Raw genomic sequence first — 57,671 nt, forward strand, 5'->3', positions numbered from 1 at the left:
AGCGGCCCCCGCGAGGGTGGCTTCCGTGGTGGCGACCGTGAGGGTGGTTTCCGCGGCGGCGACCGTCGCGAAGGCGGCTTCCGGGGTGGCGACCGGGATGGTTCCCGGCCGAGCGGACCGCGTGACGGCGGCGCCCCTCGTGAGGGCGGCTTCCGTGGTGGCGACCGCGAGGGCGGCTTCCGCGGCGGCGACCGTCGCGAAGGCGGCTTCCGGGGTGGCGACCGCGATGGTTCGCGTTCCAGCGCCCCGCGTGAAGGCGGCTTCCGGAGCGGTGACCGGGGCGGTTCCCGGCCGAGCGCCCCGCGTGACGGCGGCGCGCCTCGTGAGGGCGGCTTCCGTGGTGGCGACCGTGAGGGCGGTTACCGGGGCGGTGATCGTGAGGGCGGCTTCCGGGGTGGCGACCGTCGTGAAGGCGGCGCGTCCCGCGACGGCGGCTACCGCGGTGCTCCCCGTGAGGGTGGTTTCCGTGGTGGCGACCGCGACAGCTCCCGTCCAAGTGGACCGCGCGAGGGCGGTTACCGGGGTGGCGACCGTGAGGGCGGCTTCCGTGGTGGCGACCGTCGTGAAGGCGGCGCGTCCCGCGACGGCGGTTACCGCGGTGCTCCCCGTGAGGGTGGTTTCCGTGGTGGCGACCGCGACAGCTCCCGTCCGAGTGGACCGCGCGAGGGCGGCTACCGGGGCGGTGACCGCGAGGGCGGCTACCGCGGCGGCGACCGGGCGGGTGCTTCCCGGGCCGACGACCGGCCGCGTCGCGAGGGCGAGTTCCGCCGCGACGACCGTGCTGGCGGCTCCGACTCGTTCGACGGTGGGCGTAGCTCTGCTCCGGCCCTGCCGGATGACATCCTCGCGACCGACCTCGACAAGGACGTCCGCGCTGAGCTGCTCTCGCTGAACAAGCCGGTCGCCGAGACGGTGGCCCGGCACCTGGTCGCGACCGGTCAGCTGATCGACGAGAACCCGGCCGAGGCGCTGGCGCACGCGCTGGCCGCCCGGCGGCTCGCGTCGCGCATCTCCGCGGTCCGCGAGGCCGTGGGCCTGGCCGCGTACCACGCGGGGGAGTGGCAGTCGGCGATCGCCGAGCTGCGCACGTACCACCGGATGAGCGGTCTGCAGAGCCACCTGGCCGTGCTGGCCGACTGCGAACGGGCTCTCGGCCGGCCGGAGCGTGCCATCGACCTGTTCCGCGGCGCCGACCGGGAGAAGTTGGACCAGGCCGTCGCCATCGAGCTGCTGATCGTCGCCGCGGGTGCCCGGGGTGACCTCGGGCAGAAGGACGCCGCGGTCGCGATGCTCCAGGTACCGGACCTCACCAGCGAGGCCACGGTGCCGTGGACGGCTCGCCTGCGGTACGCGTACGCCGACGCGCTGCTCGCCGTGGGCCGACGTGAGGAGGCCCGCGAGTGGTTCTCCCGTGCCGCTGACGTGGACACCGAGGGCGAGACCGATGCCGCCGAGCGGCTGCTCGAACTCGACGGCGTGGTCATCGAGGGCGACGACGAGGACGAGGCCGCCGAGGAGATCGCCGCGGGCCCGGGTACTCCCGGAGCGGTTCCGGCCGAACCGGACGCCGATCTGACCGGCGGGAACGACGACGACCGCGACGACGAAGACGACGACGACCGCGACGACGACGAGGATGAGGACTTCGACGACGACGAGGACGACGACGTCGAGGACCACGAGGACGACGACGTCGAGGACGACGACGAGGACGAGGACTTCGACGACGACGAGCAGGACGGTGCTGTCGGCCGTCCTGGCGACGACGAGGACTCCGTCGACGAGGACTCCGTCGACGAGGACGAGGACCGTCACCCGGACGAGGCCGGCAACGACGACGCGGACACCGCTGTCGACGGCGGTACGACGTCCGGCGACACGGTGAACGCCGACGAGACCGCCCCCGCCCGGGGCGACGAGTCGGAGCCGACGCAGCGGTGAACGGGGGCACTGGGGAGCGGCTGGTCGACGGGTACACCCTTGTCGTTTTCGACCTGGACGGCGTGATCTACCTGATCGACCGGCCGATCCCCGGTGCCGTCGAGGCGGTGGCCCGGCTGCACGACGAGGGACGGGCGGTGGCGTACGCCACGAACAACGCGTCCCGCCGATCCAGCGAGGTCGCCGACCTGCTGACGGGGATGGGCGTGCCGGCTCGGCCGGAGGAGGTGCTCACCTCCGCCGCGGCCTCGGCCGAGCTGTTGCGGGATCGGCTGCCCGCCGGTGCGCCGGTGCTGGTGGTGGGTGCCGAGGCCCTGCGTGCGGAGTTGCGCGCGGTGGGCCTGACGCCGGTCACCAAAGCCGACGAGAACCCGGCCGCGGTGGTGCAGGGGTACGGCCCGCAGGTCGGCTGGGCCGAACTGGCCGAGGCGTCGATCGCGGTGCGCTCCGGCGCGCTCTGGATCGCCACCAACACCGACCGCACGCTGCCCAGTGGGCGAGGTCCGTTGCCCGGCAACGGGTCACTGGTGGCGGTGCTGCGGACGGCGCTGGAGCGCGACCCGGACGTGGTGGTCGGCAAGCCGGAGTCGGCACTGTTCGAGACCGCCGCCCGGCGCGCGGGAGGTGGCCGGAGCCTGGTGGTGGGTGACCGGTTGGACACCGACATCGAGGGTGCCCGCCGTGCCGGGCTGGACAGTCTGCTCGTGCTCACCGGCGTCCACGGCGTACCGGATCTGCTGGCCGCGGCTCCGCAGCGGCGTCCCACGTACGTGGCGAGGGACCTGGCGGGGCTCTTCGACCCGGCGGTCGCCGTGCGGGTCCCGGGTTCGGCGGACACCGGCGGTTGGTCCGTCACCGACCGCGACGGCACCCTGGAACTGGCCGGCTCGGGCCGGCCGCTTGACGCGCTGGCGGCGCTCTGCGCGATGGCGTGGTCGGCACCGGAGCCGGCGCTGCCGAAGATCCGCCCGATCGGTCCGGACGCGACGCACGCGGTGGAGAGCTTCGGCCTGGTCGCCGCTGCCTGACCGGGCGCGTCAGAGCAGTTTGCGCAGCTTCAGCAGATCGAACGGGTTGGCCTTGATCGACACCCGGCGGGAGGTCACCGCGCTCGTGACGTCCAGGTCGCCGCGGACCAGGGCGAGCAGGTCGTCGCTGGACGTGCTCAGCGCGATCTTGGCCTTGGGGTCGTCGCCGTCGGTCAACTCGACAAGCCGACCGCCGGTGATCCGGCCGTGGAAGGCGGTGTCCAGATCGGTGATCCGGCAGGCAAGTGTCCGGTCCAGGTCGATCCGTTCGCGCACCGTCTCGGCGTTGCGATCCAGCCGGGCGGCCAGCTCCTGCAAAGCCTGCCGGCACTCGTCCACGCTGGCCACATCTCCCCCTCGTTGATCGCCACGCCGTCCTCGGCACCGTACCGCACGGCACAGTCCGGGGTGCCCGGTAGCGTGACACCTGCACACCCCGCCCCGTGGAAGGACTCAGGCATGCAGGACGCGTGGCGCGCCTACCTCGAGCTGGCCATGGGCCTCGCGGAGGCGCCCCGGAAGAAGGCCCAGGACGTGGTACGTCGCCTCGTCGGCTCCGGTGGCGCGACCGCCGCCCAGCTCCAGGCCCTCGGCGAGGAGCTGGTCACCACCGGCGCCGCCAACCGAGAGGCGCTGACCAAACTGGTCCGATTCGAGGTCGACCGGACCCTCGGCGCGGTCGGCCTGGCCACCGCCGACGAGGTGGCCGAGTTGACCCGACGGGTGCACGACCTGGAACGGCAGCTCCGCGAGGCGCGCGCCGTGGAGCCGACAACCGCGTCGACGGCCGCCGCGCCGACCGTCACCGCGCCGACTGCTGCCGCCGCGCCGGCCAACGCGCCGACCGCCGCCGCGCCGACCGCCGCCGCGCCGACCGTCGCTGAGCCGACCGCCGCCGCGCCGACCGCCGCCGCGCCGACCGCCGCCGCGCCGACCGCCGCCGCGCCGACCGTCGCCGAGCCGACCGCCGCCGCGCCGGCCACCGCCGGCGGCACGGCGCAGGCCGACCCCACGCTTGCCGCGCGCCCCGGCACCGGTCTGGTGCCCTCCGACGCCTCGGCCGGTGCCCCGGTCGCCAAGAAGGCCGTCGCCAAGAAGGCGGTGGCGAAGAAGGCCGTCGCGAAGAAGGCCGTCGCCAAGAAGCCGCCGGCGACGACCGGCACCGCCGACGACGAGGCCCCCACCCCGGCGGACATGCCGGCCAAGAAGGCGGTCCGCAAGCAGCCTCCGGGCGACGCCGAATGAGCCAGCCCGGTCCACCGGCCGGCGGGTCGTTCCCGGCCCGGCCCGGCCCGGCACCCAACGGGGCGTTCCCAGCCCGACCCGGCCCGCCGGCCGGCGGAGCAGCCCGACCCGGCCCGCCGGCCGGCGGAGCAGCCCGACCCGGCTTGCCGGCCGGCGGAGCAGCCCGGCCCGCACCGCCGGTGGGCGTCCGTCCCGGGCCGCTGCCCGACGTCGGGGACGACGAGGCGCGGCACCCGGCGGTGGACGCCGCGGTGCGGGCCATGGCCAACGCGGCGACGCTGGCGCCGGCCGATCAGATCGCCCAGTACGAGGCGGCCTACGAGACGTTGCGCGAAACCCTCGCCACCATCGACCAGACCTGAGTGGGACGACCAGGCCTGAGCAGACCGGAGAACCACCCATGGCACGTCGCAACCGGCTGGACGCCGAACTCGTCCGCCGTGGTCTGGCCCGCTCCCGGGAGCAGGCTGCCGCGTTCGTCGAGGCCGGCCGCGTCCAACTGCGGGGGGTCGTCGCGCGCAAGGCCGCCGCGATGGTCGACCCCGCCGATCCGCTGCTGGTGACCGGCGAGGACCCGAGCGAGGAGTACGTCTCCCGGGGCGGGCACAAGCTCGCGGGCGCGCTGGCCGCGTTCGGGGTCGGTGGGCTGCGCGTCGCCGGCCGGCGGTGCCTGGACGCGGGCGCGTCGACAGGTGGCTTCACCGACGTGCTGCTGCGCGCCGACGCGGCCGAGGTGGTGGCCGTGGACGTCGGCTACGGGCAGCTCGCCTGGTCACTGCGTACGGATGAGCGGGTCCGCGTCCTGGAGCGCACAAATGTCCGTACCCTCGATCCGGATGCCATCGGCGGGCCGGTCGACCTCACGGTGGCCGACCTGTCGTTCATCTCGTTGCGGCTGGTGCTGCCGGCGTTGGCCGGCTGCACCCGGGACGACGGTGACCTGGCGTTGATGGTGAAGCCGCAGTTCGAGGTCGGCAAGGACCGGGTCGGCGCCGGCGGTGTGGTCCGCGATCCGGAGCTGCGCGCCGAAGCGGTGCTGGACGTGGCGGCGGCGGCGGCGCGGCTCGGCCTCGGGCTGGCCGACGTGGCGGCCAGCCCGCTACCCGGGCCGAGCGGCAACGTGGAGTTCTTCGTATGGTTGCGCCGAGGCGCACCACCGGCCGACCCGCAGCGGGTGCGGGCCGTGGTGGCGGCCGGGCCGGAGGGCCCGACGTCCGGCGACGTGCCGGACGTGGCGGCGGAGGAGGTCGCAGGGTGAACGCGCGCAGCGAGAAGACCGCGTCGGCCCGCGGGGGATCACGCGGCCGGGCTGGGGCGACGGTGGCGCGACGCCGCCCGGGCCGGGTCGGGCGGGTGGCCCGATGAGCCGGACCGCGCTGCTGGTGACCCACACCGGCCGACGGCGCAGCACCGAGCACGCCCGGTCGGTCGCCGCCGACCTGATCGACGCGGGTTTCGAGGTACGTGTGGTCGCGGACGAGGCCGAGGACCTCGACCTGCCCGGTGTGGTGCCGGTCGCCGGCCCGCAGGCCGCCGAGGGCGCCGAGATCGTCTTCGCGCTCGGTGGGGACGGCACCTTCCTGCGTGCCGCCGAGCTGGCCCGGCCGGCGAAGGCGCCGCTGCTCGGTATCAACCTGGGTAAGGTGGGTTTCCTGGCCGAGGCGGAGATCGACGACCTGGACAGCGCGGTGCGCGACGTCGTGGGTCGCAACTACACGGTCCACGAGCGGCTCACCCTGGACGTGACGGCCGAGTTCGACGGTGGGCCGACCATCGAGTCCTGGGGGCTCAACGAGATCAGCATCGAGAAGGGCGAGCGGGCGCAGATGCTCGAACTGCTCGTCGACGTGGACGGGCGGCCCCTGTCCCGCTACGGCTGCGACGGTGTCGTCTGCGCCACGCCGACCGGCTCCACCGCGTACGCGTTCTCCGGTGGCGGCCCGGTGGTCTGGCCGGAGGTGGAGGCGCTGCTGTTGGTGCCGATCAGCGCGCACGCGCTGTTCAGCCGGCCGTTGGTCACCGCCCCGACGTCCACCTTCGTGATCACCGTCGACCCGTTCACCACCCTCGCCGTGCTGTCCTGCGACGGGCGGCGCGTCTACGACCTGCCACCCGGCGCCCGGGTGACGGTGCGTCGGGGCGCCCTGCCGGTGCGCATCGTGCGGTTGCGGGCCCGCCCGTTCACCGACCGGCTGGTCGCCAAGTTCGGCCTTCCCGTGCACGGGTGGCGCGGCAGCCGCCGGTGAGCGCGACGTACACGGTCGGTGGACGGCGGTTGTCCACCTGACGACATGTCGCCGCTGCGGCGGCTGGCGACTAGTGACCTGGTGACAGGCTCCGTCGCAGACTCCGATCGGCCCTCATCTACGGATGGCGGGCCTTCAGGAGTAGAGGAGCACATCGCATGCACTGGTCCCCCCGCTGGCTCGCCGTCGGCGCGGTCGGCGCGTTGGTGGTCGGCCTCGCCGCACCGGCGTCCGCCGACCCGCCCGTCCGGCCCACCGGCCCGAACTCGGGCACGCCCACCCCGCTCGCGGCACCCGTCCGCGTCACCCTGATCACCGGCGACCAGGTCGAGCTCGCGCCGGCGGCGCCGGGCCGGGTCGCCGCCACCGTTCGCCCGGGACCCGGGCGTGAGCGGGTCATCTTCCAGACTCTGGAGGTCGACGGCCGGCTGCGGGTCCTGCCCAGCGACGTCCTGCCCTACGTTTCCAGTGGGGTCCTCGACGCCAACCTCTTCGAGGTGCAGGATTTGGCGGCCGACGGTTACGGCGACGCCGAGCAGGGTGCGTTGCCGCTGATCGTGCGGTACCAGGAGCAGGCCGGGGGGCGGGTCAAGCCGCTCGCCGGTGCCACCGACGCCCGGCCGTTGGAGAGCATCAACGGCGCGGCGCTGCGGGTCGGCAAGGGGGACCTCGGCGGCCTGTGGACCACGCTGGCCGGCGCGCCCGGGCAGCGTGTCGCCGCCGGGACGCCGGCCAGGCTCGGCGCCGGTATCGCGCGGATCTGGCTGGACGGGAAGGTCCGCCCGACGCTGGAGCACAGCGTGCCGCAGATCGGGGCCCCGATCGCCTGGGCGGCGGGCCGGGACGGTGCCGGCGTGACGGTGGCGGTGCTCGACACCGGCGTCGACGCGACCCACCCCGACCTGGCCGGTCGGATCGCCGAGGCGCGCGACTTCTCCGCGAGTGGCAGCGCCCGCGACGGGCACGGCCACGGCACCCACGTGGCGTCCACCATCGCCGGCAGCGGCGCGGCCTCCGCCGGGTTGCGCAAGGGCGTGGCCCCCGGCGCGACGTTGCTGATCGGCAAGGTGCTCGACGACGGTGGTTCCGGCTACGACTCGTCCATCATCGCGGGCATGGAGTGGGCCGCCCACTCCGGCGCGAAGGTCGTCAGCATGAGCCTGGGCGGCGACCCGACCGACGGCACCGACCCGATGAGCCAGGCCGTCAACGACCTGACCGCCGAGACCGGCGCGCTCTTCGTGGTCGCCGCCGGCAACTCGGGCGCGGCGCGTACCGTCGGCTCGCCGGGCGCGGCCGCCGCGGCGCTCACCGTCGGCGCGGTGGACCGCGACGACAACCTGGCGGAGTTCTCCAGCCGCGGCCCGCGGCTCGGCGACAACGGCCTCAAGCCCGAGATCACCGCGCCGGGCGTCGGCATCGTCGCCGCGCGGGCCGCCGGCACGACAATGGGTACGCCGGTGGGCGACGCGTACACGACCGCGAACGGCACGTCGATGGCCACCCCGCACGTGTCCGGAGCGGCCGCGATCCTCGCCCAGGAACACCCGGACTGGAACGCCGCCAAGCTCAAGGACGCGCTGGTGAGCACCACGAAGGCCAACCCGGCGCTGACCGTCTTCGAGCAGGGTGGCGGTCGCGTCGATGTGGCCCGGGCGCTCACGCAGCAGGTGTACGCGTCGGCCACCGCGGACTTCGGCCGGATCTCCACCGGCGGTGCGGCGGTCGAGCGGACCGTGACGTACACCAATGGCACGAAGGCGGCGCGGACCCTGCGGCTGGGCTTGGAGCTGCGCAACCTGGACAGCGGCGCGGCCGAGACCGACGGGGTCGCCGTCACCTCCGGCGAGGTGACCGTGCCGGCGGGCGGCAGCGTGGCCGTGCCGCTGCGCGCCGACCCGGCGAAGCTGGCCCGGGGTCCGCACGGCGGCTGGCTGGTGGCAACCGGTACGGACGGCGTCGCCGTGCGGACCCCGGTCGGGCTCACCGTCAGTGCTCCGATGCACCAGGTGACCGTGAAGGTGTTGGACCGCGAGGGTCGGCTGACCCTCTCGCCGGGGTTGACTCTCTTCGGTGAGCAGCCCGAGTCGGACTTCTGGGGCTGGTGGCCGGGCGAGGGCACCCTGCAGGTCGAGGAGGGCTCGTACCTGCTGACCGCGATGGTCGAGCACGGCGCCCCGTTGGACGAGCAACTGACCGAGGTCGTCGAGCCGGAGCTGACCGTCGACCGGGACCTGACCGTCGTGCTCGACGCCCGCAAGGGCACGCCGGTACGGATCGAGACGCCGAAGCCCAGTGAGCAGCAGGCGACGCTCAGCTACTACGTGCACCGGGTGTTGGGCAACGGCCGGCAGGTCGACCACGGGGTGATGTCCTACAGCACTGTCCAGCAGGTGAACGTGACGCCGACCCGCCAGGTGCGCCGGGGCGAGTTCGAGTTCGCCTCGCGCTGGCAGCTCGTCGCCCCGATGGTGGATGCGAAGATCAGCGGGGTGTCCGGTCCGCTGGACATCAACCTGATGGGTACGTCACCGGCGCCGACCGGCCGGCGGAAGATGGCGCTGGTCTGGGCCGGCACCGGAACTCCCGCTGAGCTGACCCGGGTGCGGGGCGCCGCCGCGCTGCTCGCCACCGACCCGAACCGCTCCGAGGACGAGCAGATCGCCGCCGCGGCGGCCGCCGGCGCCGCCACGGTGCTGATCGTTCGGCCGGCGGACTTCTCCGCGTGGACGGTGTGGCGCCCGATGGGGGACCGTCTGCCGATCCCGTCGATGGCGGTTGCCTACGACGACGGGCAGCGGCTCATCGCGGCGGCCAGGAAGGGTCGGGCGGTGCTGGACCTGACGCTGACCGTGGACAGCCCCTACCTGTACGACGTGTGGCAGGTGTCGAAGGGGCGGGTGCCGGAGCGGATCGTGCACACCGTGACCGCGAAGAACACCGCCGAGGTGACCGCGAGCTACGGCGACACGGGCGCGGGTTGGGCCAGTGAGCAGCGCTTTGGCTGGCGTCCGTGGCAGGAGTACTCCTGGAACGACGACCAGCGCATGGTCCGCAACGGCACCACCCGGCAGGAGTTCGTCAGCGCCGGGGACAACTGGTGGCAGCACCGGGTGCAGCACAAGCTCATGTACCTGCAGTGGGGGCAGTTGGCCGGTGGCCTGAACCAGGCGCCCCGGCGGTACGCCGCCGACGACCGGGAGACCGAGACCTGGCACGCCCCGGTGGTCCGGCCGGCCGTACCCGCAAGCGGCGCGCCGGTTCCCACCCGGACCGGTGACAACCTGAACCTGCGGGTGCCCGAGTTCGTCGACGCCGACGGGCACTACAGCGTGGCCGGCGGGAGTGAGGAGTCGGACACCGTGGAGGCCCGGGTCAGCCGGGACGGGCAGCAGATCGCCGACCTGTCCGGCGGGTGGGCGCCGGTGCCCACCACGGCGGGTCGGGCCCGCTACCGGCTCGACCTGACCACGAAGCGGTCCTCGGACGAGTGGCGCTACGCCACCCGGACCGACACGGCCTGGGAGTTCACCTCGGCCCGACCGGCGGGCGCCGCCGCCACGCCGTTGTCGCTGTTGCAGGTGGACTACCGGGTGCCGGCCGACCTGCTCGGCACGGTACGCGGCGACCGGCCGCACCAGCTCGGGCTGACCCTGCGTCAACCCGCCGGGGTGCCCGCGCCGACCGGTGCCAGCGTCCGGGTGCAGGTCTCCTTCGACGGGGGCGTCACCTGGCGCGCCGCGGCGACAAAGGGGTCGGGTACCCGCTACACCGCGACCGTGCCGGCCGGGCGCGGAACGGTGTCGCTGCGGGTCCGTGCCGCCGACCGGGCCGGGAACACCGTCGAGCAGACGGTGTTCGCGGCGTACGGGCTGCGCTGACCCGCGCGGGGCGGGGCGGCTGCGGCCGTCCCGCCCGGGTGGGGTCCGCCGTCCGGCGACGGCGGGCCCTGCCGGGTCAGAGCCAGCCGCGTCGGGCGACCTGGAACGCCAGCCCGGGCCGGGTGTCCACCCCGGCGGCGGCCATCAGGTCGGCGACGCGCCGCTGCACGGTCCGCCGGCTCACCCCGAGCTGCGAGGCGATGGACTTGTCCGGTACGCCGGCCACGAACAGCGACAGCAGCCGCGCCTCGTCGGCGTCGGGCTGATAGCCGTCGCTGGGTTGGTCGCTCGGATCCGGGCGGCGGTTGTCGGTCGTCGCCTCGGCGAGGGGATCGTCGAGCCGTAACCGGGTGGCCACCCGCCAGTGGCTCTCGAAGAGGGCGAGCAGCGCGTCGAGCAGTTGGCTGCGGCCGATCACGGCGGCGCTCGGTTCGCCGCCGTCGCGGTCCGGCACCAACGGGCAGATGGCGATGCGGGCGTCCACGATGGCCAGTCGGACCGGCAGCCGGTCCAGGACCCGGGCCTGCTCTCCGGCGGCGACGCCCTTGGCCAGGTCGGCCAACGCGCCCGGTTCCAGCAGCAGGTCACGTTCGTAGATGGCCCGGTAGCTCACCCCGCGGGCCAGCGCGTCGAACTCCTCGACGTTCTCCGGGCCAGCCATGGCCAGGGGGTTGGCGCGGCAAAACCAGAGCACCTCGGTGCGTGCCGCATTCTGCAGATCGCGCAGACGGTCCCGGAGCACCCGGGCGCCGGCGATCACCTCGACGAGGTGGTCGACGTGGTGCCGTCGCAGCCCGGAGCGGTATTCCTCGGCCAGTTGGGTGACCCGTCGGCGGGCCGTTTCCAGGTCCTCCTGGCGGCGCAGGAGCGTCGCGCCGAGGGCGACGTCCGGGGCGGTCGGGCGCAGCGGCGCGTCCGGGTCGTTGTCGGTGGGCTGCACCAGGCCCTTGGCGCGCAGCGCCTCGACCTGGGCGACGACCTGGTCGCGGGGTCGGTTGAGCCGGCGGACCAACTCGTCGATGCGGGCCGTGGTGAGCTGGAGCAGGCAGCGGTAGAGCTCCTCCTCAGCCGAGGTCAGGCCGATCACATCCAGCACGGGGCAGAACTGTACGGCGGCCGGGTGTCGGCCGCACCCGGGCCCGTCGGCTGGTCAACTGTCGTGCCTCGCGTCTACTGTCGGTGGCTGTGCTGGAAGAGCTGCGCATCACCGGACTGGGCGTCATCGAGGACACCACGCTGCCGTTGACCGGCGGCATGAACGTCATCACCGGCGAGACCGGTGCGGGCAAGACGATGGTGGTGACCGGTCTCGGCCTGCTCTTCGGGGGTCGGGCCGACGCCGGGCGGGTCCGCGCCCAGCCCGGCCGGGCGGTGGTCGAGGGGCGGTTGCGCCTGCGTGGGCGTGTCGCCGACGCCGTGCACGCCCGGATCACCGAGGCCGGTGGCGAGCCCGACGAGGACGGCTCGGTGCTGCTGAGCCGCACGGTCACGGTGGAGGGGCGCTCCCGCGCCCACGTCGGCGGCCGGAGCATGCCGGTGTCGATGCTCGGCGAGGTCGGCGAGCAGGCCGTTGCCGTGCACGGCCAGTCCGACCAACTGCGGCTGCTGCGCCCGGCCGAGCAGCGCGCCGCGCTGGACCGCTTCGCCGGCCCCGCGCACGAGAAGCTGCTCGACGCGCTGCGTGAGGCGTACACCGGGTGGCGGCGGGTGGTCGACGACCTGGCCGACCGGCGGCGCAACGCCCGCGAGCGCAACCAGGAGGCCGACCTGTTGCGGCTGGGCCTCGACGAGATCACCCGGGTCGATCCGCAGGCGGGTGAGGATGACGAGCTGAAGACCGAGGCGCAGCGGCTGGAGCACGCCGAGGGGTTGCGGACGGCCGCGCAGATCGCCCAGCAGTGCGTGGCGGGTGGTGCGGAGGCCGCCGACGAGGCACCCGACGCGACGGTGCTGCTCGGCACCGCCCGGCGCACGTTGGAGGCGCAGTCGGGCACCGACCCGGCGCTGGGTGAGCTGGCGGCCCGCCTGGAGGAGGCGGCGACGCTCGTCACCGACGTGTCGGCGGAGCTGTCGGCGTACCTGGCGACGCTCGACGCGGATCCGGCCCGGTTGCAGCACGTCTACGAGCGGCGGGCGGCGCTGCGGGCGTTGACCCGTAAGTACGCCGACGACGTCGACGGGGTGATCGCCTGGGCCGATCGGGCGCGCACCCGACTGTCCGACCTGGACACCTCCGACGATCTGCTCGACGAGTTGGAGCGCGACGGTCAGCGCCTCGCCGCGGAGGTCGCCGACCTGGCCGGGCGGGTGTCGGCGTCCCGGCAGGAGGCGGCGATCCGGTTCGCCGACCAGGTCACCGTCGAGCTGGCCGGGTTGGCCATGCCGCACGCGCGGATCGAGGTGGCGGTGCTGCCCCGCCCGGCCGGTCGCGCCGAGCCGACGCTGTCGGTCAACGGCGTCGAGGTGGGTGTCGCGTCGGACGGTGGTGACGAGGTGGAGCTGCGGTTGCTCGCTCACCCGGGAGCGCCGTCGTTGCCGTTGCAGCGGGGCGCCTCCGGCGGTGAGTTGTCCCGGGTGATGCTCGCCATCGAGGTCGTGTTCGCCGGCTCGGGTGGCCCGCCCACCCTGGTCTTCGACGAGGTCGACGCGGGTGTCGGCGGTCAGGCGGCGGTGGAGATCGGCCGCCGGCTGGCCCGACTGGCCCGCAGCCACCAGGTGCTCGTCGTCACACACCTGCCGCAGGTGGCCGCGTTCGCCGACCGGCACCTGGTGGTGGCGAAGGACACCGGCGGCGCGGTGACGACAAGCGGGGTACGGGTCGTGGAGGACACCGAGCGGGCTCGGGAGTTGGCCCGGATGCTCGCGGGTTTGCCCGATTCTGATCTGGGTATCGCTCACGCCGAGGAGCTGCTGGCCGTGGCCGCCAAGGAAAGGCGGCTGTGACGCCGCGTATTGTGAGCGCAAGCACACCGGCTTGTGCCGACGTGTGCTTCCCTGGGTAGGCGGCCCTGCTCAGGCATGTCGCGACAGAAAAGCCTGCCTCACATGCCAGGATGGTCACGATGCGTCTACCCACGTTGCGCCGGAATCGGAACTCCGAACCGGGCAGAGTCCTCGGCACCGCGCGCCTTGATCGCCGGACGAAACGCCTGGTCGGTCGGCTGCGCCCTGGTGACATCGCGATCATCGACCACGTCGACCTGGATCGGGTGGCGGCCGACTCGTTGGTCGCGGTCGGGGTCGGCGCGGTGCTCAACGCCAAGCCCTCGGTCTCCGGCCGCTACCCGAACCTCGGTCCGGAGGTGCTCGTCGCCGCCGGCATCCCGCTCCTCGACGACCTCGGGGAGGGCGTCTTCGAGCAGATCCGCGAGGGCGACCAGGTCCGCCTCGAGGGCAACACGGTCTTCGCCGGCGACGAGCCGGTGGCCCACGGCAGCCTGCAGGACGCCGAGTCGGTCGCCAAGGCGATGGCCGATGCCCGGGAGGGCCTGTCGGTGCAGTTGGAGGCGTTCGCCGCCAACACGATGGACTACCTCCGTCAGGAGCGCGATCTGCTGCTCGACGGTGTGGGTGTGCCGGACATCGAGACGCAGATGCAGGGGCGGCACTGCCTGATCGTGGTGCGCGGCTACGACTACAAGGCCGACCTGGACGTGCTGCGCCCCTACATCCGGGAGTTCAAGCCGGTGCTCATCGGCGTCGACGGCGGGGCCGACGCGCTGGTCGAGGCCGGCTACACCCCCGACATGATCATCGGGGACATGGATTCGGTCACCGACGACGTGCTGCGCTGCGGCGCCGAGGTGATTGTGCACGCGTACCCGGACGGGCGGGCGCCCGGCCTGCCCCGGGTCAACGGTCTCGGCGTCCCGGCGATCACCTTCCCGGCGGCGGCGACAAGCGAGGACCTGGCCATGCTGCTCGCCGACGAGAAGGGCGCCTCGCTGCTGGTCGCGGTCGGCACCCATGCCACCCTCGTCGAGTTCCTCGACAAGGGCCGCGGCGGGATGGCCTCGACGTTCCTGACCCGGCTGAAGGTCGGCGGCAAGCTGGTCGACGCCAAGGGTGTGAGCAGGCTCTACCGGCAGAGCATCTCCGGATCCTCGTTGCTGCTGCTGGTGCTGTCGGCGATCGCGGCGATGGCGTCCGCGGTGGCTGTCTCGACCGTCGGGAAGGCGTACCTGGGCGTGGTCGCCGAGTGGTGGGACAATTTCGTGTTCCAGCTGTACCGGCTCTTCTAGTTCCCGACCGATCAAGAGGCTGCAAGCGTGATCAACTTCCGCTACCACGTGGTGTCTCTCACCGCGGTGTTCCTGGCTCTGGCGATCGGCCTGGTGGTCGGCACGGCCGCTCTCAACGGCCCGGTCGCCGATTCGCTCGAGGGGCAGGTCACCGGGCTGCGCAAGGACAACCAGTACTGGCGCCAGCAGGTCAACAACATGGAGACGCAGCTCGGGCGGGAGGAGGAGTTCGCCGACAAGATGTCCGAGTTCGTGCTCCCGAGCACCCTGTCCGGGCGTCGCGTGCTGATGCTCACCCTGCCCAACGGGCGCGACCACGCCGAGGGCGTGCTCAAGAAGCTCCAGCTCGCCGGGGCCACCATCACCGGCCGGGTCGATCTGCAGGACAAGTTCATCAACCCGGACAACAACTCCAACCTGCTGGAGTTGGCCGTCACCGCGGCCCGCCCGACCGCGCAGACCACCGGCCTGCCCGGCAACGGGCACGGTGTGGAGACCTCCAGCGCGCTGCTGGCCAGCGTCCTGCTGGACCGGGCCCAGGGCACCGCGCCGGTCAGCGACGCCGACCGGCGGGCGGTGCTCGCCGCGTACAACAACGCCAGCTACCTGACCACCGACAGCAACAAGGTCACCGGCCCGGCGGAGGCGGTCGTCGTGGTCAGCGGCCAGCCGAACGTCGACAAGGACTCCGACAAGCGGGACGAGTCGGTCGTCAAGATCGCCGAGCAGTTCGACCGGACCGGTTCGATCGTGGTGGCCGGCAAGGGCTCCGTCGGTGGCAACCTGGTCTCCGTGGTGCGCGGTGACCCGGTGCTCTCCCAGACCATCTCGACCGTCGACAACGCCAACACCGTGCAGGGCCAACTGGTCACCAGCCTCGCCCTGGTGCAGCAGCTCACCGAGAAGAAGGCCGGCCAGTACGGCGTCGGCGACAACGCCGCCTCCGGCCTGTTGCCTACACTGCCCCAGTGAGCGAACGACGTACCTCCGTGTCCGTAACCGACGCTTCTGCGAGCCTGCGGCCCTGCGGGGCGGGAGCGTGAGCACGCTGGGCCGGCTGCTGATCGCCGGTGCCGGCGCCGCCGCGGCCCGCTACGCGCTGCGCGAGGTACGCGTCTCCCCAGCCGGGCCGACGCTGGAGCGCACCAACTTCCGGGGCCGCACGGTGACCCTGGCCGCCGGCCCGGCGCTCGCCGCCGGGGCGACCGCCGTCGGCGCGTTCGGCGCCACCAGCGGCGCCTCCGGCGCGGCCGCCCTGGTCGCCGGCCTCGGCGCCGGTGGCGTCGGCCTCTACGACGACGTGGTCGGCGCGCGGCCGGAGCAGAAGGCGGCCAAGGGCTTCACCGGTCACCTCGCCGCGCTGCGCGCGGGACGGATCACCGCGGGCCTGGTCAAGGTCGTCGGAGTGGGTGCCGCCGGGCTGGGTGCCGCCGCGCTGCTCGCCGCCGACCCCCGCGTCGCCGCGCACCCCCGCCGGCTGCGCCACGGCGCGTTCGGCCGCGGCGTCGACGTGCTGCTCGGCGCCGGCGTGATCGCCGGCACGGCCAACCTGCTCAACCTGCTCGACCTGCGGCCGGGCCGCGCCCTCAAGTCCGGGCTGCTGCTCGCCGCGCCGCTGACCGGCGGCCCGCACGGCGGGATCGCCGCCGGTGCGGCCGGCGCCGCCGCCGGCCTGCTCCGCGACGACCTGGCCGAGGACGTGATGCTCGGCGACAGCGGCGCGAACGCGCTCGGGGCGCTGCTCGGCGTCGCGCTCGCCGCCCGCAGCGGCCCGCTCGGGCGCGCCGGCCTGCTCGCGCTGCTCGCCGGTCTCACCGCCACCAGCGAGAAGGTCAGCTTCACCGCGGTGATCCAGCGGACCCCGGTGCTGCGGGAGCTCGACGCTCTGGGCCGGCGCGCCGACTGACGTGACCAGACCTGCACCCCTCGCCGGCGCCGGCCGGTTGGCCGGGGCAGCCGCGCTCATCGCCGTCCTCACCGTGGCCAGCCGGCTCGCCGGCTTCGGCCGCACCGCCGTGTTCACCCTGGGCTTGGGGCACACCGACCTCGGTGGCACCTACGTGGTGGCCAACGCGGTGCCGAACTTCATCTTCGAGATCGTCGCCGGGGGAGCGCTGGCCAGTCTCGTCGTGCCGCTGCTCGCCGGCGCGGTCGCGGCGGGCGACCGGACAGCCGTGGCCCGGACCACCGGTGCGCTGCTGACCTGGACGCTGGCCCTGCTGGTCCCGCTCGCGTTGCTAGTGGTGGTCGGCGCCGGGCCGGTGATCGGGCTGCTGGGCGACGGGCTGACCGCCGCCCAGCAGCAGAGCGGCATCCGGATGCTGCGGGTCTTCGCGCCGCAACTACCGCTGTACGGAATCGGCATCGTGCTCGCCGGGGTGCTCCAGGCCCACCGCCGCTTCGCCTGGCCGGTGCTCGCCCCGTTGCTGTCCAGCCTCACCGTCATCGTCGTCTACCTCGTCTTCGGCGCGACGCAGGGCCGTTACGCCACCGTCGCGGGGGTCAGCCCCGGTGGGGAATTGCTGCTCTCCGCCGGCACCACCCTCGGCGTGCTGGTGCTGTCGCTGTCCCTGGTGATCCCGGTCCGCCAGCTCCACCTGGGGCTGCGGCCCGGCTTCGGGTTCACGGCCGACGCGCGGGCCCGGGTCGGCGGGTTGGCGGTGGCCGGCGCGGTCACCGTCGCCACCCAGCAGATAGCCCTGATCGTCAGCCTGAACCGGGTCACCTACGGCGCGGCGACAAATCCCAGCGTCTACAACCTGGCGCAGACCGTCTACCTGCTGCCGTGGGCGGTGCTGGCGGTGCCACTGGCCATCGCGGCGTACCCGACCCTGGCGGCGGCGCGGGCCGCCGGTGACGAGGACACCTACCGGGCGACCCTGGCGCCGGCCGTGCGCGGTGTGCTCCTGTTCAGCTGTCTCGGCACGGCCGCGTTGATCGGGACCGCCGTGCCGGTGGGGCACTTCTTCTTCCCGTCGGACACCGCGTCGACCGCCGCCGCCGCGATCATCGGGTACGCCCCCGGCCTGGTCGGCTACGGCCTCTTCGCGGTGCTCACCCGGGCGCTCTATGCCCGGGGGGAGACGCGGGCGGCGACGGTTGCCACCGCCGTCGGCTTCCTGGTGGTGCCGGCCGTGGCCCTGCCGCTCGGTGCGGTGCTGCCGCTTCGGGACCGGGTGCTCGCGGTGACCTCCGCGAACTCGGTGGGGATGCTCGTCCTCGGGGCGTTGCTGCTCCTGGCGGTGGCGCGTAGCGCCGGCCGTCTGGCGTTGGCCGGCGCGGCCCGGGCCGGGGCGGCTGGTGGCCTCGCCGGTGTGCTCGCCGCGCTCGCCGGGTGGGGCCTCACCCGCTGGCTCGACACGCCGGGCGGCGGCACCCCGACGATCGCGGCGGCACTCGGTCAGGGCATGCTGTCCGGGGTTCTGGTCGGGGCGGTGTTCCTCGCTGTGGTCTGGTTCGTCGACCGGCGGGATGTGCAACCGCTGCTCGCCGGGATGCTGCGGCGTCTGGGGCGGCGGGGGCCACGGGGCGGGGGCGACGGATCGACGTCGGCCTCCGCGCGGCGGGGCGACGGGAAGGAGACGGCAGCGCGATGACTGAAGCAGCTCTGCCGATCGGCTGGTCGGGCAGCGTCGCGTTGGTGCTCGCGTCCAGCACCGGCGGGGTCGGCCAGCACGTCCGCTCGGCGGCGCGGGGCCTCGTCGCGGGCGGCGCGACGGTCCTGGTCTGCGGGCCGGCCGCCACCCAGGAGCAGTTCGACTTCACGAGTGTGGGCGCGCGTTTCGAGCCGGTCGAGATCCCGGCCAGCCCGACGCCGGCCGACGCCCGTGCGGTGCTGACCCTGCGGCGGGTGCTCTCCGCCGCCGGTGTCGACGCGGTGCACGCGCACGGCCTGCGTGCCGGGTTGGTCGCCGTGCTGGCCCGTCCCGCCGCCCCGCTGATCGTCACCTGGCACAACGCGGTGCTCGCCGGCGGACTGCGGGGCGCGATGTCCCGTCTCGCGGAACGAGCGGTGGCCCGCGGCGCCCGGGTGGCCCTGGGCGCCTCCGCGGATCTGGTGGCCCGGGCCACGGCGCTGGGCGCCACCGATGCCCGACTCGCCCCGGTCGCCGCGCCCACCCTGCCCGCGCCGCGCCGACGCCCGGCGGCGGTACGCGCCGAGTTCGGCGTACGCCCGGACCAGCCGTTGATCGTCTCGGTCGGTCGGCTGCACCCGCAGAAGCGTTACGACGTGCTGATCGACGCGGCGGCCCGTTGGCGTACGCGTACCCCGCCGCCGGTGGTGGTGATCGCGGGCAGTGGCCCGGCCTACCTGCCGCTGGCCGCCCGGACCTCCGCGGCCCGTGCGCCGGTGACCCTGCTGGGGCACCGCACCGACGTGGCCGACCTGCTCGCCGGCGCCGACCTCGCGGTGGTGACGAGCGACTGGGAGGCCCGGCAGCTGTTCGCCCAGGAGGCGTTGCGCGCGGGCGTACCCCTTGTCGCCACCGCTGTCGGTGGGCTGCCGGAGCTGGTCGGCGACGCCGCCGCGCTGGTCCCCGCCGGTGACGTGGACGCGGTCGACGCGGCGGTACGCGCGCTGCTGGACGACCCGGCCGCGCGGGCCGAGTTGGGTCGGCGGGGCGCCGAACGGGCGGCGACGTGGCCGACCGAGGCGGACACCGTGGCCGCGCTGGCCGACCTCTACGCCGAGTTGGCCGGGCAACCCACTCCTCCGGCGGCCACCCCCGACTCCGACGCCCCGAGAACGGGACACCGGTGATGCTGCGCCGAATTGCCCCCGCCCTGTTGACCGTGCTCGTGGTGGCGCTCGGCGTCACCGCGCTGGCCGCCCGCCCACCGCAGAGCGTCCCGCAACGCTCCGCCGACTTCGTGGTGCTCGCCGGGATCGCCGGGCTGCGCTGGGAGGACGTCGATCCGCAGAGCACCCCGACGCTGTGGCGGATGGCCCAGGACGGGTCAATCGGCTCGCTGTCGGTGCGTTCCGCGCACCGACCCACCTGCCCGGTGGACGGCTGGCTGACCCTGGGCGCGGGCAGCTTCGCCGCGTGGAACGGCAGCCGGCCGCCCGAGGGCTGTCCGCCGGCCGGAGTGGCCGTGGAACAACCCGACGGCATCGGCGCGAACCTGCCCGACCAGGAGAGCGTGGTGCAGCACAACCAGCAGCGCCTGTCCTGGGGTGCCATGCCCGGTTCGCTGTCGGAGTCGGTCCGCTGCTCGGTGGCCGTGGGCCCGGGTGCGGCGGTGGCGGCCGCCCGACCGTTCGGCCGCGTCGACAGGTACGCCTCGGCGCTGCCGGCCGACCCGCGGATGCTGCTCGGCTCGTGTGTGCTGAGCATCGTCGACCTCGGCACGGTCGAGGGGACCGACCCCGCGTCACGCGCCGGGCAGGCCCGCGCGGCGGACGCCCAGTTGGCCCGGGTGCTGGCCGCGCGGCCACCGCGGTCGTTGGTGCTTGTCGCGGGGATCTCCGACACCGCCCCGCCGTCGCGACTGCACGTGGCGGTCGCCGACGGTCCGGGCTGGGAGCGGGGGTGGCTCACCTCGGCCAGCACCGGCCGCGACGGGTACCTGCAACTTGTCGACCTCGCGCCGACCGCCCTCGCCGCGCTGGGCCGGCCGATGCCGGAACGTCTCTTCCTCGGCCGGCCGGCCGTCAGCACCGGTGGTCGTCCGGCCGACCTCGCCGACGCCATAAGCGCCCCGGCCGACGCCGATCGGGAGGCGGCCGCCCAGCGGAACGTCTCCGGCCGGTTCTTCACGCTGCTCGCCGGTGTGCAGGTGCTGCTGGCGCTGGCGGTCCTGCCGCTGCTGCGCCGGGCCCGCCCGCACGCCGGGCCGACCGGCCCGACCGCCGTCTCCGGGCGGATCGTGGCGGTGGCGGAGTTGCTGCTGGTCGCCGTGGCGTTGACCGTGCCGGCGGCGCTGCTGGCCGACGCGGTGCCCTGGTGGCGGGGCGAGCACCCCGGCTGGCTCTTCGCCGGGATCACCGGGCTGCTGGTGGCCGCCGGCACCGCGGCGGTCCGGTTCGTCCCCGGGTACGCGCGCACCCTCGGCCCGCTGGGCGCGGTGGCCGGCCTCACCACGCTCGTGGTCGGGCTGGACGTGCTCACCGGGGCCAGCCTCCAGCTCAACGGCGTGGTGGGCTACTCCGCATTGCAGGGTGGCCGCTACGCCGGGCTGAGCACCGTGGGGCTGGGAGTCCTCCTCGCCGGGGCGCTGCTGACCGGGGGGTGGTTCGCCCAGCGGCTGCACCGTGGCTGGCGGCCCGCGGTGATGGTGGCGGTGGGTGGCCTCGCCGTGGTGGTGGTGGGCAGCCCGTACCTGGGCGCCGACCCGGTCGGCGCGATCGCGCTCACCGCCGGGGTGAGCGTCGCCGCCGTGATCAGCGCCGGCGGCTGGTTGACGGTCAGCCGGCTGGCCTGGGCCGCCATGGCCGCCCTGGCGGTCGGCATCGGGTTCGCCGTGGTGGACCTGCGGCGGTCGGCGGCCGAACGGGGCAGCCTGGGCAGGTTCCTCTCCGCGCTCGGCGACGGCACCGGCGGGTTCACCGTGCACCGATCCAGCACGGAGAATTTCGAGACGTTGGTCAACAGCCCGCTGACCGTGCTGGCGTTGGTGGGTGGGCTGCTGGTGTGGTTCGCCCTGTTGCAGCCGTGGGGTGGGCTGATGCGGTTGTTCGGCATCTACCCGGCGATCCGGGCCGCGATGGCCGGCACCGTGGTCGCCGCCGTGCTCGGTGGTGTGCTCGACGGCGCGGCACTCGACGTGCTGGGCGCTGCCGCCGCCCTGGTGGTGCCGATGGCCGCCCTGGCGTCGCTGCGGGTCCTCGGCCACGCGGCCGACCGGACCCGCCCGCTGCCGGGTCGCTCCCGCGCGGACGGCGTCGACGACTCGGGGTCCGGCGGGGTCGGTCCGGTCGGTGGGGACGACGGCCCGACCCGGGGTGGAGGGCCGCTGGGCGCGGTCCACCCCCGCCCGATCAGCGGACCGCCCTCGGGCGCGTCGACGGCTGTCGCGCCCCCGGAGACACCTGCCAACCGCTCGACCGACGGCCCTCCAGCCGACGCCGACGCCCCTCCAGCCGACGCCGACGCCCCTCCAGCCGACGCCGACGCCGCCGACGCTGACCGCCCTCCTGCCGACGCTGACGGCCCTCCAGCCGACGACGACGACGACGCTGACGGCCGCTCGGTCGACGCCGACGAGGCGGCCGGGCCGACCGCGCGCGGGGCGACGCCGGACGCCGCCCCGACGGCGCCCGCGCCGCCCCGACAGGTCGACAGGTCATCGACCGGGGTCGCCGCTTCCTGAGTGGCGGCCCCGCGCCCGGACGACCCGGTGGTGTCGCAGCCGGGGTGCGGCCTGCGGGTACCCGCCCGGGAGGTGTTACCGTCGAATCCCGTGGATCGCGTGATCACTTTTGTTGATCAAGCACGGCGGTCTGCCATGACCGCGACAGACGACACGGGAGCAGGCCTTGGCCCCATCAGCACGGACGACCAGGCACATTTTCGTCACCGGGGGCGTCGCCTCCTCGCTGGGTAAGGGCCTCACCGCCTCCAGCCTCGGCAACCTGCTGACCGCGCGCGGGTTGCGGGTGGTGATGCAGAAGCTCGACCCCTACCTGAACGTCGACCCCGGGACGATGAACCCGTTCCAGCACGGTGAGGTCTTCGTCACCGAGGACGGCGCCGAGACCGACCTCGACGTCGGGCACTACGAGCGCTTCCTGGACCGGGCCCTGTCCGGCAAGGCGAACGTCACCACCGGCCAGATCTACTCCGACGTGATCGCCAAGGAGCGGCGGGGCGAATACCTGGGCGACACCGTCCAGGTCATCCCGCACATCACCAACGAGATCAAGTCGCGGATCCTGGCGATGGCCGACCCGGACGAGGACGGCCAGCTCCCCGACGTGGTGATCACCGAGGTCGGCGGCACCGTCGGCGACATCGAGTCGCTGCCGTTTTTGGAGGCGATCCGTCAGGTCCGCCACGACCTGGGCCGGGACAACTGCTTCTACCTGCACGTCTCGCTGGTGCCGTACCTGGCGCCGTCGGGTGAGCTGAAGACCAAGCCGACCCAGCACTCGGTGGCGCAGCTGCGCAACATCGGTATCCAGCCGGACGCGATCGTGCTGCGCTGCGACCGGGAGATCCCGGTGAAGCTCAAGGAGAAGCTGTCGCTCTACTGCGACGTGGACGCCGAGGCGGTCGTCGCCGCCCCGGACGCCCCGAGCATCTACGACATCCCGAAGGTGCTGCACCGGGAGGGGCTCGACGCGTACGTGGTGCGCCGGCTCGGTCTGTCGTTCCGGGACGTGGACTGGGCCAGCTGGGACGACCTGCTGGAGCGGGTGCACCGGCCCCGGCACACGGTCACCGTCGCCGTGGTCGGCAAGTACGTCGACCTGCCCGACGCGTACCTGTCGGTGAGCGAGGCGATCCGCGCGGCCGGGTTCGGGCACCGGGCCCGGGTGCAGCTGCGCTGGGTGCCCAGCGACGAGTGCGTCACCCCGGCCGGCGCCGCCGCGGCGTTGGCCGGCGTGGACGGCATCCTCATCCCCGGCGGCTTCGGTGTCCGGGGCATCGAGGGCAAGATCGGCACCGCCCGGTACGCCCGCGAGGCCGGCATCCCGCTGCTCGGGCTCTGCCTCGGCCTGCAGTGCATGACCATCGAGGTGGCCCGGCACCTGGCCGACCTGGACGGCGCCAACTCGTTGGAGTTCGACGAGCAGGCGGCCCACCCGGTCATCGCCACGATGGCCGACCAGGAGGACATCGTCGCCGGCCGGGGCGACCTGGGTGGCACCATGCGGCTGGGCGCGTACCCGGCGACGTTGACCGAGGGCTCGATCGTCGCCGAGGCGTACGGCAGCACCGAGATCAGCGAGCGGCACCGGCACCGGTACGAGGTGAACAACGCCTACCGGGACGCGCTGACCAAGGCGGGCCTGCACATCTCCGGCACCTCGCCGGACGGCCGGCTCGTCGAGTTCATCGAACTGGACCGGAGCCTGCACCCGTTCTTCGTGGCCACCCAGGCGCACCCCGAGTTGAAGAGCCGCCCGACGCGCCCGCACCCGCTGTTCGCCTCGTTCGTCAAGGCCGCGGTGACGTACTCGCAGGCCGACCAGTTGCCTGTCGACCTGGACGCGGCGGCGGAGGCCCCGACGACGCGCAAGGCCGCCCGCAACGGCGCCGCGACGAAGGCCGCGTCCACCTCGTGAGCGAGCGCAGCGAGCGAACCAGCAGGCTCAGCGGGGTGCCGCACGCCGTCGTCGAGCGCAGCGAGGCGGCGGCGTGAGCGGGTTGGAGCACCGCTACGAGGTGCGCTCCCGCGAGGAGCGGTACCGGGGGCGGATCTTCGACGTGGTCACCGAGGAGGTGACCATGCCCGGCGGTGGGACCGGGCTGCGTGACCTGGTCCGGCACGTCGGGGCGGTGGCCGTGGTGGCGCTCGACGACGCCGGCCAGGTGGTGCTGATCCGGCAGTACCGGCACGCGGTCGGGCGGCACCTGTGGGAGCTGCCCGCCGGTCTGATGGACGTCTCCGGCGAGGAGTTGCCGGCGGCCGCGCTGAGGGAGCTGGCCGAGGAGGCCGACCTCACCGCCGGGCGGGTCGACGTGCTCGTCGACCTGCACAGCTCGCCGGGGTTCACCAACGAGGTCGTGCGGGTGTTCCTGGCCCGCGACCTCGCCGAGGTGCCGGCCGACGAGCGGCACGAGCGCCACGACGAGGAGGCCGACCTCCAGGTCGTCCGGATCGGCCTGGACGAGGCGGTGGCCATGGTCCTGGCCGGCGAGATCACCAACGCGTCCGCGGTGGCCGGGCTGCTGGCCGCGGCCCGCGCCCGCGACGCCGGCTGGTCGGCGCTGCGCCGGGCGGACGCGCCGCTGCCCCGCTGAGCGCCACCGCCGGTCCAGCCGGCGAGGGAGTACGCGCCAAAGGGGCCCCGCGGTCAGCCGCGGGGCCCCTTTCGCTGTCTGGTCTAGGAGTCGCGCAGCGGACGGCCCTGCGCGTCCGTGCCGCCGTTGACCAGGATGAGGATGCCGTCGATGAGGCCCCAGAAAGCGCCGAGGCCGCAGGTCACCAGGCTCACGACGAGCTGGAGAACGGCGATCTTGGTGTGTCCGGTGTAGAACCGACCGGCACCGAAGGTGCCGAGCAGGATGCCGAGGATGCCCGCGACGATCTTGCTCTTGTCGGAGACGCCCTGGGGGTACCCCGGCTGGGGGTAGCCGGGCTGGTACGGAGGAGTGGTCATGAGCGGACACAGTAGTGATCCACTCGTCGACTGTCCGCACCGCCGCCCGACAGACGGGACGATAATGGTGAAACGTTGTCCTGTCGGCTGAGGTGACGCTCGACCGCTTGAATCCCGGCTGTGCCGTGACACATCGTCAGGACACCCGGGCACCGGATGCCACTGTGCTGGCTCGCGGCGGCACCGGGCGCGCCTAGACTGCCGCCGGCGGGACCGGTGGACCGTGGTGGCAAAGGGGCCGCCGCGGCACCGAGCAGTCGGGGGAGAGCAGCCCCGAAGAGAGGTGTCTGCATCGTGAAGGTCGGAATCCCACGCGAGGTCAAGAACCACGAGTACCGCGTGGCGATCACGCCAGCGGGCGTCAACGAGTTCACCCGCAGTGGTCACCAGGTCTTCGTCGAGGCCGGTGCGGGGGTCGGCTCCAGCATCACCGACGAGGAGTTCACCGCCGCCGGCGCGACGATCCTCGCCACCGCCGACGAGGTGTGGGAGACCGCCGAGCTGGTGCTCAAGGTCAAGGAGCCGATCGCCGAGGAGTACCACCGGATGCGCGAGGGGCAGGTGCTCTTCACCTACCTGCACCTGGCCGCCTCCAAGGAGTGCACCGACGCGCTGATCGACCGCAAGGTGACAGGCATCGCGTACGAGACGGTCGAGCTGCCCGACCGGTCGCTGCCGCTGCTCGCCCCGATGTCCGAGGTCGCCGGCCGGCTCGCCCCGCAGGTGGGCGCCTTCTACATGATGCGGACCGGCGGTGGGCGCGGTGTGCTGCCCGGCGGTGTCTCCGGCGTGTACGCGGCCAAGACCGTCGTCATCGGCGCCGGCGTGTCCGGCATGAACGCCGCCGCGATCGCGCTGGGCCTGCAGTCCGAGGTGCTGCTGCTGGACAAGAACGTCGCCCGGCTGCGCTCGGCCGACGCCATCTACCGCGGCCACCTGCAGACCATCGCGTCCAACGCCTACGAGGTCGAGCGGGCCGTGCTCGACGCCGACCTGGTCATCGGCGCGGTGCTGGTGCCCGGCGCGAAGGCGCCGACGCTGATCTCCAACGAGCTGGTCTCCCGGATGAAGCCGGGCAGCGTGCTCGTCGACATCGCGATCGACCAGGGCGGCTGCTTCGAGGACTCGCGTCCCACGACCCACGCCGACCCGGTCTACAAGGTGCACGAGTCGATCTTCTACTGCGTCGCGAACATGCCCGGCGCGGTGCCGAACACCAGCACGTACGCCCTGACCAACGTCACCCTGCCGTACGCCCTGGAGCTGGCCAACCACGGCTGGCGCGAGGCGCTGCGCCGCGACCCGGCGCTGGGGCTGGGCCTGAACACGCACGCCGGCCAGGTCACCTACGGCCCGGTCGCCGAGGCGCACGGCATGGACGTGCTCCCGCTGACCGAGGCGCTGGCCTGAGGGTGGCGGGCTGACCGGCGGCACGGACACCGGCGCCGGCGTGGGCGACGAGCCCACGCCGGCGCTGCGCCGTGCCGTACGGGGCTACCTCGACCACCTCACCGTCGAGCGTGGACTGTCGGCGAACACGCTGGCCTCGTACCGCCGGGATCTGGACCGTTATCTCGCGACCCTGGTCCAAGCCGGCGTCGCCGACCTCGCGTCGGTCGGCGCCGGCCTGGTCGAGTCGCACCTGGCCCGGCTGCGCGCGGGCGACGACGCGCACCCGCCGCTGGCGGTATCCTCCGCCGCCCGCGCGGCGAGCGCGGTCCGCGGCCTGCACCGCTTCGCCCTGCGCGAGGGACTGGCCGGCGCCGACCCGAGCCGCGACGTGCGCCCGCCCACCCCGCCCCGGCGGCTGCCCCGGGCGCTGCCCGTCGACGACGTGGTCCGGCTCCTGGAGACCGCCGGCCCGATCACCGCGACCGGCGACGACGCGCCCCTCGCGCTGCGCGACCGGGCGCTGCTGGAGTTCCTGTACGGCACCGGCGCGCGCATCTCCGAAGCGGTCGGCGCCGCGGTGGACGACCTGGACACCGACGAGGGCACCGTGCTGTTGCGCGGCAAGGGCGGCCGGGTGCGGCTGGTGCCGATCGGCGGGTACGCCGTCGACGCGGTGCGCGCCTATCTGGTCCGGGCCCGCCCCGGCCTGGCCGCCACCGGTCGGGGCACCCCGATGGTCTTCCTCAACGCCCGCGGCGGCGCGCTGACCCGCCAGGGCGCCTGGGGCATCCTGCGCGCCGCCGCCGGCCGGGCCGGGCTGCCCGTGGACGGGCCCGCGGCGGTCTCGCCGCACACCCTGCGCCACTCGTACGCCACCCACCTGCTCGACGGCGGCGCCGACGTCCGGGTGGTCCAGGAGTTGCTCGGACACGCGTCGGTGACCACCACACAGGTCTACACACTCGTCACCGTGGAGCGGCTGCGCGAGGTGTACGCCACCGCCCATCCGCGCGCCCGGGACTGAACCCGGTCGCGGTCGGCGCCGACACGCCGGGCCGGTGCCCGACCCCCTGCTGGTCGGTGGCGTACAGTCGGCATCGGCGCGGACCTCCTGGAGCGACACGACCGGGGTGCGCAGCGGCGCCGCGAAGGACGTCGGACGGCTCCGACGCCGGGTGGGGTCGTCGGGAGGGGGCAACGAACACATGGCTGGCAACGGTGACCGTGCCGAGACCTGGACGTCGGAGCTCCGCGAGCAGCAGGCCACGCTCGGCGCGGATCTGGGTCCGGCGGACCCGGCTGCCTACACGATGCGCAAGCCCATCCCCGAGCCCATGCCCACCGACCGGCACGGGCCGGCGCGCATCATCGCGATGGCCAACCAGAAGGGTGGCGTCGGGAAGACCACCACCACCATCAACCTGGGCGCGGCGCTCGCGGAGTACGGCCGCAAGGTGCTGCTCGTCGACTTCGACCCGCAGGGCGCCCTCTCGGTGGGCCTGGGAGTCAACCCGCACAACCTCGACCTGTCCATCTACAACCTGCTCATGCAGGACGACATCATCGCCGAAGACGTCGTCATCAAGACCGACGTGGCGGGCCTGCACCTGCTGCCGGCCAACATCGACCTCTCCGCCGCCGAGATCCAGCTCGTCAACGAGGTCGCCCGGGAGATGGCCCTGGCCCGGGTCCTGCGCACGGTCCGCAAGGAATACGACTACATCCTGATCGACTGCCAGCCGTCGCTGGGCCTGCTGGCGATCAACGCGTTGACCGTCGCGCACGGCGTGCTCATCCCGCTGGAGTGCGAGTTCTTCAGCCTGCGCGGTGTGGCGCTGCTGCTGGACACCATCGACAAGGTGCGCGAGCGGCTCAACTTCGATCTGGAGCTTGAGGGCATCCTCGCCACCATGTACGACAGCCGCACCACGCACTGCCGCCAGGTCCTGCAGCGGGTGGTCGAGGCGTTCGGCGACAAGGTCTACCAGACGGTCATCACCAAGACGGTGAAGTTCCCGGAGTCCACCGTGGCCGGTGCCCCCATCACGACGATGGACCCGGCCTCCTCCGGAGCCCGCAACTACCGTCAGCTGGCCCGCGAGGTGATCGCCGCCCAGTCGGAGCGGTAGCCGGAACGCCCGGTGCCCGCCTCGTGGACTACGGTCGTGCGGTGACCGCGCCACCCCTCGACCCACCCGACACCGCTGCTCCGGGCGAGGTCGATGGTGTGCCGCTCGCCGATCCGGCTGCCGACCTGCCCGCCGCCCCGGCCGCCAGCGGCTTCACGGTGCGGCTCGCCAACTTCACCGGCCCGTTCGACCTGCTGCTGCAACTGATCGGCAAGCACAAACTCGACGTCACCGAGGTGGCCCTGCACACGGTCACCGACGAGTTCATCGCCTACATCCGGGCCATGGGCGACGACTGGGACCTGGACGAGGCCAGCGAGTTCCTGCTCATCGCCGCGACCCTGCTCGATCTGAAGGCGGCCCGGCTGCTGCCCTCCGCCGAGGTGGAGGACGAGGCCGACCTCGCCCTGCTGGAGGCCCGGGACCTGCTCTTCGCCCGGCTGCTGCAGTACAAGGCGTACAAGGAGGCGGCGGCGTACATCGCCGAGCTGGAAGCCGTCGGCGGCCGGCGGTACCCGCGGGCGGTCAGCCTGGAGGCCCGCTACGCCGAGGCGCTGCCCGACCTGGTCCTCGGCATCGGCCCGCAGCGGCTGCTGAAGCTGGCCGTGAAGGCCATGACCCCGAAACCGGTGCCGGAGGTCTCCATCGCCCACGTGCACATGGTCCGGGTCAGTGTCCGGGAACACGCGGCGATCCTCGCCGCCCGGCTGCGGCGGGCCGGCACGGCCACGTTCTCGCTGCTCTGCTCCGACTGCGAGGCCACCCTGGAGGTGGTGGCGCGGTTCCTCGCGCTGCTGGAGCTGTACCGGGAGGGGCTTGTCGCCTTCGTCCAGGAACAGGCCCTGGAGGAGCTGACCGTGCGCTGGACCGGCCCGGCCGACGGCGACACGGAGCTGCACGTCGACGAGTACGCCGGCACCCCGGCCGACCCCGGTCCGCCAGGCGCTGGCCCTGAGTCGGCGGGGGCTGAGCCTGAGCCGGCCGGAGCTGAGCCGCACGGTCCCAGGCCTGAGTCGGTGGGGGCTGAGCCTGAGCTGGCCGGGGCTCAGCCGGACGGTCCCAGGCCTGCGTCGCTGGGGGTTGGGCCTGGGCTGGCCGGGGCTGAGCCGCACGGGATCGGGCCTGCGTCGGTGGGGCCTGAGCCGACCGGGCCTGTGTCGCTGGGGGTTGGGCCTGAGCCGGCCGGAGCTGAGCCGCACGGGACCGGGCCTGCGTCGGCGAGGGCTGAGCCGGCGGGGGTTGGGCCTGAGCCGGCGGGGGCTGAGCCGGCGGGGGTTGGGCCTGAGCCGGCGGGGGCTGAGCCGGCGGGGGTTGGGCCTGCACTGGCGGCGGCTGAGCCTGCGCCGGTGCGGGTTGAGCTTGAGTCGGCGGGGGAGGCCGGCGGGCCGGACGGGACGGGAACGACGGAGGGTGCGCGGGATGAGTGACGAGCAACGCCGGGACTCACTGGCCGACCAGGCCGCCGCCTGGGTCCCCCCGTGGGACCGCCCTCGCCCGCCCGCCGCCGAGAACACCCCCGACAACACTGACGGCCCGCCGGTCGAGCCGGCCCCGTCGCCGGTCGAGCCGGCCCCGTCGCCGGTCGAGCCGGCCCTGGCGTCACCGTCGGATCAGGAAGATCTTGGAGGGAAAGTGCCCCTCCAGGGGCCGGAATCTTCCAAGATCTTCGCCGAGCCGGACGCGAGCGCGTCGGGCTCGGAGTTGGGCTCAGGCTCGGAGCCGGAGCCGGAGCCGGGGCTGGAGCCGGGGCTGGAGCCGGGGCTGGAGCCGGGGCTGGGGCTGGGGCCGGAGCCGGAGCCGGGGCTGAGGCCGGAACTGGGGCTGGAGCCGGAGCCGGAGCCGGGGCTGGGGCCGGGGCCGGAGCTGGAGCCGGGGCTGGGGCCGGAGCCGGAGCCGGAACTGGGGCCGGAGCTGGGGTCGGGGCCGGGGTCGGAGTCGGGGCCGGAATCGGAATCGGAGTCGGAGTCGGAATCGGGGACGGGCTCGGAGTCGGAGCTGGGCTCGGCGCGGGGGGAGGGCTCGGCGGCGGGGGAGTCGGGGGGCGCTGGGGACGTACCCCGGCGGCAGCTGGCGGGGCGGCGGCGGGTGACTGTCGCGCCGGAGCCTGCGCCCGACATGTCCGACACCGAGCTGCGCGGCGCCCTGGAGGCGATCCTGCTGGTGGTCGACGAGCCGGTCAGTGAGCTGGTCCTGGCGCAGGTGCTGGAGCAGCCCGCCGAACGGGTCGGGCCGGTGCTCGACGAGATCGCCGCCGGCTACACCGCGGCCGGGCACGGGTTCGAGTTGCGCCGGGCGGCCGGCGGGTGGCGGCTGTACACCCGGCCGGAATACGCTACGTACGTTGAACGGTTCGTGTTGGACGGGCAGTCCGTGCGGCTGACCCAGGCGGCGTTGGAGACGCTCGCCGTGGTCGCCTACAAGCAGCCGGTGACCCGTTCGCGAATCTCAGCCATCCGGGGTGTGAACGTCGACGGGGTCATCCGTACGCTGGTCACCCGCGGCCTCGTCGAGGAGTGCGGCACCGAAACGGACAGCGGGGCGTTCCTCTACCGGACCACCACGTTGTTCCTGGAAAAGCTCGGGTTGAACACCGTTGCCGAGCTGCCGCCCCTCGCACCCTTCCTGCCCGACGACGTAGAAGAGCTTGCTGATGCGACCCGATAACCGTTCCCCCAAACCCGACGCCCCTGTCTTCGAGGGGGCTGAGCGCCTGCAGAAGGTGCTCGCCGCCGCTGGCGTGGGTTCCCGGCGTGCCTGCGAGGACCTGATCTTCCGCCGCCGGGTCACCGTGGACGGGCGGGTCGCCAAGCTCGGCGACAAGGTCGACCCGGCCATCGCCGTGATCCACGTGGACGGCGAGCGCCTCCAGGTGGACGTCCGCCTGGTCTACGTGGCGATGAACAAGCCGCGCGGGGTGGTCACCACGATGGCGGACGAAAAGGGACGCAACGAGCTGTCCGACTTCATCGGCGCCCGGTTGGAGCAGCGGGTCTACCACGTCGGGCGGCTCGACGCGGACAGCGAGGGCCTGCTGCTGCTCACCAACGACGGCACGCTCGCGCACAAGCTGATGCACCCCTCGTACCAGGTGCTGAAGACCTACCTCGCCGAGGTGGTCGGGCCGATCCCGCGCAACCTGAGCAAGCGGTTGCTGGCCGGGGTCGATCTGGAGGACGGGCCGGTCAAGGTCGACTCGTTCAAGGTGGTGGACACGCTGGGCAAAAGCGCCCAGGTGGAGCTGAGCCTGCACGAGGGGCGCAAGCACATCGTCCGGCGGCTGATGGAGGAGGTCGGCCACCCGGTGACGCGGCTGGTGCGTACCTCGATCGGGCCCATCCGGCTCGGTGACCTGCGGACCGGGCGGATCCGGCGGTTGACGAACGCCGAGGTCGCGGCCCTGTTCACCGCGGTGGGTGACTGACCCCCGAGTTCGGGGTACGGCTGCCGGTAGGCTCCACAACGGCCGAGACGCGGCCGCCGGGGTGGCGTGGGTCGCCTCCGGCGGCGTCGCGCGCGGGTCCGCCACGGACCGCGGGCATGATTGATGACGATTGACCATCCGCTTGCGGCGCCAGATCACCGGGCGATCCGTGAGGTACGGGCTGAGGAGGACACGGTGGAGGAAAACGTACGGGCCAGGCGATGTGTGGTCGCTGTGGATGGGCCGTCCGGTTCGGGTAAGTCCACCGTGTCGCGGCGGCTCGCCGTCACGATCGGTGCGCGCTACCTGGACACCGGGGCGATGTACCGGGCGATCACGTGGGCCGTGCTGCGCTCCGGCGTGGACCTCGCCGACGTCGCGTCGGTGGCCAAGGTCGCCAGCGAGGTCAAGCTGCACATCGGCACCCACCCGCAGGGGTACGCCACGACCGTCGACGGCGTGGGCGTGGACGCGGACATCCGTGGCCCGGAGGTGACCGGGGCGGTTTCCGCCGTCGCCGCCGTGCCGGCTGTTCGTGAGCTGCTCGTCACCCGGCAGCGCGAGATGATCGCCAACGTTGGGCGCATCGTCGTCGAGGGTCGGGACATCGGCTCGGTCGTCGCGCCGGACGCGGACCTGAAGGTCTTCCTGACCGCCTCCGAGGCGGTCCGTGCCGCCCGGCGTAGCGCCGAGGACGCCGCTGACGTGGCGGCCACCGCCGCCGACCTGGCCCGACGGGACCTGCTCGACTCGACCCGCAAGGTCAACCCGCTGGCGCAGGCACCCGACGCGGTGGTGCTGGACACCACGGAGCTGGGCATCGACGAGGTTGTGACGCGGCTGCGCGACCTGCTCCACGAGCGGGGTGTGGCATGAGTAGCGCGTTGGTGTCTCTGGTCGGTCCGGAGCGCAGCGGAGGAGCGGCGTGAGCGAGGGTGCGGGATGGGTCGAGCTGCGTGAGCCCGACGTCGCCGTCGAGGAACCGAGCGGCCCGCAGCCGGTGGTGGCCGTGGTCGGCCGCCCCAACGTGGGTAAGTCCACGCTTGTCAACCGGATCATCGGCCGCCGCCAGGCGGTCGTCGAGGACGTCCCCGGGGTGACCCGGGACCGGGTGCCGTACGACGCGCAGTGGAACGGCCGGGCGTTCACCGTGGTGGACACCGGCGGCTGGGAACCGGACGCGAAGGACCGGGCCGCGGCCATCGCGGCGCAGGCCGAGACGGCGGTCGTCACCGCCGACGTGGTCCTCTTCGTGGTCGACGCGATGGTGGGCTCGACCGACGTGGACGAGGCCGCGGTGAAGATGCTGCGGCGCAGCGCCAAGCCGGTGATCCTGGTCGCGAACAAGGCCGACAACACCTCCATCGAGATGGAGGCCACCTCGCTGTGGTCGCTCGGTCTCGGTGAGCCGTTCCCGATCTCCGCGCTGCACGGGCGTGGCTCCGGCGACCTGCTCGACGCCATCCTCGCCGCGTTGCCGGAAGCCCCGGCGATCGTCGAGAACCGGCCGCGTGGACCGCGCCGGGTGGCGCTTGTCGGGCGGCCGAACGTGGGCAAGTCCAGCCTGCTCAACCGGTTCTCCGGCGAGGATCGGGCGGTCGTCGACTCGGTGGCGGGCACCACTGTGGACCCGGTGGACAGCCTGGTCGAGATCGGCGGTCAGACCTGGCAACTTGTCGACACGGCCGGGCTGCGCAAGCGGGTCGGTAAGGCCAGCGGCACCGAGTACTACGCCAGCCTGCGTACCGCCGGCGCGATCGAGGCCGCCGAGGTGGCCGTGGTGCTGCTGGACTCCAGCGAGCCGATCAGCGAGCAGGATCAGCGGATCCTGTCGATGGTGACCGAGGCCGGCCGGGCGATGGTCATCGCGTTCAACAAGTGGGACCTGGTCGACGCCGACCGTCGGTACTACCTGGACAAGGAGATCGACCGGGAGTTGCGTCGCATCCCCTGGGCGATCCGCCTGAACCTGTCCGCGATGACCGGCCGGGCCGTGGACAAGCTGGCCCCCGCCCTCAACAAGGCGCTGGCCAGTTGGGAAACGCGGGTGCCGACCGCGCACCTCAACCAGTGGCTGACCGCGCTGGTGCAGGCCACCCCGCACCCGGTGCGCGGTGGGCGGGCGCCGCGGATCCTGTTCGCGACCCAGGCCGGTGTGGCGCCGCCACGGTTCGTGCTCTTCACCACCGGCCCACTCGACGCCGGCTACCAGCGCTTCGTCGAGCGCAAGCTCCGCGAGGAGTTCGGGTACGAGGGCAGCCCCATCGAGATCTCGGTCCGCCCCCGCAAGAAGCTCGGCCCCGGCGGCCGAGGCAAGGCGCACGGCTGACCTGCTGCGTTCTCTCGAAATGCCGGATGGGCGATCCTCGCTCGTCCGGCATTTCTTCCACCCCACCCTCCTAGGACGCTTTAGGGGGTGTGCGGTGGTTCGGTCACCTCGCGATGCGGGTGGGGCCTGTGCGGAGGCCCCGGGGCGGCTGCGCTAAGCTGTACCGGCTGCCGCGGGGGAAACCACGCGGGGGCGGGACGTAGCGCAGCTTGGTAGCGCACTTGACTGGGGGTCAAGGGGTCGTCGGTTCGAATCCGGCCGTCCCGACAGAGTTTCGGCAGGTCAGAGGCCTTGATTCACTTCGGTGAGTCGGGGCCTTTTGCCGTTTCATCTCACAATTTCTCACGTACGCCCGTACTGCTGAATTCCGGGCGCTCAAGTCACCCGAACAGCCCTGATTCGAGGTGCTCGGCCGCCACCTTGAGGTGGCTGCTGTCGGGGTGGACGTAGACCCGTTTGGCGAGCGTGCCGCCGTCGGCGTGGCCGGCCCAGGCCGCCAGCACGACGTCGGGAACTCCGGCGCCGGCGAGGTAGGTCAGGCAGGCGTGCCGGGCGTCGTACGGCCGGACCTTGCGGACTTCGACCTTGGCCATCAGCTCGTACACCCGGCGGCGGAGCCAGTCGGTGCGCTGCGGCTGGCCGAGTTCGTTGACCAGGACGTAGCCGCTGTCGACGTAGGCGTTACCGGCCTTCAGGCGCTCCTTCTTCTGTAGGGTGTGGAACGCCTTGAGCGCCCGCGTCACCGTCGCGGGCATCGGCAGGCCGCGTTTGCCAGCCGCGGACTTGGCCTCCTTCTCTTCGATCTCTCCGTCAACGAGCGTCCGGGTGTTGTCACCGGCCGCGATAGTTCCCGCTTCAAAGTCGACATCGGACCATCGCAGCCCGCACACCTCGGCCGGTCGAAGACCCATCAGCGATAGCAGGCAGGCCGCGTAGAGGCGTTCGCCCGTGATGCCGGTCAGGAACGCCTTCACCTCCTCCTGAGTCCAGGGCTTGCGCTCAGCCTGTGCCTCGGCTGCGGCCCTCGCGGCAGCCCGGGGGATTGCCACGAACGCCGCGACGTTGCGCACCACGAGCTGGCGGCGAACCGCCACGTTCAGCGCGGTCCGGAGCCTGCCGAGCGTCAGGCGCACTGACCGGACGCCGAGCCCCGTTCCCGGCTTGCCACCACGTTTCCGGCCCTCCGTCAGCATCCAGTCGATCAGAGCCTCGATGTCGGCCTCGGTGACGTCCTGGAGTGGCTTGCTGCCAAGGCGGGCGCGGACCGGCAGCAACGCATCGCGGTAGTTGGCGGCGGTGGCCTTCTCGACATCCCGTGTGGCGGACGTTAGCCACTCGTCGAGGAAGTCGTTGACCGTGATCTTGCCGGGTTTGACGTACGTGCCGCGGTCGGTCTCGTGCTTGATCCGGGCGTACTCCGCCTTCGCTTCCTTCCTGGTGTCGAAGGTGTACGTCCGCTGGTCCCGACGCCCGTCCGGCTTGCGTCCGACGTCGAGGACGAACCGGTAACGGGTCTTGCCGCTTCGAAGCGTGATCTTCTTGATCGGGTCCGAGGTGCTCATTCTGCTTCTGCGCCTTTCGTGGAGGGGGTTTTCGCCGGGGCCTGCGACGGAGAGGGTTGCCAACCAATGGTACCTAATTGTGGTACCAAACTTTGGCCCCGACTTCCCCGTGGTGGCGGATGGCGATAGGCGATGTGAGATGTGGGACCCTCGACTTGTCATGCGGCCGTTCGATCTGCTTGCCGAGGAGTTGAGGTATGCCGCGACAGCGCCCTGTCGCTGACAACCTGCCGCCGTTGCCGGCGCGGGAGAAGCGGGATCAGCAGGTCAAGATCAGGCTGACGCCGTCGGAAATGGAGAGGTTGGGTCTGTTGCGACCCGACCTGACCCCGCCCGGAATCGTCGCTTTGCTCGTCGACGATGTTCTCGCCGGGCGGCATCGGCCGGCATGGGCTGCCACTGCACCCGACGAGGATGGATCTCAACGATCGCCGTAGCGTCCGTCTGTCCGGTCCGGACGGTCGCCGCGGCTTGTCGCCGGTTGCCGATCGACGCCGACAAGGCGGAGCAAATCCGCCGTGCGCACGCGGTACGAGGTTCCGATCCGAAGCACCGGGCAGGGGAAGGCGTCACTCTTCGCCAGGTCGTAAGCCTTTGTGCGGCCAACTCCGAGAGCGCGGGCGGCGGTCGCCAGGTCGATCATCGCAGGAAGTTGCAGTAGCTCGTCCTGGTTGAAACTGCTGGTGGTCATCACCCTGGTCCTGTGGTCGAGGGGAGCGGACGCCAGGGGCGTCTGGCTGGAGAGGCACGGTCTGGCATGCCTCGACACGACCATCCGGTTTCGGTGTTGCTTGTGGCGCTACCCGTTCTTGGTAGCGGCGTTCCCGGGAGCGCCGGTAACACGGCTTGCGCTCCAAGGTCGGGTCGTGTTTCCTCGCCGGTTCGGCCGTTCTGTCCCTGGCCTTTAGTCGTCTTGCTTCGTGAATCTGGTGACGCTTCCGAATGGCGCCGCCTACGGGCCGCGGAAGGCGTCAGACCGCTGCGGCCGTCGTCGGAACTACTGGGGCGCGTCCCTCGGAAACAGCAGCCAACGGGCCGGGTGCCGGCGTGACGCCGATTGGCAGCGGCCGGGAAACGCCTCGTCTGAAACCTGACGCCGGTGCGGCAGCCAACGGGCTGCCACCAGTGGAGGTGACGGGATGACGAAGCGCGCCGACGGCGGGTTCGGATGCAGTTCGCGCGACGATGCTGCGCCTGCTTAAGGGACGTCTCGTAACCCCGGTGTCTGTCTGCTCAGGATGATCACCGAGGATGCCTGGGTGCAGGTGATCACGGCAGCGCGCCCGGAGTGGATCTTTCCGTTCACCGGGTTGCAGCCTGCCCAGTTCCGCAGGCTGGTCCGGCTGGTCGCCGAGCGTGGCGGTGACGGCATCGCCGACGGCCGGCCGGGACGGCAGTGGGCTCTCGACCTCGCCGATCGGGTGTTGCTGGTCGCCGCGTACTGGCGCACGAACCTGACCATGCGCCAGATCGGTCCGCTGTTCGGGGTGTCGCACTCCGCGGCGCACCGGGTCATCGACACCCTCGCACCGCTGCTGGCCCTGGCGCCGGTGCGCAAACGGCCGGTCGAGCAGATCGCGATCGTCGACGGGACGCTGGTCCCGACCCGCGATCACCGACTGGCCGCCCGGAGCAAGAACTACCGGTACTCCACCAACCTGCAGGTCGCCATCGACGCCTCCACCCGCCTGGTCATCGCCGTCGGCGACCCGCAGCCCGGCAACCGCAACGACACGATCGTCTACCGCACCTCGGGCATCGCCGAGACGTTGGACGGGCGACCGGTGATGGCCGACGGCGGCTACCGCGGCAACCCCGAGGTGATCATGCCGTACCGCAAGCCCCCCCGACGGCACGGATCTGCCCGCCTGGAAGGAAGCCCTCAACGTCGAGCACCGCACCGTCCGAGCAGGGGTAGAACACGCCCTGGCCAGGATGAAAAACTGGAAGATCCTGCGCGACTACCGCCGCGCCGGCCACACATTGGCCGACGCCGCTTCCGGCATCGCCAACCTCCACAACATCATCCTCACCGGCTGACCACCGCCCCGGCCCAGGGCAACACCTTCACCCAGTTACGAGACGTCCCTTACCAGCGAAGACTCCATCTCCACCAGATGCGGCTGGAGTACTAGCCAACCGTACCGTTGATTGCCCAATACTGGCCCAGCTGTCAGGCGAGGTAGGCCGACCTCGGACGAGCCATCCCGGACAACGAGTGCCGGCGGTTTCGACCGCCGGCACTCGCGCGATGCCACTCTCCAGATGAGTCAGAGAAGGTGCTGAATTACTTCGTCCGGTACGGAGCGGCAAAGAATGCGAAGAAAATCAGCAGAACAAAACCGGCCGATTGCACCCATTCCTGCCCGGACCTCGACGCGACCACCTGGGTAACGAATGCCAGGGCCAAAATCCCGACAACCCAGAAGGCCCATCTGGCGACGGTTGGCCTCTGCCCGCTCATCATGCCTCCCGCAAAGTTGTCGTCGATCACCACCACCTGCTCGCCCACTGGCGCCCTCCACGCTCACGGTGCGAGCCGGACCGGCCGTACCCTCCGCGTCCATGGCCGCGGTGCGATGCCTTGACGTTCCGGCCTGCGTAACGGAGCTTGAGATACTTACCGGCGCCGCCAGTCACCGCGCCATAGGCCGCCCCCTTGGCTGCCTGACCGCTGCACCGCCTGCTCCACCGGTAGCCGCTGTCGTGGTAACAGTTGTATCCGTAGCCAGCGCCGCCGACCACAGCACCGACGATGATGGCACATGCGATGCCAGCGGAGGCGAGGCAGGCGGCTGCACCACCAACGGCGAGCGCTCCGCCGACCACCCACTTACCGTTCGATCGCCACCAGCGCTTGGTGCTCTGCCAAGCCTTCTTCTTCCACTTGGAGAAGCTCCGTTTACCGTCGAGGTCGGAGCAGTTGACCGGATCGCCCGAACAGTAGTCGTACGGGTTAGCGTTGCCGCCGTAGATCGGGTCGGTCTGCAGGAACCGGCCGGTGGTCGGGTTGTAGAGGCGGACGCCCATTAGGACGATGCCGGACGGGGCATCGGCGGCCCGTTGCTTGGTACCGAGCCACCCGTACCGCTGGGTTCCGAGGTCATCGGTGTTGCGCGGGTTGCCGTATTCGGTAGCTTCGCTGGTACGGGACAGGCCCTCGTCGTCGGCCTGAACAGTCGCGACCACGTCGCCGTGCAGGTTGGCCACCTGCCAGTCGACTTGACCGCTCTGACTATTGAAGATGCCGGCCATGCCGGCGAGCCCGGAGACCGGCCGGGTGAACCGGTCGACCGCCTCCTGGGTCCAGGATGGGCTGTCGTCGTCTCCGTCGTAGTGGTGCACCGACTGACTTGCGGCGCCGCTGATGGTGGTGTCGGTCCAGGATCGGATGCGCTCACCGGTGACGTCCAGTGCGTAATCGGTGGTGCGACCGTTTTGGGTGATCGTGTCGACCAGGTCCGTCACGTGGTACGCCGCGGTGGCATTGCCGCCGGCTGGGTTGCCGGTGTCGGTTGCGGGGACGGTTGTGGTACGGCCGAGTGCGTCGTAGACGTATCCCGGGGCAATGACCCGGTCCGCGGTGTCGTATGTCCAGGTCCGGGTTGATGTCGCCGTGACGGTCTGGCAGGCACCTTCCGCCGCCGGAGCGTACTCGGAGAGCGTGTTGCGGTTCGACGAGGTGCTGAACCCGTACGACCGGGTGGTGCACTGGCCGCCGATGGTGTCCTGGATCGAGGTGAGTCGGCCAGCCTGGTCGTAGCTGTAGTTCTGCTTGGACAGGCTGGACGACCGGTCTCGCCATTGGCCGTGCGTCGATTCCACCACCGACTCGGTATAGAGGGTGCAGTCGGTGGCCGCGCAGCCGGGCTTGACGTAGGTCATGCCGACCTGGGTGCTCGTCTCGTCGGTCTGCGTGGTCACCTGAACGCCGTTCGGCCAGGTCTCCGCTGTCAGTGTGCCGTCGGCGTCGTAGCTGCCGGAAAAGACGCCGGCCTGCGTGTCGTTGACCGAGGTGAGTAGGCCGCGCCGCTCGGCGCCACCGTCATAGGTGTAAGTCCGGGTGGCCTTGCCGTCGTTGCTGGTCGCCACCCGCCCGAGCAGGTCGTACGTGGTGGTCGAGGCGGCTCCGTCGGCGTCGGTGTACGACGTCTGCCGGCCCAAGCTGTCATACCCCTTCTCCACCTGCGCGGTCGCCAGTCCGCCGACCACCTGCTGACTGCGCAGCAGGCGGCCGGTCGCGGGTTCGTAGACGTTCCGGCTGATGGGCACTGCCGTGCCCAGGCCGGCGGCGGCGGCCACGCTTGTCTCGTACGCCCGGCCCGCGTTGTCGTAGGTCGTGGTAGTGGTCCGTAGCATGCCGGCGCTGGTCTTCTCGGTGACCACCCTTGGCTGGTTGAACATGTCGTAGGTGGTGGCTTTAACCGGCAGCTCTGGCCCGCTGGCGGCTTGGCCGCCGGGCTGCACCCGGCAGGGCAGGTTGGACCACTCTGGCTTGAGGTCACACTCGCTGTAGCCGGAACCGGAGGTCGCCCGGTAGTAGATGGTTGTCTGGGTGGCGGGCGTGTTGGTGGTGGCACCGCCTGCCGGAGCCGTAGTCGAGGTGGCCAGGGCGGTGATCGGGTCGTACGTCGTGCGCGTGGTCTGGGCCAGCCCAGCCGGGTCCACCGTCACCACCGTCGGCTGGCGCAGTGCCCAGTCGTACAGGGTGGTGGTTGTCCTCTGGTCGGTGTCGCTCTCGACGCCGTCGCTGTCCTTGACCCAAGCCGCGACGACCTGGGTGGTCACCAGGTTGTACGGGCCACCTGTAGTCGGCGCGCCCTGGTCGTAGGTGTTCGTGGTGTGCTTGCGCCCGCGCACGGTGGTGCCGGTCGCCAGCATCACGTCGTGCTCCGGCTCCAGCGTGCTGGTGAGCCGCTGCCCGTCGGAGGAGTAGTTGTTGAGGGTGGAGTAGCGGCGGGCGAGCGTGCTCTCCGTCGCCGCGTCGTCCGACGATCCGGCGTTGAGGGCCCGCGCCCGGTTGCCGGCGGTCAGCGTGCGGACGGTGTTGCCCCATTGGTCGTACCAGGTGGCGCCGATGTGCCCTCCCGGCGTGGCGGTGTTGACCACACGGGCGTTGGCGTCGAGGTAGGTGACCGTCGCGCGTTCGTACGACGACGGCAGGGATCCCGTTGCCGGGTTTCCGTTCGGGACCTGGTTGGCCGGGAAGACCGCGGTGGCGTCGGTCGGCGCTTCGGTCTGGGCCCACCGGCTGGTTTGCCCTGGTGAGAGGTCGTACGGTGCGCCACTGCCGGAGACCGGCACCTTGTAGACCACCGTCTGGGTGGCGGTTCCGGCGGTGAGCGCCGAGCGGGTCACCTTGTGCAGCCGGCCGGCGCCCGGGTCGGTGGGGATGGTGGTGTAGCTGAGCTGCCACGGCTCCTGGGCGACAGGCTTGATGATGCTGAGGACTCCACCCGCGGTGTAGTCGTAGGTGTCCCAGAGGTGGCGGGTGGTGCCGGCGTCGTTCCAGTCCAGGCGGGGGTCCCAGCTGGCCCGGAGCTTCCCGGCGTTGTCGTATGCGTACCTGGCCATCGGCACGGTACGCATCGCTGGGGTGGCCAGGTCCGGATCCCAGGCGGTGAAGGCGATCTCCTTCACCCGGCCGGTGTGGTCGCCCCACGCCGACTCGGCAGTGCCGGTCGCCGTCGTCGTCGTGGCGTAGGTGAACGTCAGCGCCCGGCATCCGCGGGTCAGCGTCGTGCAGTTGACCCCATCTTGGACCGGAGCCAGCATCCGGGTCGGCCGGACGACCTCCTTGCCGTCGACGGTGGCCTTCTCCCAGCCCAACGTCGTGGTCTGGTTGTTGCCCGGCACGGTCACCGAGGTCGGGAAGTACTTGCCCGCAGCAGTCCCGGTGACCCGGGTGAACAGCACCGTGTTGCCGTCCTCGTCCGTCATCGCGTACGAGTCGCCGGTGGAGTTGTACGTCAGCTTGAGGAACTCCATACCGACTTCGGGATCGAAGACGGTGGCAGTGCGTTTGGTGAAGCCGATCGTGTCACCCTCCGGCAGACCGACCTGCACCAGCGAGCCGAACACGCTCAGCGACGTGTAGGGCGACTCGGCCTCGTCAACTACAGTGCCCGACACCCAGCCAGGCCCGAACATGTTCGCCGCATCCGTCGTGCCCGCTCGCCGGGTGTTGTACGCGCGGGTGACTGTGAGGTCACTGCCGAACGAGTCGACGGAGACGTCGGTGTCGGACACCGTGTAGTTGCCGGTGATGAGGTTGACCGAGCCGGGCCCGATCTCCTGCGCCGCCGCCGACGCCTGGTCCCGGTCGAAACTGATCTTCACCGCACTGGAGGTGCCCTCAGTGCCACCGGTGAAGGTGCCTCGCAGTTGGAGCGGGCCACTGCGGGGGATGGACTCCGCGTCGGATGCCGCGAGGGTGGCCTCGACGTTCCAGTTGAGCTTGGGGAAGTTGCCTCCACCGCTGGTCGGCAGCGGCCACGTCACCGCGCCGCCGCCCGCAGCGACGCTGGCGTGCCCAGCCGGGATGTCCACCCACGCATCGGCGTCGCCGCGCCGCCACTGGTACGTGACACCGGCGGCGGCCGCTTGGCCCACGCCAGTGATGGCCACCTTCGCCGCGGTGATGTCACCCTCCTTGGGCGAGGTCACCGCGCCAGAGCCGACGTCGAAGGTGTACGCCTGGATCGCCGACTGGTTGCCTGCCCGGTCACGCGAGCGCACGTACAGCGTCTGCGGCCCGTCAGCGGTCGGGGTGATCGAGACGGTGCCGCTTCCGCCGAGGCTAGCCGCGTTGACGGTCTGGTTAGGCGGGTTGACGTTCAGGCCGTACTCGTAGGCGGAGACGTCGCTCACGCCGGAGGCGCCGAACGTGAAGTCACCCGCCGTCCCAGCCGCTCCGGCCCACTGCCCCTGCGGGTAGGCGGTCGACGCCACTGAGGGTGCCGCCAACGGCGCGATGGTGTCCACGATCATCGCGCAGTACCCGCTCCACGGCCCGTTGACCAGGGTGTCGGTCCCGCGTACCCGCCACGAGTATGTTGCACCCTCGCCGAAGACGCCGGCCGGCACCGAGGTGGCCAGCCAGGAGCCCGACGCGCCCGGCCCGACGATCGCACCACCGAGCCTGGTGCCACCGTCGGTCAACCACTCGAATTCGGCCTTCACCTGCGCCCCGTCGGGGTTGGTGATCTGCGCCCGGAGCTGCGGTGTCCTCGTGTTCACGTAGGGGGTGCTGGACCCGGTCGCGCACGGTAACGACGGCACCGTCGCCCGCGCCGTGACCGTCGTATACGAGTCGTAGTTGACGACCGCGTACGGCACCTCGGCCGGCGCTGACGCGTTACGGGACCGGAACTGCTTGAAGGCGGCGCCGTCAGTTTCCGAAGTGGACCGAATGCCCATATCGGCCCGCGTGTCACCGACATTCGCCGCGCGTTGGAAGAAGCTCGTAGCCGCGATGGATGACCAGCCGTCGTTGCAGGAAGTGTCGAACCCCTTGGTGGCCGTCGAGGTAGCCTCCTGGTAGTTCCACGCCGGCTGGGTGCCCCAGAGCACCCCTTCGGAGACGGGCCCAACCGACCAGAGTTCCCACGACCGCGCCGAGCAGCTCCCCGACCAGAAATTCCAGAAGTACATGGTCGCGGAGTTGATCCTCTTGCCCACCAGAGCCGTGGTGTCCCAGCGGGCCAGGGCGCGAGCAATGAGGCCGTCCGAGGAACGGCCCAATTCCAGGTCCTTGGCGCCACCCCGGTCGACGCCATCGTTCTGCTTCACATACGTGTCGAACGTCGTCGACACCGGGTTGAGCTGCGGGTCAATGACCACCGGGTACTGCCGCTCGGGAGCAGTCAGCCACGCCATGTCCGGGCGCAGGCTAAAGTCGGCACGACGGCCCCGGTTCTTGACCTCAGTCAAGGCACCGACCTGGGCAGAGACCACCTTCTGCTCGGTCGGCTGCCCCGCCGCGTCGACGTGGGCGTCCCACATCTCCGGCGCGGCGGATGACGCGATCTGCCGACCCTTCCCGTCCCGGAACTTGATGTTGCCGTTCGCCTCCCGCGCAAACGACCTCAGTCCCTCACCGGTGACGGGCATGCTCACCTGAGCGACATGAGCCGCCGCTTCGCGGGACTTCACCACCAAGAACGTCTCGACACCGGTCCGAGTGGCCTCCACTACAAGGTCCACGCCAGGGAACACCTCGGCGTACACAGCCTTCGCGCCCTCGACAGTCGGCGCCGGGAGCCGCCCGCTCCAACCAAGAGCCATCCGACCATCACCGGTCTCCAGCGACGCCAGTTCTCCATTGGACGACGCTGGCCGCGCTCCAGACAGCCGCAGGTCGCCCGGATGAGCCTTCGGTGCCACCGAACCGTCCGGCTGAGCGGCCATGGCAAGGTCCACCGGAATCCACTCGCCGCTTCGCCGCATCCGCACCGGGGCGAGGTGGACCACCGCCTCCACCCGCCCGTCCGGCAACGCCCATAAGTCGGACGTCTCCGACGTCATCCCGGTGATCTGAACCTTCTTTTTGGTCAACCGCGCCGTCACCAGCGCCGCCGCCTCATCCGGCCGCTTCAACACCTGCGGCTCAGCCTGAGCACGCTCGGCCGGCTGCGGAGCCGCAGCGGCCGGCGGCGCGGCCACCCAATCCGCCATCGTCGCTGCCAGCACCACCGACAATCCGACGGCTACCATCCGCCCGCCGCGACTACGCGACAGGCGCGGGATCCGAGACACCGGACCCCACACGGATCTCCCTCGATTCACTGACCCTCCTAGATGTATACGGAACGTCGATCAGCAAACTACAGAGACGTGAGATCATCATCAGCCGGACGGACAGCGACGATCACGCCTCGGGGGATTGCCACAGGCACCGCTCAATCGGCCGGTGAGCGCGAGGAACACGTCCTCCAACGTCCTCAGGCCTGTGGATCTAACGGCGCTTCCGACCTGACCCGTCGGCCGTCGTGCCTGGTGAAGCAGGTGCCGTGATGAGCGCGACGCTGAATAATGAGACCAGCGGAAGAATCGACCCGAGTTGTCCGCGGAAGTCGCCAACAAGGTCGACCTGCTCCGGTGCCCGGATCCGCTGCATCCGTCGTGCGGATGCCCCGTGCACCGGTCGTTGCGAGACAGCATCGAGAGGTCACCGCCGCGTGGGGTTCCGGTGACGGTTGTGCTGACCGGGGAAGGGCTGTGACAGGTTCGGTCAGTGCGCATGCCGTGAGGCGCGCAGAGCGTGACGGCAGCTGCGGTGGGGCGGTCAGGCGTGGCGGGGTTGTGGGTCCCCCGTTTACCCCCCGAAAACCATGGCCAATCGTTGACGAACGGTGACAAGCGGCGATCAGCGCATGGCGGTGTCTCTGCAGCTCAGCGACAACTTTTGGCAAGCAATGACAATCTTGATTCCGTTACTTTCGGTAACAAGGGGTCGTCGGTTCGAATCCGGCCGTCCCGACAGACAAAAAGCCCTGACCAGCGGAAACGTTGGTCAGGGCTTTAAGTTTGTCTATGGGGTTTTGAACCGCCCCCCGAAAACCCCCATTTACCGGGGTCGGCAACCAGGTTCGTCATCCCTGCGCATCGTTGGGCAATGCGGGTGTGGGACGTGGCCCGCGGTCGGTGCCGAGTCGCTGGAGGATGTCTGAGACGTCCGGGGCTTGGGCGGGCTTGGCGATGTAGTACGTGGCGGTGACCTCCTCGCTGGAGTGTCCAAGTTGTGCTGCGGCGCTTTTCGTGTCGGTCTCTTCCTGCCGCTTCGGATCGACTACGTCAGCTGGCATAGCTGGAGGTGCTTCATGCGAGAAAACCATCCCATCGATCGACTCGTGGTCGCGCTCGAAGACGAGGTATCCGCATCACTCGTCAGCACGATGCAAGCGTCGATCGAAAGGCTTGCTGGCCGGCGGACCTGGGTCCTCGGTCCGCCGGTCTTCCTTGACCAGTCAGATGAGCAGGGCTCTCACTGGGTGGGGTTCGGGCTGATGCTTTATACAGCTCTGCCCCCTTGGGGAGAGCAGATCGATCCCCAGGTGGACAGGGCGCATCTTGAGGAGGTCAAGGAGCTGCTCGGCGAAGTCTGTCGTATCTCGGATGAGTATGGTGCCTCATTCCAGGCTGAGTACGCCGGCGAACTTGTAGGCATGGTCGAGTCTGGTCAGATGGACTCTGGGCTTGAGGTCACACTGATAGGCGAGTGGGAGCGTGTTCTCAACGCCGCGAGCCCCCGTGGAATGACACCGGGCAGCAGCGCATGACGTGGTCGATGGGTGTCCCGCAGACACGCCCTCGATTCGGCAGAAGCGGATGCGCCATACCGCCGGTGCCGGCTCGCTGGTAACGGAACGTTACGATGGTCGGCCGTCCGTTCCTGTGGGGCTCGCTGAATCCACTGACCTGCCGGGTGGGCCGATCAGATGAACGCGAGCGAGCTGAAGAACGCCGGGTAGCAGTCGACATAGATGTCGTAGACGCCGGGCGGCACGTGCACGGGGCCCAGGGTGGCCCCGTTGGAGCACCGGGCGCTGACCGCGGTCGTCGGCTGGCCGGTGAGGGTGCAGCCCTGGAACACGATCAGCCACGGGTCGATGTACTGCCCGGCGTACGGGCAGGAGCCCGACATCACCGAGAAACCGCCGCCCTTCGCCGGTGAGGCGGCGGCCACCGTCGACGTCGTGACGCTCAATGTGCCGGCGGAGCTCGCCGATGCCCGCTCGGCTCCGATGGCGGCGACAGCCGCGTCGCCGCTCGGCGCGGGTGCTGCGACCGCCGCGGACGGTGCGGCCATGAACGCGGCGAGCATCGCCGTCGCGGCCAACAGCAGACTGGATGCGCGGAGAATGCCGGATCGTGCTCCGGCGGGGGGTCGACTACGCCATGTCATAACCAGAACCACCTCTCGAGTGCTGTGTGATCTGCGGATGCCGGGGCGCGTACCTGGTCGCGCCCGACCCGGCCGGGTCGTCGTCCGACGTCCATGGCGAAGCGTTCCAGGGTGCCGGTGGCCGAGTCTTCGTGACAGGGCGAGAATCGGGTCGCCGGCGTACCCCGGTTTTTGTGAATGTCCGCAAGGCTGTCCAGTCCGCGTCAACCGGGCGGCGTGGCCGGAACGCATCGATTACCGTTGACCGCCATGGGCGGTCTGTTCAGCCTCTGGCGGCAGCGAGTGGCCGACAACGCCCGCCGGGCGGTGGACGCCTACCAGGAGGAGCTGCTGGAATACCGCAACCTCGCGGCCGTGCCGCGGGTGCGGTCGGAGATGCTCGATTTCGCGGTCTTCCTCCGTCAGCGCACGGTCGACCTCGCGGCGGACAGCGCGCCGTTCCACGTGCAGGATCTGGACCTGATGGCCGCGATGGGCCGCCAGCGCGGCGAGAAGGGCCTCACCCTGACCGCGCAGCGGCAGGTGCTGCTCGTGCACACCCGACTGACGCTGCGCGAGGTGTACGAGGCGGCCGGACCGAACGACATCGCCGCGACGATGCACACGCTCGCCTGGCTGGCTCCCGCGGGACTGGCCGCCCAGGGCGCGTACACCCGGGGCTGGATCGAGGGGCAGCGGCGCACGCTGGCGACCGTCGCCCAGGTGCGGCTGCTGACGGTGATGCTGCTGGCCGGCGACGACAGCGCGACGGACCTGGCGCGCGGCCTGCACATGCCGGTCCCCGACCACGTCGTCGCGACGGTGGTCCGGGTGGCCGGCGGGTCGCCCGGGCCGGACCAGGCGGCGCGGGACGAGTTCGCCAGCGCGCTGCTGAAGACGCATTGGATGCCGCTGAGCTGGCTGGAGCCGCACGAGGTGGTCGCGCTGATCCCCAGCTCGCCGGGTGGCCGGCAGCCGGCGGTCGAGCGCGGGCTCGCGCTGGCCCGCCACGTGGCCTCGATGACCGGCCGGCCGTGCGCGGCCGGCACCGCGCCTGGACGGGTGCGCGCGTTCGGCGACGCCGTGGCGTTGGCCCGGCAGGTCAGTGAGGTCGCACCGGTGCGGGCCGTGCCGCGCCACGCGTACACGGTCACCGACGTCTTCGCCGAGCTGGGTGCCGCCCGGCTGGCGGAGGTCGGGCAGTGGCTCCAGGTGGTGGCGGCGCAACTCGACGCCGGCCCCGACCTGGTCGCCACGCTGGACGCCTACTACCAGCACGACATGAACCGGCTCGACACCGCGGCCGCGCTGTGCATCCACCCGCGCACGCTCGACTACCGGCTGACCCGGGTGCGCGACCTGACCGGGCTGGAGGCGGGCTCGACCCGCGGCGTACGCGTGCTGAGCACCGCCGTCGCCCGGATCCTCGCCGGCTAGATCAGCAGCCGGGTGAGCTCCTTGGTGCGACTGCTGAACATTCGGTCATAGTGGACGCTCCGCGCGCCCACCCGCGCGTATATCGTGACGGGCACGCATAGCCAGGTATCGATTGCAGAGGGGGCGTCGACATGGCGATATCAAGACGGGTGGCCCTTGCGGCATCCTGGCTGGTAGCGGGAGTGGGCGCGCTGACCGCCCTCGCCATGATCTCTGTGGTGCCTGGTAGCGCCTCAGCGGACACCGTGGCAGGTGGATGCCGGGCGACGGCGCGTACCGACTCGCATTGGGGCAATGGTCCGACGAGCGGCGCGGTCGTCGTCGTCACGGTCGCCAACACCGCGACGACGCCCGCGACGACCTGGTCGGTGACGTGGACGCTGGCGGACGGCCAACGGGTCGTCAACGCGTGGAACGCCACGGTCAGCACGTCGGGCCAGACGGTGACCGCGGTCAACCTCGCATGGAACGGCAGGCTGGCTCCGGGTGCCTCCACGACGTTCGGGATGCAGCTGGCCGGCTCGAGCTCGGCACCGGCGTTGAGCTGCATCAACGATGCCGTGTCACCGCCCTCCTCGCCGCCGGTCTCCAGCTCGCCGCCGGGGCCTGAGGACGTCAGGGTCACCGAGGCCGACACTCGGACCGCGGTGACCCTGGTCCTTGGGCAGACGCTCGGCGTGTCCCTGCCGTCGAGCTACCTACCGTTGACGTCCACCAGCCCGGCGTTGACCCTCGTGTCGAGCAGCGGCGGATATCCCACCGGTCAGCCGCTGACCGCGCTGTTCCGGGCGGTCGGTACCGGTTCGCTCGACCTATCCACGGTGAGCGACGACCCGTGCTTCCACACGACGCCACCGTGTGCGAGACCGGTCCTGCAGTGGACGGTTCACGTCAACGTCGTCCCCGCGTCGCCGGCCGGAGACGTCAACCTGACCGAGGCCGCGAACCGGACCACGGTCAATCTGGTCGTCGGGCAGACACTCGGCGTGTCGCTGCCCGCGAACTACCGGCCGTTCACGTCCGTGAACCCTGCGTTGACCCTCGTGTGGACCACCGGTGGTTACCCCACCGGGCAGCCGCTCAGGGTGCTGTTCCGGGCGGTCGGGGGCGCCTCGTTCGACCTTTACACGCAGACCGACACGGCGTGCAACCACGACCCCACCCCGTGCCCCAGCCCATACCAGCCGTGGACGGTACGCATAAACACCCTCTACCCGCCGCCGTCCCGCTGACCGGGCCCACAGCGACAAGTCGATCACCATGCACCTCGCCGCCACGCGCGCGCCGGCACCGGCGATGATCGCCAGGTATCGGCGCACTCAGGGAGGCGAATGCCGGGCCTGCGATTGACGCGCCGGCCACAACGGGCGCATGACTCCTACGTCCTGGCGTACGTGGTGGCACAACCACCGGGTGCACGAGCGGACCCACGGCACCAAGCACATGGTCCACCCCGCCGTGGGACCGATGACCATCCGATACGAGGCGCTGGCACTACCCGGCGACGACGACGAGACACTCTTCATCTACACCACGGATCCCGGCAGCAGCTCACACGACAACCTGCGCCTGCTCGCGCTCTGGGCGACACAGCAGTTGTACGCCCCAACGACCGGTCCATCCAAGGCCGCTCCCGCCCAGGTCGAGGACAGCCCAACCAGGTCTCCGGGCTCAGCCTGATTCCGACGGGCGTCGATCGCCCCTTGACAATCGGTGGTCTCCACCGTGGACGATCCTGCGTACGAATTCTTGTGGTGGGTGGCAGCGGTCTGATCGGTGCCCATGTCCGTGGACGTGCTGCGCGAGCGAGGTCATGCCGCGACCACCGTGGCGCGTTCCGCCTGTGCGGGTGGGACCGGCCTTCTCGTGCACTTCGATCATGATTGATTCCATCAGCCCTGGCCGTTGCAGCCGTCGTGCGGGTGCCCTGTGCACCGGTCATTGTGGGACAGCATCGAAAGGCCACCGTTGCGTGAGGTCCGGTGACGGTTGTGCTGACCGGGGAAGGGCTGCCACAGGTTCGATCAGTGCGCATGCCGTGCGGTCTAGAGCGCCGTGGCAGGTGGTCACCGAGGCAAAGCCGTCGTTGGCGATGAACGGACCCCCGACCCCGACGCCCTGGTCAGTGGCCGTTACGTCAGCGAACCCGACTGGCGGCCGACGCGCTCGCCATCGAGCGGTTGGCGGACGAGTTGCTCGACCGTTGCGGCGCGCTCACCGGCGTCGAGCTGACCGGGGGGCCGTCCGCCGCGGTTGCCGGCGGATGACGGAGGTCTGCGCGGCGGACGGTGGTGTGCGGGGAGGTCATCCGGGTCGGGCTTCGCTCCTCGCCCGGGCGTACGCCATCAGCGCCATCGAGAACCGGCGGTCCCGCTGGATCGCCGGATTCGTGCGGGCCAACTCCCGGTAGATGCCGACCGACTCCTCGGCCGGAGCCAGGGCCTCCGTGTGCTGTCCCAGCTCGGCCAGCCGGCGACTGAGGTTGCACAGCGCCTGCGCGGTGGCGGGCAGGTAGACGGCCGGGGCGGCTTCGGCCAGGTGCCGGTACAGGTCCGCGGCTTCCCGGCAGGCGGCGAGAGCGTCTTCGTGCCGGCCCACCATCGACAGGTAGACACCCACGTTGTTCAGTGACTGCGCCAGTTCGGGTAGGTACGCGGTGGGAGGTGCACCGGCCAGCTTTCGGGTGACGGCCACGGCTTCCTCGGCGAACCCGATGGCCTCCTCGCCGCGCCCCACCAGGGCCAGGAAGCCGGCGAGGTTGTTCAGCGACTGGGCCAGGTCGGGCAGGTGGCTGGCGGGCTCGGCCCGGGCCAGTTGCCGGGCGATGGACACGGCTTCCTCGGCGCAGGCCAGGGCCTGCTCCGGCTGGCCCAGCCTGTCCCACACCAGGCCGAGGTTGTGCAGCGCCTTGCCGAGGTCTCCCCGCTGCGCGGTGGGGTTGGCCGCGGCGAGCCGTCGGTGCGCGTCCACGGCTTCCTGAAGGTGGACGAGGGCCTGTTCCTGCCGGCCCAGCTCCGTCTGCGCCAGACCGAGGTTGCCCACCTGACTCGCGAAGTGCCCCAGGTAGGCGACGGCCCCGGCCTCGACCAGCCGTCGGCCGATGGCCGCGGCTTCCCCGCAGAGTGCGAGGACCTCCGTCCACCGACCCAGCGCGACGTGGACCTGACCGAGAGCGTTCAGCGACCTGGCGAGTTCGGGCAGGTACGCGGTCGGTGTGGTGTCGGCCAGTTGTCGGAACACCTCCGCGGCTTCCTGGCTGGGGGCGAGGGCCGCCGTCGGCCGGCCCAGTTTGACCAGGGTGTTGCCGAGCGCGGTCAACGACCTGGCGAGTTCAGGCAGGTACGCGGTCGGGTTGGCGTCGGCCAGTTGTCGGAACGTGTCCGCGGCTTCCTGGCTGTGGGCGAGGGCCTCCTCGGGCCGGTGCAGGTGGACCAGGCTGTTCCCGAGGTTCTGCAACGATCGGGCGAGTTCGGGCCCGTGGGCGGCGCGGTCGGTGTCGGTCAGACGGCGGCCGATGGTCACGGCCTCCTCGGCGAGCGCGAGTGTCGCCGCGTGGCGGCCTAGCTCCGCCAGGAGCTTGATGGCGTTGTTCAACAGCCCGGGGACGTCGGGCAGGTAGCCGGTCGGGTCGATGTCGGCCAACAGCCGGCCGATGGTCACCGCCTCCTGGGCGTGGTCTAGGGCCTCGTCCCACCGGCCCAGGCTGCCCTGCACCGTGCCGAGGTTGTGCAGGGTTCTCGACAGGTGCGACAGGTAGGTGGCCGGATCGGACCGGGCCAGCCGGCGATATGTGTCCCCGGCTTCCTGGCTGTGGGCGAGGGCCTCTTCCGGCCGGCCCAGTTCGGACAGCACCTGCCCGAGGTTGTGCAGCGATCTCGCCAGGGCGGGCAGGTGGGTGGCGGGGTCGGCGTCGGCCAGTCGCCGGCGGATCGCCACGGCTTCGGAGATGGGTGCCAGGGCGTCGGCGTAGCGGCCGGCGTTGGCCAGTCGCCAGGAGCGGCTGGCGTGCAGGCGGGCCTGTTCCGCCGGATCGTCGGACGTGGCGAGCCGGCGCGTGATGAGGACGTCGACGACCGCGGCGGCGCCGACGTCGAGGTCGACGTGTCGGTCACCGGGCAGCAGCGCCTCGACCGCTTCCAGCGCGGTGACGTCGACGTCGGTCATGCCGGCCAGGGTGCTGAGGGTGGCGCTGCCGGCGATGATCGCGAGCTGTGGCCGGTCGCGCAGGAGTGGGAACAGGTGGGCGGGCCCGAGGTGGGGCCAGCGGGCCGCGGCGGCGGTCAGGAAGGTGACCGCCCGCGCGGTGTACGTCGCGGCTGTCGCCGGCGGCCGGGGGCGGTCCGAGGCTGGTGACGGTTGCTCGTGCAGCAGGTCGTGCAGCCGGGTGGGGGCCCACGGGTCGGCCGGGTGATCGGAGCCGGGCAGGGTGTGAGCGATGAAGTCCTCGGCCAGCCGGTCCGGGTACAGCGGTTCGAGCACGGTGGCCCGATGGGGGTCGGCGGCCGGGTAGCAGTGGCTGTGGTCGCTGATGATCCGTTCGGCGGGCAGTTCCCGCTCGACGCGGCGCAGGAGCCCGGCGGCCTCGTGGTGCGGGAGCGGGCCGGCGAGGGCCGCGGTGAAGACGGTACGGGCCATGACATCGTCGGGCGTGCCGTGGTTCAGCCCGCGGACGCGGCCCTCGTACAGGCGGGTCCAGTGTTGACGTTCGCGGTCGAGCAGGTAGCGGGTCAGCAACGTGACCTCGGTGGGCGGCTGGGCGCCGGTCGCGCGGGTGTCGACGGCGACCAGCGCGGCGACGTGCACGGTGAGGGTGAGCCCGAACTCCGGATGACCCAGGTTGGGGAGTCGGGGGACGGCGTCCGGACCGGAGAGACCGTAGACGGCGGCGAAGCTGTCGTGGGCGGCGGTGAACATGGCCCGCCGAGCGTCCTCGTCGTCGGGCAGCGCGGCCAGGTACTGCTCGGACGTGCCGGCCTGGACGCGGGGATCGTCCAGGTTGGCGCGCAGTGCCGGCCACGTGGACGCGCTGCGTGCCACCATCAACACCCGTGCCGGTTTGTCGGCCCGGTGGAGCAGGGCGTTGCGCAGCAGCCAGAGCAGGCTGGACAGCGGGTACCGGTCGGCGTAGTCGACGATCAGCAGCACTCCCCGGTGGCGGTCCGGCCGCAGGTCCTGGCTGCCCAGCAGGGCGCTGGGCGTGCCCACGTGGGGCACCGCCGTGACGACCTTCCAGCCCTCGTCGGCGGCCTGGGCGGCGAGGTGGCCGGCCAGCCGGGTCTTGCCCCGACCGCCCGGGGCGTGCAGCCAGCGCACCGCCAGTCGCGGCCCGGTCTCCCGCCAGGTGCGCAGCTCGTCCCGTTCGGACTCGCGGCCGGTGAACGGGACCACGCGGGCGTGGGCGTTGAGCATCCGGGAGGGCATCTCGCGCAGCCAGCTCCAGTCCGGCGGGTCGGGCCGGCGGTGCTCCTCCAACAGATACAGCGGCGTCCCGTCGCCGAAGATGTGCAGGTCGGCGCCGATCACCCCGTACGCGGTGCCGGCGACGGCGGAAACCTGCTGCTGGACGAGGAGGGGGTCGACGGTCATCGGGGCTGACCCGGGTCGGGCACCGGGCCGCTCGGGTCAGCTTCCGGCGGGGTGGGGTGGTTGACGATGCTGCCGAACATCACTCCCTGAGCGGTCGCGCCGGAGGCGGTCGCGGTGATGTGCTGGATCCACTGCTGCTGCGCGGTGGGTAGCCGGGTCACCAACTCGTCACGCAGGTCACGCACGCCGTCGGCGGTGACCGGGTCTTCCTCGACCAGGTCTGACAGCCGCGTCTGCCAGGCCGGCAACAGCCGCGCGCGTACCTGGTCACGCTGGGCGGGCGGGGCTTGTTCCACCTCCGCGGCCAGGGCGTCCAGCCGCCGGATCGCGGCGGTCTCCCGTCGCGGGTCACCGCGGCCGAGGAGCCGGGCGAACCCGGAGCGTGCCCCCTGCCACACGTCCGTCGCGGCCGCCTGCACCAGGACCGCCGCCGCGGACGCGCCCAACCCCGCCAGCCAACCGAGGTCCACGTTCTCCTCCTCATCCGAGGGAATCGAGGCATTTCCACGCTAGCAAGCCGGCGCGACGCGGGGTCCGGGCTCGGGCTCCGGGATGAGTCGGGAATCGGTCGGTGCGCCGTGCCGGCTGCCGAGGCCGGGAACCCCCAGACGATCGGCTGGGGGTTTCCGGCGCGTGCGGGTGAAGTGACCCCCAAGACCGGACACCTCCTGACTTGGCATCCTGTCGAGGATGAGGAAACGCTGTGACTGGACAGAGCAAGTACCCGGAGGAGTTCCGGCGCCGGGCCGCGGCGTTGGTGTTCGACTCCGGTCGCACGATCCGTGACGTGGGCCGGGAGTTGGGTGTCAACCACGAGACGCTGCGCAACTGGGTCGACCGGATGCGGCAGGATCGCGACGGCGGCCGGCCCAACGACCTGGCCGTGGACGAGCGGGCCGAGCTGGTGCGGCTGCGGCGGCAGGTCGCCCAGCTGGAGCTGGAGAAAGAGATCCTGAAAAAGCTGCCGTCTTCTTCGCACGCGAGACGGAGCGGTGAACCGGACCGACGTCTACCGGTTCATCGATGCGGAGAAGACCACCTACCCGGTCCGTCTGCACTGCCGGCTCCTCGGCGTCGGCCACAGCGCCTTCTACGACAGGCTGCCGATGCGCGAACGGACGGCGTCGCCAGCACAAGCGGCAGGGATTCCCCAGCACCCTGCTCGGCCTGAGTAAATCACCCCAGCGTGCGCAGGGAGCACGGTGGCCGGTTCCTTGGCCGCCCGCGCGGGCCGGGGCCACCCCCGCGTGCGCGGGGAGGACGACGCCCCGCCACTCCACGACGGCCACGGGATGGGATCACCCCCGCGTGCGCGGGGAGGACGACGACATGCACATGTGGACAGGCAAACCCGTCGACGCCCCACGAGACAGTCCCCGACCGGCGTCGTCGGTGACACCGGTCGGGGACTGTCGGGGTTCGTCTGCGGCTCAGGGCACGGTGATCGGGATGATGGCCTCCGGGTCGTTGATGGTGACCTGCCCGTCGAACGGCGGCGCTTGCGAGACCGATACGTAGTGGTTGCCGAGGTTAACCGGATCGTCGAGCAGCACCGGCTTGTTGGCGGCCACGAAGGTGAACGGCACCGAAGAACGCGACTGCGCCTGCGGTCCGGGGACGGTGCATACCAGCGCCGTCTGGTTGGAGCCTGGACGGACGGCGCAGCCACTCCAGTCCTCGCCCGCCGGCCGGACCTGGCTCGGCAGGATGAGCAGGATCTCCAGCCGAGCGACGTCGACGGCGCCTTCATTGCGTACCGTGACCGTCAGCCGGCCCGTGAATCCGTTGCCTTGCGGTCGGAACGACAAGGTGGAGGGTACGACGGACAGCAGTGCGGACGGTGGCTGCGCCGGGAACGTGGTTGGGCCGTCCACCTGCCGGAACTGCCCGTCTTGCCAGGCGTACGCGCGCCATTGGTTCGGCACTGTGTTCTGCCCACCGTCGGTGTATTCCTTGGAGACCAGTACCGCGACCCGGCCGCCGTCGCGAGCCTCGAGATAGTCCATCATCGCAAGCCCGTCCTGCGTGCCGACGATCCGGCCGATCGGCACCAGTTCCTGACCGCTGCGGCGGAATGCGACGATCTGGCTGCCGCCCGCCTCGGGTCCTTCACCGCACATCAAGTGAGCGACGTAGTCCTCGGTACCGTCGTGGTCGACGTCAGCCGCGACGTAGGACAGGACGTTCACCGGTCGGTGCGCGGCATCCCGCAGATACTGGCCATCCTTCAGAGAGACCCGGCCCTTGGTGCAGGTGGCGTCGGCGGCCGCGCCCCAGGTGGGGACCGTGATGGTGGCCGACCTGAAGGGGCCCGGTCCCAGGTCCGGCTCGCCGCCCTGCTGCTCGGTCGGCAGCGCGGTCGGCGATGGTGCGGGGTCGGTCCCCGGCGGCGTCGGCGAGCGGTCGGTCCGGACGGCGACGGCGGTGCTCAGCGCCACCGCGGCGACCGCGAGTCCGGCCACGGCGGTGACGGCGGTGCGGCGGACCCGGATGCGGTGGGAGGTGGCCAGGGCCCGTTCGCGCAGGTCGACGGCATCGACCTCGGTGGCGATCTCGCTCAGGCCTCGGCGCAAGGTGTCGATATCGGTCATCGCACATCTCCGCTCACATTGACGCTGCTGAGCTCCGGCGCGAGCACGCGCAGCCGCTCGAGCGCCTTCGCGGTCTGGCTCTTGATGGTGCCGACGCTGACGCCCAGGGTCTCCGCGGCCTGCGCCTCGGTCAGGTCGTCGAAGAACCTCAGGACGACGACTGCGCGCTGCTTGGTGGTAAGGCGGGACAAAGCGCTGCGCAACGACAGTCGCAGCACCGTCTGCTCGGTGTGATCGGTCTGGACGGCAGGCTGGTCTGGCACGTCACCGGTGAACGACTCGACGATGCGGCGCCGCCGCCAGCGCGACACCTGGAGGTGATACATCGTCTTGCGGGTATACGCCTCGGCGTTGCCGGTGGCGTCCAGATTCCGCCACGCACGATGGGTGAGCCCCAGCGCGCTCTGGACGAGATCCTCGGCCAAGTGCTGATCGCCGGTGAGCAAATATGCTGAACGGAGCAGCGCCGGCGTCCTGGCCCGCACAAACGCGTCGAAGTCAGGAGCACGAGCGTCCACGTCCGCCTCTTCTCGACTGAACATTAGGGGTGACCTACCAGCCAAGACGACCGGTAGCGGGAAAAGGTTGGGGCGTGTCGAAGATTCTGCGTTCATGGCCCGACGCCGAGCCGGCAGTGGACCGCTGAAGGGCTGCGCTGCCGTCATCCGCGGGGCTTCCGACGGGCTGGATGGTGGGACTAGGTCGCAAGATCACGTGCGCGGATCTGCCGCCGTCGGTGCGCGCAGGTCGACGACGAGCCGTCAGCTCGGTGTTCGGCGTCCCGTGGTGCCCGGCATCCTGAACTGCCGATATGCGTGTAATCGATCATGCAGAACGGTGGCCTGGGTGACGGCCGCGGTGGTGGACACGCCGCATCGCCATCGGCAGGTCGGTTCACCACGTGGCCGGAGCAATAATGAGGTGTCTCATCGGAGTCCTCACAGTCCCAAATGGCTGCGCGGCTTCCGTGTCTACAGGCGGGCTTGGCGGCGGCTCGCGATCGTGGCGGCGGTGAGAGTGGCTGCCATGAGGACGGCGAGGATAAGAATAGTGGTAGCCGAGATGTGGAAATTTCGTACGGCCGACTCGAAGAAGAGCGCGTTGTAAACAATGCGGGCCAGGGCTGGAACTAGGAGAAGCGCGAAGGCGACGATCGGCATCCGTGCGTCGATCGGCGCGGCGATGACAGCCAACACGGCGAACGCGTACAGAGACATTGTTGGAGCATCCAACCAGCCGTTGAGCGGATTTGCCGTCAAGGTCACGACTGCCAGCACGCTGAGAAGCGGCCAGACCCATGGCCTCTTCACAGGCGTTCGAGGTGCTCGGAGCAGCGGCAGTAACGCTAGCGAGGCCAGCAGCGCAGGCCAATACTGCGAGTTCCCCAGGTACGAGAAGCTCTCCACCGACCAGTCCGACGTCCATAAGATCCTCGGCCAGCATTGAACCACTACCGTCAATACTGACATGGCGAAGGCCAGCCTGTA

The 57,671-nt window shown here is 71.6% G+C and carries 41 protein-coding genes, 1 tRNA gene and 3 pseudogenes (1 of these 45 running past the window's edge); 31 read left to right on the forward strand and 14 right to left on the reverse strand.

Annotated features, from left to right (window positions below):
* A pseudogene (locus ACPXBU_RS00005) lies at nt 1-924 on the reverse strand (hypothetical protein); the annotation flags it as partial.
* Here ACPXBU_RS00005 and ACPXBU_RS00010 point away from each other — a divergent pair.
* Nucleotides 913-1,941, forward strand: a complete 1,029-nt coding sequence (locus ACPXBU_RS00010; RefSeq protein WP_425755430.1) for a tetratricopeptide repeat protein — start codon at nt 913-915, stop codon at nt 1,939-1,941. The pseudogene ACPXBU_RS00005 and the gene ACPXBU_RS00010 overlap by 12 nt on opposite strands.
* Entirely contained in the window at nt 1,938-2,969 is a 1,032-nt protein-coding gene (locus ACPXBU_RS00015) for an HAD-IIA family hydrolase (RefSeq protein ID WP_393368008.1), read from the forward strand. Before ACPXBU_RS00010 ends, ACPXBU_RS00015 begins: the two co-directional genes overlap by 4 nt.
* 9 nt (nt 2,970-2,978) lie before the next feature.
* Here the strand turns inward: ACPXBU_RS00015 and ACPXBU_RS00020 are convergent, their stop codons facing one another.
* A complete protein-coding gene (locus tag ACPXBU_RS00020; RefSeq protein ID WP_088947517.1) occupies nt 2,979-3,317 on the reverse strand; it encodes an SCP2 sterol-binding domain-containing protein in 339 nt (112 codons plus the stop codon).
* Nucleotides 3,318-3,428: 111 nt separating this feature from the next.
* On the opposite strand from ACPXBU_RS00020, the gene ACPXBU_RS00025 reads away from it, so the two are divergent.
* From ACPXBU_RS00025 to ACPXBU_RS00045, 5 genes are all read left to right on the forward strand, one after another.
* Nucleotides 3,429-4,214 carry a phasin family protein gene (locus tag ACPXBU_RS00025; RefSeq protein WP_425755433.1) on the forward strand — a complete coding sequence of 262 codons (786 nt, stop codon included), beginning with the start codon at nt 3,429-3,431 and terminating at the stop codon, nt 4,212-4,214.
* A gap of 179 nt (nt 4,215-4,393) precedes the next feature.
* Nucleotides 4,394-4,576, forward strand: a complete 183-nt coding sequence (locus ACPXBU_RS00030; protein WP_357255869.1) for a hypothetical protein — start codon at nt 4,394-4,396, stop codon at nt 4,574-4,576.
* Between the two features lie 38 nt (nt 4,577-4,614).
* A complete protein-coding gene (locus ACPXBU_RS00035; RefSeq protein ID WP_425755435.1) occupies nt 4,615-5,472 on the forward strand; it encodes a TlyA family RNA methyltransferase in 858 nt (285 codons plus the stop codon).
* Nucleotides 5,473-5,575: 103 nt separating this feature from the next.
* Nucleotides 5,576-6,460, forward strand: a complete 885-nt coding sequence (locus ACPXBU_RS00040) for an NAD kinase (RefSeq protein ID WP_393368018.1) — start codon at nt 5,576-5,578, stop codon at nt 6,458-6,460.
* A gap of 158 nt (nt 6,461-6,618) precedes the next feature.
* Nucleotides 6,619-10,341, forward strand: a complete 3,723-nt coding sequence (locus ACPXBU_RS00045) for a S8 family serine peptidase (protein WP_425755436.1) — start codon at nt 6,619-6,621, stop codon at nt 10,339-10,341.
* A gap of 76 nt (nt 10,342-10,417) precedes the next feature.
* Here the strand turns inward: ACPXBU_RS00045 and ACPXBU_RS00050 are convergent, their stop codons facing one another.
* A complete protein-coding gene (locus ACPXBU_RS00050; protein ID WP_425755437.1) occupies nt 10,418-11,437 on the reverse strand; it encodes a helix-turn-helix domain-containing protein in 1,020 nt (339 codons plus the stop codon).
* Nucleotides 11,438-11,526: 89 nt separating this feature from the next.
* On the opposite strand from ACPXBU_RS00050, the gene recN reads away from it, so the two are divergent.
* The 9 genes from recN to ACPXBU_RS00095 all read left to right on the forward strand — a co-directional run bounded on the left by recN (nt 11,527) and on the right by ACPXBU_RS00095 (nt 24,493).
* Nucleotides 11,527-13,284: a DNA repair protein RecN gene (gene recN / locus ACPXBU_RS00055; protein ID WP_425756664.1), complete on the forward strand. Its 1,758-nt coding sequence runs from the start codon at nt 11,527-11,529 to the stop codon at nt 13,282-13,284.
* 119 nt (nt 13,285-13,403) lie between these two features.
* Nucleotides 13,404-14,582, forward strand: coding sequence for a putative cytokinetic ring protein SteA (gene steA / locus ACPXBU_RS00060; RefSeq protein ID WP_393368022.1), 1,179 nt, complete (start codon nt 13,404-13,406; stop codon nt 14,580-14,582).
* Between the two features lie 27 nt (nt 14,583-14,609).
* Nucleotides 14,610-15,554 (forward strand): copper transporter, encoded by a 945-nt coding sequence (locus ACPXBU_RS00065; RefSeq protein WP_393368024.1) that lies wholly within the window; start codon nt 14,610-14,612, stop codon nt 15,552-15,554.
* Between the two features lie 67 nt (nt 15,555-15,621).
* Nucleotides 15,622-16,488 carry a hypothetical protein gene (locus ACPXBU_RS00070; RefSeq protein WP_425755438.1) on the forward strand — a complete coding sequence of 289 codons (867 nt, stop codon included), beginning with the start codon at nt 15,622-15,624 and terminating at the stop codon, nt 16,486-16,488.
* 1 nt (nt 16,489) lies between these two features.
* The gene (gene murJ / locus ACPXBU_RS00075) at nt 16,490-18,178 is read left to right on the forward strand and encodes a murein biosynthesis integral membrane protein MurJ (RefSeq protein WP_425755440.1); all 1,689 of its coding nucleotides are present in this window, start codon (nt 16,490-16,492) and stop codon (nt 18,176-18,178) included.
* Complete coding sequence (locus tag ACPXBU_RS00080; RefSeq protein ID WP_393368030.1) at nt 18,175-19,344, forward strand: glycosyltransferase family 4 protein; 1,170 nt, start codon at nt 18,175-18,177, stop codon at nt 19,342-19,344. The genes murJ and ACPXBU_RS00080 overlap by 4 nt, the downstream gene beginning before the upstream one ends.
* On the forward strand, nt 19,344-21,896 hold the full coding sequence (locus ACPXBU_RS00085; RefSeq protein ID WP_425755442.1) for a hypothetical protein: 2,553 nt from the start codon (nt 19,344-19,346) through the stop codon (nt 21,894-21,896). The genes ACPXBU_RS00080 and ACPXBU_RS00085 overlap by 1 nt, the downstream gene beginning before the upstream one ends.
* A gap of 166 nt (nt 21,897-22,062) precedes the next feature.
* Nucleotides 22,063-23,814: a CTP synthase gene (locus tag ACPXBU_RS00090; RefSeq protein ID WP_393368031.1), complete on the forward strand. Its 1,752-nt coding sequence runs from the start codon at nt 22,063-22,065 to the stop codon at nt 23,812-23,814.
* 73 nt (nt 23,815-23,887) lie between these two features.
* Nucleotides 23,888-24,493: an NUDIX domain-containing protein gene (locus tag ACPXBU_RS00095; RefSeq protein ID WP_425755444.1), complete on the forward strand. Its 606-nt coding sequence runs from the start codon at nt 23,888-23,890 to the stop codon at nt 24,491-24,493.
* An 83-nt stretch (nt 24,494-24,576) separates the two neighbouring features.
* On the opposite strand, the gene ACPXBU_RS00100 is transcribed toward ACPXBU_RS00095, so the two are convergent.
* Nucleotides 24,577-24,852 carry a TM2 domain-containing protein gene (locus ACPXBU_RS00100; RefSeq protein WP_393368035.1) on the reverse strand — a complete coding sequence of 92 codons (276 nt, stop codon included), beginning with the start codon at nt 24,850-24,852 and terminating at the stop codon, nt 24,577-24,579.
* A 294-nt stretch (nt 24,853-25,146) separates the two neighbouring features.
* Between ACPXBU_RS00100 and ald the strand changes: the two genes are divergently transcribed.
* From ald to ACPXBU_RS00145, 9 genes and pseudogenes are all read left to right on the forward strand, one after another.
* The gene (gene ald / locus ACPXBU_RS00105) at nt 25,147-26,262 is read left to right on the forward strand and encodes an alanine dehydrogenase (RefSeq protein WP_393368036.1); all 1,116 of its coding nucleotides are present in this window, start codon (nt 25,147-25,149) and stop codon (nt 26,260-26,262) included.
* A gap of 10 nt (nt 26,263-26,272) precedes the next feature.
* Nucleotides 26,273-27,268: a site-specific tyrosine recombinase XerD gene (locus ACPXBU_RS00110; protein ID WP_393369090.1), complete on the forward strand. Its 996-nt coding sequence runs from the start codon at nt 26,273-26,275 to the stop codon at nt 27,266-27,268.
* 181 nt (nt 27,269-27,449) lie between these two features.
* Nucleotides 27,450-28,373: a ParA family protein gene (locus ACPXBU_RS00115; protein WP_030487987.1), complete on the forward strand. Its 924-nt coding sequence runs from the start codon at nt 27,450-27,452 to the stop codon at nt 28,371-28,373.
* Between the two features lie 41 nt (nt 28,374-28,414).
* Nucleotides 28,415-29,333 (forward strand): annotated as a pseudogene (locus tag ACPXBU_RS00120) (segregation and condensation protein A); the annotation flags it as partial.
* Nucleotides 29,334-30,248: 915 nt separating this feature from the next.
* Nucleotides 30,249-31,037 carry an SMC-Scp complex subunit ScpB gene (gene scpB, locus ACPXBU_RS00125; protein ID WP_425756667.1) on the forward strand — a complete coding sequence of 263 codons (789 nt, stop codon included), beginning with the start codon at nt 30,249-30,251 and terminating at the stop codon, nt 31,035-31,037.
* Nucleotides 31,024-31,794 carry a pseudouridine synthase gene (locus tag ACPXBU_RS00130; protein ID WP_425755447.1) on the forward strand — a complete coding sequence of 257 codons (771 nt, stop codon included), beginning with the start codon at nt 31,024-31,026 and terminating at the stop codon, nt 31,792-31,794. Before scpB ends, ACPXBU_RS00130 begins: the two co-directional genes overlap by 14 nt.
* A gap of 195 nt (nt 31,795-31,989) precedes the next feature.
* Nucleotides 31,990-32,670 carry a (d)CMP kinase gene (cmk, locus tag ACPXBU_RS00135; protein ID WP_425755449.1) on the forward strand — a complete coding sequence of 227 codons (681 nt, stop codon included), beginning with the start codon at nt 31,990-31,992 and terminating at the stop codon, nt 32,668-32,670.
* 49 nt (nt 32,671-32,719) lie between these two features.
* The gene (gene der, locus ACPXBU_RS00140; RefSeq protein ID WP_393368044.1) at nt 32,720-34,123 is read left to right on the forward strand and encodes a ribosome biogenesis GTPase Der; all 1,404 of its coding nucleotides are present in this window, start codon (nt 32,720-32,722) and stop codon (nt 34,121-34,123) included.
* 193 nt (nt 34,124-34,316) lie between these two features.
* Nucleotides 34,317-34,390: transfer RNA gene (locus ACPXBU_RS00145), tRNA-Pro, on the forward strand.
* Between the two features lie 113 nt (nt 34,391-34,503).
* Here ACPXBU_RS00145 and ACPXBU_RS00150 read toward each other — a convergent pair.
* Together ACPXBU_RS00150 and ACPXBU_RS00155 are read right to left on the reverse strand one after the other, a co-directional pair.
* Nucleotides 34,504-35,748, reverse strand: a complete 1,245-nt coding sequence (locus tag ACPXBU_RS00150; RefSeq protein WP_425755451.1) for a tyrosine-type recombinase/integrase — start codon at nt 35,746-35,748, stop codon at nt 34,504-34,506.
* A 358-nt stretch (nt 35,749-36,106) separates the two neighbouring features.
* Nucleotides 36,107-36,376 carry a helix-turn-helix transcriptional regulator gene (locus ACPXBU_RS00155; RefSeq protein ID WP_393368048.1) on the reverse strand — a complete coding sequence of 90 codons (270 nt, stop codon included), beginning with the start codon at nt 36,374-36,376 and terminating at the stop codon, nt 36,107-36,109.
* 568 nt (nt 36,377-36,944) lie between these two features.
* Here ACPXBU_RS00155 and ACPXBU_RS00160 point away from each other — a divergent pair.
* Nucleotides 36,945-37,725: pseudogene (locus ACPXBU_RS00160) on the forward strand (transposase family protein).
* A gap of 247 nt (nt 37,726-37,972) precedes the next feature.
* On the opposite strand, the gene ACPXBU_RS00165 reads toward ACPXBU_RS00160, so the two are convergent.
* Entirely contained in the window at nt 37,973-38,197 is a 225-nt protein-coding gene (locus ACPXBU_RS00165; RefSeq protein ID WP_393368050.1) for a hypothetical protein, read from the reverse strand.
* Nucleotides 38,176-44,361, reverse strand: coding sequence for an RHS repeat-associated core domain-containing protein (locus ACPXBU_RS00170; protein ID WP_425755454.1), 6,186 nt, complete (start codon nt 44,359-44,361; stop codon nt 38,176-38,178). Before ACPXBU_RS00170 ends, ACPXBU_RS00165 begins: the two co-directional genes overlap by 22 nt.
* Nucleotides 44,362-45,506: 1,145 nt before the next feature.
* Between ACPXBU_RS00170 and ACPXBU_RS00175 the strand changes: the two genes are divergently transcribed.
* Nucleotides 45,507-45,965: a hypothetical protein gene (locus ACPXBU_RS00175; RefSeq protein WP_425755456.1), complete on the forward strand. Its 459-nt coding sequence runs from the start codon at nt 45,507-45,509 to the stop codon at nt 45,963-45,965.
* Between the two features lie 155 nt (nt 45,966-46,120).
* Here ACPXBU_RS00175 and ACPXBU_RS00180 read toward each other — a convergent pair whose 3' ends face one another.
* Nucleotides 46,121-46,525, reverse strand: a complete 405-nt coding sequence (locus ACPXBU_RS00180; protein ID WP_425755457.1) for a hypothetical protein — start codon at nt 46,523-46,525, stop codon at nt 46,121-46,123.
* Nucleotides 46,526-46,840: 315 nt separating this feature from the next.
* Here ACPXBU_RS00180 and ACPXBU_RS00185 point away from each other — a divergent pair, with 315 nt between their 5' ends.
* The 3 genes from ACPXBU_RS00185 (at nt 46,841) to ACPXBU_RS00195 (ending at nt 49,687) form a co-directional block, all read left to right on the forward strand.
* Nucleotides 46,841-48,007: a PucR family transcriptional regulator gene (locus tag ACPXBU_RS00185; RefSeq protein ID WP_425755459.1), complete on the forward strand. Its 1,167-nt coding sequence runs from the start codon at nt 46,841-46,843 to the stop codon at nt 48,005-48,007.
* Between the two features lie 131 nt (nt 48,008-48,138).
* On the forward strand, nt 48,139-49,239 hold the full coding sequence (locus ACPXBU_RS00190) for a cellulose binding domain-containing protein (RefSeq protein ID WP_425755461.1): 1,101 nt from the start codon (nt 48,139-48,141) through the stop codon (nt 49,237-49,239).
* A 139-nt stretch (nt 49,240-49,378) separates the two neighbouring features.
* Nucleotides 49,379-49,687 carry a hypothetical protein gene (locus ACPXBU_RS00195; protein WP_425755463.1) on the forward strand — a complete coding sequence of 103 codons (309 nt, stop codon included), beginning with the start codon at nt 49,379-49,381 and terminating at the stop codon, nt 49,685-49,687.
* 624 nt (nt 49,688-50,311) lie between these two features.
* Here the strand turns inward: ACPXBU_RS00195 and ACPXBU_RS00200 are convergent.
* Complete coding sequence (locus tag ACPXBU_RS00200) at nt 50,312-53,593, reverse strand: tetratricopeptide repeat protein (RefSeq protein WP_425755465.1); 3,282 nt, start codon at nt 53,591-53,593, stop codon at nt 50,312-50,314.
* Nucleotides 53,590-54,063, reverse strand: a complete 474-nt coding sequence (locus tag ACPXBU_RS00205; protein WP_425755467.1) for a hypothetical protein — start codon at nt 54,061-54,063, stop codon at nt 53,590-53,592. The genes ACPXBU_RS00200 and ACPXBU_RS00205 overlap by 4 nt, the downstream gene beginning before the upstream one ends.
* Before the next feature lie 233 nt (nt 54,064-54,296).
* Between ACPXBU_RS00205 and ACPXBU_RS00210 the strand changes: the two genes are divergently transcribed.
* Complete coding sequence (locus tag ACPXBU_RS00210) at nt 54,297-54,764, forward strand: transposase (RefSeq protein ID WP_425755469.1); 468 nt, start codon at nt 54,297-54,299, stop codon at nt 54,762-54,764.
* A 259-nt stretch (nt 54,765-55,023) separates the two neighbouring features.
* Here the strand turns inward: ACPXBU_RS00210 and ACPXBU_RS00215 are convergent, their stop codons facing one another.
* The 3 genes from ACPXBU_RS00215 to ACPXBU_RS00225 form a co-directional block, all read right to left on the reverse strand.
* Complete coding sequence (locus tag ACPXBU_RS00215; RefSeq protein WP_425755471.1) at nt 55,024-56,184, reverse strand: hypothetical protein; 1,161 nt, start codon at nt 56,182-56,184, stop codon at nt 55,024-55,026.
* Nucleotides 56,181-56,702, reverse strand: a complete 522-nt coding sequence (locus tag ACPXBU_RS00220; protein ID WP_425755472.1) for a SigE family RNA polymerase sigma factor — start codon at nt 56,700-56,702, stop codon at nt 56,181-56,183. The genes ACPXBU_RS00215 and ACPXBU_RS00220 overlap by 4 nt, the downstream gene beginning before the upstream one ends.
* A 453-nt stretch (nt 56,703-57,155) precedes the next feature.
* Nucleotides 57,156-57,671 carry the 3' portion of a hypothetical protein gene (locus tag ACPXBU_RS00225; RefSeq protein WP_425755474.1) on the reverse strand. The gene runs 411 nt beyond the window's last position, so only the last 516 of its 927 coding nucleotides appear in the window; its start codon lies off the right edge, out of view; it ends in the stop codon at nt 57,156-57,158.

The sequence above is a fragment of the Micromonospora sp. DT231 genome (assembly GCF_049847025.1).
GTDB lineage: Bacteria > Actinomycetota > Actinomycetes > Mycobacteriales > Micromonosporaceae > Micromonospora.

Bases quoted from the DNA above. Each gene is read 5' to 3' on its own strand.
- ACPXBU_RS00215 (WP_425755471.1), bottom strand. From the start codon at position 56,184: ATGACCGATATCGACACCTTGCGCCGAGGCCTGAGCGAGATCGCCACC.
- ACPXBU_RS00080 (WP_393368030.1), top strand. From the start codon at position 18,175: ATGACTGAAGCAGCTCTGCCGATCGGCTGGTCGGGCAGCGTCGCGTTG.
- ACPXBU_RS00190 (WP_425755461.1), top strand. From the start codon at position 48,139: ATGGCGATATCAAGACGGGTGGCCCTTGCGGCATCCTGGCTGGTAGCG.
- ACPXBU_RS00035 (WP_425755435.1), top strand. From the start codon at position 4,615: ATGGCACGTCGCAACCGGCTGGACGCCGAACTCGTCCGCCGTGGTCTG.
- ACPXBU_RS00130 (WP_425755447.1), top strand. From the start codon at position 31,024: ATGCGACCCGATAACCGTTCCCCCAAACCCGACGCCCCTGTCTTCGAG.
- ACPXBU_RS00025 (WP_425755433.1), top strand. From the start codon at position 3,429: ATGCAGGACGCGTGGCGCGCCTACCTCGAGCTGGCCATGGGCCTCGCG.
- ACPXBU_RS00200 (WP_425755465.1), bottom strand. From the start codon at position 53,593: ATGACCGTCGACCCCCTCCTCGTCCAGCAGCAGGTTTCCGCCGTCGCC.
- ACPXBU_RS00155 (WP_393368048.1), bottom strand. From the start codon at position 36,376: ATGACCACCAGCAGTTTCAACCAGGACGAGCTACTGCAACTTCCTGCG.
- ACPXBU_RS00040 (WP_393368018.1), top strand. From the start codon at position 5,576: ATGAGCCGGACCGCGCTGCTGGTGACCCACACCGGCCGACGGCGCAGC.
- ACPXBU_RS00045 (WP_425755436.1), top strand. From the start codon at position 6,619: ATGCACTGGTCCCCCCGCTGGCTCGCCGTCGGCGCGGTCGGCGCGTTG.
- ACPXBU_RS00115 (WP_030487987.1), top strand. From the start codon at position 27,450: ATGGCTGGCAACGGTGACCGTGCCGAGACCTGGACGTCGGAGCTCCGC.
- ACPXBU_RS00195 (WP_425755463.1), top strand. From the start codon at position 49,379: ATGACTCCTACGTCCTGGCGTACGTGGTGGCACAACCACCGGGTGCAC.
- ACPXBU_RS00170 (WP_425755454.1), bottom strand. From the start codon at position 44,361: ATGGCGGATTGGGTGGCCGCGCCGCCGGCCGCTGCGGCTCCGCAGCCG.
- ACPXBU_RS00100 (WP_393368035.1), bottom strand. From the start codon at position 24,852: ATGACCACTCCTCCGTACCAGCCCGGCTACCCCCAGCCGGGGTACCCC.
- steA (WP_393368022.1), top strand. From the start codon at position 13,404: ATGCGTCTACCCACGTTGCGCCGGAATCGGAACTCCGAACCGGGCAGA.
- ACPXBU_RS00175 (WP_425755456.1), top strand. From the start codon at position 45,507: ATGCGAGAAAACCATCCCATCGATCGACTCGTGGTCGCGCTCGAAGAC.
- ACPXBU_RS00185 (WP_425755459.1), top strand. From the start codon at position 46,841: ATGGGCGGTCTGTTCAGCCTCTGGCGGCAGCGAGTGGCCGACAACGCC.
- ACPXBU_RS00085 (WP_425755442.1), top strand. From the start codon at position 19,344: ATGCTGCGCCGAATTGCCCCCGCCCTGTTGACCGTGCTCGTGGTGGCG.